General features: G+C 43.5%; 48 protein-coding genes and 3 pseudogenes (2 of these 51 running past the window's edge). 31 read left to right on the forward strand and 20 right to left on the reverse strand.

Features of this window, described 5'->3' with window-relative positions; translation table 11 throughout:
• The 3 genes in view from XZ46_RS11930 to XZ46_RS11940 are tightly spaced (at most 26 nt apart) and all read right to left on the reverse strand, a layout consistent with a single transcriptional unit that may run on beyond the window.
• Positions 1 to 883: the 5' portion of an NCS2 family permease gene (locus XZ46_RS11930; protein WP_048895066.1), read on the reverse strand. 479 nt of this gene lie to the left of the window's left edge; only the first 883 of its 1,362 coding nucleotides appear in the window; its start codon is at positions 881 to 883; its stop codon lies off the left edge, out of view.
• A gap of 26 nt (positions 884 to 909) precedes the next feature.
• Positions 910 to 1,746 (reverse strand): TdeIII family type II restriction endonuclease, encoded by an 837-nt coding sequence (locus XZ46_RS11935; RefSeq protein ID WP_008050707.1) that lies wholly within the window; start codon positions 1,744 to 1,746, stop codon positions 910 to 912.
• A 3-nt stretch (positions 1,747 to 1,749) separates the two neighbouring features.
• Positions 1,750 to 3,087, reverse strand: coding sequence for a DNA cytosine methyltransferase (locus tag XZ46_RS11940; RefSeq protein WP_008050708.1), 1,338 nt, complete (start codon positions 3,085 to 3,087; stop codon positions 1,750 to 1,752).
• 63 nt (positions 3,088 to 3,150) lie between these two features.
• On the opposite strand from XZ46_RS11940, the gene XZ46_RS11945 reads away from it, so the two are divergent.
• Positions 3,151 to 4,260 carry an S-(hydroxymethyl)glutathione dehydrogenase/class III alcohol dehydrogenase gene (locus tag XZ46_RS11945; protein WP_008050709.1) on the forward strand — a complete coding sequence of 370 codons (1,110 nt, stop codon included), beginning with the start codon at positions 3,151 to 3,153 and terminating at the stop codon, positions 4,258 to 4,260.
• A gap of 145 nt (positions 4,261 to 4,405) precedes the next feature.
• Positions 4,406 to 5,617, forward strand: a complete 1,212-nt coding sequence (locus XZ46_RS11950) for a DUF790 family protein (protein ID WP_006625741.1) — start codon at positions 4,406 to 4,408, stop codon at positions 5,615 to 5,617.
• 51 nt (positions 5,618 to 5,668) lie between these two features.
• Here XZ46_RS11950 and XZ46_RS11955 read toward each other — a convergent pair whose 3' ends face one another.
• On the reverse strand, positions 5,669 to 6,052 hold the full coding sequence (locus XZ46_RS11955) for a hypothetical protein (protein ID WP_006625740.1): 384 nt from the start codon (positions 6,050 to 6,052) through the stop codon (positions 5,669 to 5,671).
• A 1,451-nt stretch (positions 6,053 to 7,503) separates the two neighbouring features.
• Positions 7,504 to 8,235, reverse strand: a complete 732-nt coding sequence (locus XZ46_RS11960; RefSeq protein WP_006669161.1) for a hypothetical protein — start codon at positions 8,233 to 8,235, stop codon at positions 7,504 to 7,506.
• A gap of 209 nt (positions 8,236 to 8,444) precedes the next feature.
• Between XZ46_RS11960 and XZ46_RS29320 the strand changes: the two are divergent.
• The 5 genes and pseudogenes from XZ46_RS29320 to XZ46_RS11975 form a co-directional block, all read left to right on the forward strand.
• Positions 8,445 to 8,836 (forward strand): annotated as a pseudogene (locus XZ46_RS29320) (zinc ribbon domain-containing protein); the annotation flags it as partial.
• A gap of 405 nt (positions 8,837 to 9,241) precedes the next feature.
• A pseudogene (locus XZ46_RS29325) lies at positions 9,242 to 9,633 on the forward strand (zinc ribbon domain-containing protein); the annotation flags it as partial.
• Between the two features lie 60 nt (positions 9,634 to 9,693).
• Positions 9,694 to 10,362 carry a cytochrome b6 gene (gene petB, locus XZ46_RS11965; RefSeq protein WP_006616443.1) on the forward strand — a complete coding sequence of 223 codons (669 nt, stop codon included), beginning with the start codon at positions 9,694 to 9,696 and terminating at the stop codon, positions 10,360 to 10,362.
• A gap of 129 nt (positions 10,363 to 10,491) precedes the next feature.
• Positions 10,492 to 10,974: a cytochrome b6-f complex subunit IV gene (gene petD / locus XZ46_RS11970; RefSeq protein ID WP_006616442.1), complete on the forward strand. Its 483-nt coding sequence runs from the start codon at positions 10,492 to 10,494 to the stop codon at positions 10,972 to 10,974.
• A gap of 45 nt (positions 10,975 to 11,019) precedes the next feature.
• The gene (locus XZ46_RS11975; RefSeq protein WP_006669162.1) at positions 11,020 to 13,569 is read left to right on the forward strand and encodes a glycosyltransferase family 39 protein; all 2,550 of its coding nucleotides are present in this window, start codon (positions 11,020 to 11,022) and stop codon (positions 13,567 to 13,569) included.
• Positions 13,570 to 15,130: 1,561 nt separating this feature from the next.
• Here XZ46_RS11975 and XZ46_RS11980 read toward each other — a convergent pair.
• Together XZ46_RS11980 and XZ46_RS11985 are read right to left on the reverse strand one after the other, a co-directional pair.
• Positions 15,131 to 15,865: an NUDIX hydrolase gene (locus XZ46_RS11980; RefSeq protein WP_008050717.1), complete on the reverse strand. Its 735-nt coding sequence runs from the start codon at positions 15,863 to 15,865 to the stop codon at positions 15,131 to 15,133.
• Positions 15,866 to 15,867: 2 nt separating this feature from the next.
• Positions 15,868 to 16,452, reverse strand: coding sequence for a nicotinate-nucleotide adenylyltransferase (locus XZ46_RS11985; RefSeq protein ID WP_006625732.1), 585 nt, complete (start codon positions 16,450 to 16,452; stop codon positions 15,868 to 15,870).
• Between the two features lie 127 nt (positions 16,453 to 16,579).
• Here XZ46_RS11985 and XZ46_RS11990 point away from each other — a divergent pair, with 127 nt between their 5' ends.
• From XZ46_RS11990 to XZ46_RS12000, 3 genes are all read left to right on the forward strand, one after another.
• The gene (locus XZ46_RS11990; RefSeq protein WP_006625731.1) at positions 16,580 to 17,530 is read left to right on the forward strand and encodes an ABC transporter ATP-binding protein; all 951 of its coding nucleotides are present in this window, start codon (positions 16,580 to 16,582) and stop codon (positions 17,528 to 17,530) included.
• Between the two features lie 42 nt (positions 17,531 to 17,572).
• Positions 17,573 to 19,162 (forward strand): hypothetical protein, encoded by a 1,590-nt coding sequence (locus tag XZ46_RS11995; RefSeq protein ID WP_006669163.1) that lies wholly within the window; start codon positions 17,573 to 17,575, stop codon positions 19,160 to 19,162.
• Positions 19,163 to 19,336: 174 nt separating this feature from the next.
• Positions 19,337 to 21,061 carry a potassium channel family protein gene (locus XZ46_RS12000; protein ID WP_006625727.1) on the forward strand — a complete coding sequence of 575 codons (1,725 nt, stop codon included), beginning with the start codon at positions 19,337 to 19,339 and terminating at the stop codon, positions 21,059 to 21,061.
• A gap of 57 nt (positions 21,062 to 21,118) precedes the next feature.
• On the opposite strand, the gene XZ46_RS12005 is transcribed toward XZ46_RS12000, so the two are convergent.
• The gene (locus XZ46_RS12005) at positions 21,119 to 21,901 is read right to left on the reverse strand and encodes an amino acid ABC transporter ATP-binding protein (RefSeq protein ID WP_006625726.1); all 783 of its coding nucleotides are present in this window, start codon (positions 21,899 to 21,901) and stop codon (positions 21,119 to 21,121) included.
• 158 nt (positions 21,902 to 22,059) lie between these two features.
• On the opposite strand from XZ46_RS12005, the gene rplI reads away from it, so the two are divergent.
• Positions 22,060 to 22,518 carry a 50S ribosomal protein L9 gene (rplI, locus tag XZ46_RS12010; protein ID WP_006669164.1) on the forward strand — a complete coding sequence of 153 codons (459 nt, stop codon included), beginning with the start codon at positions 22,060 to 22,062 and terminating at the stop codon, positions 22,516 to 22,518.
• A gap of 92 nt (positions 22,519 to 22,610) precedes the next feature.
• Complete coding sequence (gene dnaB / locus XZ46_RS12015; RefSeq protein ID WP_006625724.1) at positions 22,611 to 24,374, forward strand: replicative DNA helicase; 1,764 nt, start codon at positions 22,611 to 22,613, stop codon at positions 24,372 to 24,374.
• A 1,215-nt stretch (positions 24,375 to 25,589) separates the two neighbouring features.
• Here the strand turns inward: dnaB and pyk are convergent.
• From pyk to XZ46_RS12030, 3 genes are all read right to left on the reverse strand, one after another.
• Positions 25,590 to 27,011, reverse strand: a complete 1,422-nt coding sequence (gene pyk / locus XZ46_RS12020) for a pyruvate kinase (protein ID WP_006616756.1) — start codon at positions 27,009 to 27,011, stop codon at positions 25,590 to 25,592.
• A gap of 231 nt (positions 27,012 to 27,242) precedes the next feature.
• Positions 27,243 to 28,607, reverse strand: coding sequence for a hypothetical protein (locus XZ46_RS12025; protein ID WP_048895414.1), 1,365 nt, complete (start codon positions 28,605 to 28,607; stop codon positions 27,243 to 27,245).
• 260 nt (positions 28,608 to 28,867) lie between these two features.
• The gene (locus tag XZ46_RS12030; RefSeq protein ID WP_006616754.1) at positions 28,868 to 29,746 is read right to left on the reverse strand and encodes an ABC transporter permease; all 879 of its coding nucleotides are present in this window, start codon (positions 29,744 to 29,746) and stop codon (positions 28,868 to 28,870) included.
• 334 nt (positions 29,747 to 30,080) lie between these two features.
• On the opposite strand from XZ46_RS12030, the gene XZ46_RS12035 reads away from it, so the two are divergent.
• Positions 30,081 to 30,368 (forward strand): hypothetical protein, encoded by a 288-nt coding sequence (locus XZ46_RS12035; RefSeq protein ID WP_006616753.1) that lies wholly within the window; start codon positions 30,081 to 30,083, stop codon positions 30,366 to 30,368.
• A gap of 39 nt (positions 30,369 to 30,407) precedes the next feature.
• On the opposite strand, the gene XZ46_RS12040 is transcribed toward XZ46_RS12035, so the two are convergent.
• Entirely contained in the window at positions 30,408 to 31,286 is an 879-nt protein-coding gene (locus tag XZ46_RS12040; protein ID WP_006616752.1) for an ABC transporter permease, read from the reverse strand.
• A gap of 425 nt (positions 31,287 to 31,711) precedes the next feature.
• Here XZ46_RS12040 and XZ46_RS12045 point away from each other — a divergent pair, with 425 nt between their 5' ends.
• The 3 genes from XZ46_RS12045 (at position 31,712) to XZ46_RS12050 (ending at position 33,194) form a co-directional block, all read left to right on the forward strand.
• Positions 31,712 to 32,299 (forward strand): IS607 family transposase, encoded by a 588-nt coding sequence (locus XZ46_RS12045; protein WP_006669167.1) that lies wholly within the window; start codon positions 31,712 to 31,714, stop codon positions 32,297 to 32,299.
• Positions 32,238 to 32,486: a helix-turn-helix domain-containing protein gene (locus tag XZ46_RS29330; protein WP_008050735.1), complete on the forward strand. Its 249-nt coding sequence runs from the start codon at positions 32,238 to 32,240 to the stop codon at positions 32,484 to 32,486. The genes XZ46_RS12045 and XZ46_RS29330 overlap by 62 nt, the downstream gene beginning before the upstream one ends.
• A 72-nt stretch (positions 32,487 to 32,558) precedes the next feature.
• Positions 32,559 to 33,194: an RNA polymerase sigma factor gene (locus XZ46_RS12050; RefSeq protein WP_006619715.1), complete on the forward strand. Its 636-nt coding sequence runs from the start codon at positions 32,559 to 32,561 to the stop codon at positions 33,192 to 33,194.
• A 113-nt stretch (positions 33,195 to 33,307) separates the two neighbouring features.
• Here the strand turns inward: XZ46_RS12050 and XZ46_RS12055 are convergent, their stop codons facing one another.
• The 3 genes from XZ46_RS12055 to XZ46_RS12065 form a co-directional block, all read right to left on the reverse strand.
• Positions 33,308 to 33,874 (reverse strand): hypothetical protein, encoded by a 567-nt coding sequence (locus XZ46_RS12055; RefSeq protein ID WP_006619714.1) that lies wholly within the window; start codon positions 33,872 to 33,874, stop codon positions 33,308 to 33,310.
• A gap of 104 nt (positions 33,875 to 33,978) precedes the next feature.
• On the reverse strand, positions 33,979 to 34,443 hold the full coding sequence (locus tag XZ46_RS12060) for an ATP-dependent zinc protease family protein (RefSeq protein WP_006625720.1): 465 nt from the start codon (positions 34,441 to 34,443) through the stop codon (positions 33,979 to 33,981).
• 609 nt (positions 34,444 to 35,052) lie between these two features.
• The gene (locus tag XZ46_RS12065) at positions 35,053 to 36,159 is read right to left on the reverse strand and encodes a hypothetical protein (RefSeq protein ID WP_006619712.1); all 1,107 of its coding nucleotides are present in this window, start codon (positions 36,157 to 36,159) and stop codon (positions 35,053 to 35,055) included.
• Between the two features lie 180 nt (positions 36,160 to 36,339).
• On the opposite strand from XZ46_RS12065, the gene XZ46_RS37540 reads away from it, so the two are divergent.
• The 9 genes and pseudogenes from XZ46_RS37540 to XZ46_RS37340 all read left to right on the forward strand — a co-directional run bounded on the left by XZ46_RS37540 (position 36,340) and on the right by XZ46_RS37340 (position 40,899).
• Positions 36,340 to 36,468, forward strand: a complete 129-nt coding sequence (locus XZ46_RS37540; RefSeq protein WP_257720193.1) for a hypothetical protein — start codon at positions 36,340 to 36,342, stop codon at positions 36,466 to 36,468.
• A gap of 88 nt (positions 36,469 to 36,556) precedes the next feature.
• Positions 36,557 to 37,324, forward strand: a complete 768-nt coding sequence (locus tag XZ46_RS12070) for a HAMP domain-containing protein (RefSeq protein WP_006619711.1) — start codon at positions 36,557 to 36,559, stop codon at positions 37,322 to 37,324.
• A 57-nt stretch (positions 37,325 to 37,381) separates the two neighbouring features.
• Positions 37,382 to 37,600, forward strand: coding sequence for a PAS domain-containing protein (locus XZ46_RS37545; protein ID WP_228116586.1), 219 nt, complete (start codon positions 37,382 to 37,384; stop codon positions 37,598 to 37,600).
• A gap of 174 nt (positions 37,601 to 37,774) precedes the next feature.
• Positions 37,775 to 38,491: an adenylate/guanylate cyclase domain-containing protein gene (locus XZ46_RS12075; RefSeq protein ID WP_006625716.1), complete on the forward strand. Its 717-nt coding sequence runs from the start codon at positions 37,775 to 37,777 to the stop codon at positions 38,489 to 38,491.
• 467 nt (positions 38,492 to 38,958) lie between these two features.
• Positions 38,959 to 39,180 (forward strand): hypothetical protein, encoded by a 222-nt coding sequence (locus XZ46_RS12080; RefSeq protein WP_228116543.1) that lies wholly within the window; start codon positions 38,959 to 38,961, stop codon positions 39,178 to 39,180.
• 171 nt (positions 39,181 to 39,351) lie between these two features.
• Positions 39,352 to 39,712: pseudogene (locus tag XZ46_RS12085) on the forward strand (slr1659 superfamily regulator).
• Positions 39,713 to 40,025: 313 nt separating this feature from the next.
• Entirely contained in the window at positions 40,026 to 40,316 is a 291-nt protein-coding gene (locus tag XZ46_RS36630; protein ID WP_006669170.1) for a hypothetical protein, read from the forward strand.
• 45 nt (positions 40,317 to 40,361) lie between these two features.
• Positions 40,362 to 40,598, forward strand: a complete 237-nt coding sequence (locus XZ46_RS37335; protein ID WP_008050743.1) for a diguanylate cyclase — start codon at positions 40,362 to 40,364, stop codon at positions 40,596 to 40,598.
• Positions 40,599 to 40,623: 25 nt separating this feature from the next.
• A complete protein-coding gene (locus XZ46_RS37340; RefSeq protein ID WP_251077543.1) occupies positions 40,624 to 40,899 on the forward strand; it encodes a diguanylate cyclase domain-containing protein in 276 nt (91 codons plus the stop codon).
• A gap of 6 nt (positions 40,900 to 40,905) precedes the next feature.
• Here XZ46_RS37340 and XZ46_RS12100 read toward each other — a convergent pair whose 3' ends face one another.
• The gene (locus XZ46_RS12100) at positions 40,906 to 42,234 is read right to left on the reverse strand and encodes a tetratricopeptide repeat protein (protein ID WP_008050750.1); all 1,329 of its coding nucleotides are present in this window, start codon (positions 42,232 to 42,234) and stop codon (positions 40,906 to 40,908) included.
• Positions 42,235 to 42,452: 218 nt separating this feature from the next.
• On the opposite strand from XZ46_RS12100, the gene XZ46_RS12105 reads away from it, so the two are divergent.
• Together XZ46_RS12105 and XZ46_RS12110 are read left to right on the forward strand one after the other, a co-directional pair.
• Positions 42,453 to 46,181, forward strand: coding sequence for a PAS domain-containing protein (locus XZ46_RS12105; protein ID WP_008050752.1), 3,729 nt, complete (start codon positions 42,453 to 42,455; stop codon positions 46,179 to 46,181).
• Positions 46,182 to 46,247: 66 nt separating this feature from the next.
• On the forward strand, positions 46,248 to 47,498 hold the full coding sequence (locus tag XZ46_RS12110) for a sensor histidine kinase (RefSeq protein ID WP_008050754.1): 1,251 nt from the start codon (positions 46,248 to 46,250) through the stop codon (positions 47,496 to 47,498).
• A 6-nt stretch (positions 47,499 to 47,504) separates the two neighbouring features.
• Here XZ46_RS12110 and XZ46_RS12115 read toward each other — a convergent pair whose 3' ends face one another.
• From XZ46_RS12115 to XZ46_RS34250, 4 genes are all read right to left on the reverse strand, one after another.
• Positions 47,505 to 48,455, reverse strand: coding sequence for an NAD(P)H-dependent glycerol-3-phosphate dehydrogenase (locus XZ46_RS12115; protein WP_006625705.1), 951 nt, complete (start codon positions 48,453 to 48,455; stop codon positions 47,505 to 47,507).
• Between the two features lie 69 nt (positions 48,456 to 48,524).
• A complete protein-coding gene (glpD, locus tag XZ46_RS12120) occupies positions 48,525 to 50,219 on the reverse strand; it encodes a glycerol-3-phosphate dehydrogenase (RefSeq protein ID WP_008050755.1) in 1,695 nt (564 codons plus the stop codon).
• 105 nt (positions 50,220 to 50,324) lie between these two features.
• A complete protein-coding gene (ggpS, locus tag XZ46_RS12125; protein ID WP_008050756.1) occupies positions 50,325 to 51,833 on the reverse strand; it encodes a glucosylglycerol-phosphate synthase in 1,509 nt (502 codons plus the stop codon).
• A 182-nt stretch (positions 51,834 to 52,015) separates the two neighbouring features.
• Positions 52,016 to 52,162 (reverse strand): hypothetical protein, encoded by a 147-nt coding sequence (locus tag XZ46_RS34250; protein ID WP_008050757.1) that lies wholly within the window; start codon positions 52,160 to 52,162, stop codon positions 52,016 to 52,018.
• A gap of 192 nt (positions 52,163 to 52,354) precedes the next feature.
• Between XZ46_RS34250 and gghA the strand changes: the two genes are divergently transcribed.
• From gghA to XZ46_RS12145, 4 genes are all read left to right on the forward strand, one after another.
• Positions 52,355 to 54,862 (forward strand): glucosylglycerol hydrolase, encoded by a 2,508-nt coding sequence (gene gghA / locus XZ46_RS12130; protein WP_006619699.1) that lies wholly within the window; start codon positions 52,355 to 52,357, stop codon positions 54,860 to 54,862.
• Between the two features lie 205 nt (positions 54,863 to 55,067).
• Positions 55,068 to 55,283: a DUF7219 family protein gene (locus tag XZ46_RS12135; protein ID WP_006669175.1), complete on the forward strand. Its 216-nt coding sequence runs from the start codon at positions 55,068 to 55,070 to the stop codon at positions 55,281 to 55,283.
• Positions 55,284 to 55,415: 132 nt separating this feature from the next.
• Positions 55,416 to 57,233 (forward strand): polysaccharide biosynthesis/export family protein, encoded by a 1,818-nt coding sequence (locus XZ46_RS12140; protein ID WP_008050758.1) that lies wholly within the window; start codon positions 55,416 to 55,418, stop codon positions 57,231 to 57,233.
• A 24-nt stretch (positions 57,234 to 57,257) separates the two neighbouring features.
• On the forward strand, positions 57,258 to 57,671 hold the beginning of the coding sequence (locus XZ46_RS12145; protein ID WP_008050759.1) for an ABC1 kinase family protein. 1,233 nt of this gene lie beyond the right edge of the window; only the first 414 of its 1,647 coding nucleotides appear in the window; the start codon lies at positions 57,258 to 57,260; its stop codon lies beyond the right edge, outside the window.

Here is a 57,671-nt window from a genome sequence, read left to right on the forward strand (position 1 = left end):
CTTTTTCGTTGATATATCCGGTTTTCATCCCTAAGCCAGTTAAGGTGCCGACGGTATCGAATAAATCCACAAACAGAAACACAAATATAACCGTTATGAGTTGCCAAAAATTACCCTCTAATATTCCCCCTAAACCGACGAATGCTTGACCTAATAAATCTCCGGGAAATTGTGGTAAACTAATGAAACCTTGCGGCCAGGGGGCAATGCCTAAAATCCACCCTAATAATGCCGTGGCGATAATACCCCATAATAAAGCCCCAGTAATGCGACGGACGACAAAAGCAGCAGTGATTAAAATGCCAATTAGGGTAATTAATACTGTGGGTTGGCTGAGGTCGCCTAGGGTGGTAACGGTAGCTTCGGATGAGATAATTAAACCTGTCTTGGTCAGGGCTATATAGGCGATAAATAGACCTATTCCGGCGGCGGTGGCGTGTTTAATACCGCTGGGAATGGCGGTGACAATTTGGGCGCGAATATTTCCGAAGGTGAGGGCGATAAAAATTAATCCCTCGATGAAAATTGCGCCTAGGGCGACTCGCCAGCTAATTCCTTGGCTGAGGACGACGGAAAAGGCAAAATAAGCGTTTAAACCCATTCCTGGGGCTAGGGCGAAGGGATAGTTAGCATATAGCCCCATAATTAGGGTAGCAATGGCGGCGGATAATGCGGTGGCGATCGCAATTTCTCCGAATAGGTCGCCAGGGGTTTCTAAAAAAATGGCATTGGAAAGAATATCGGGGTTAACCGCCAAAATATAAGCCATAGTCACAAAGGTAGTGACCCCTGAAACTATTTCGGTTCGCAGGTTAGTTTGGAGTGGCTGAAATTGGAAAAATTTAGATATGGCGTTTTCTTGAGATGGTGAATTTTCAGTCATGGTCATTACTTTGTGTCAGAATATATTTACAAACCAAATGCTAATTGATCCAGGATCGATTTTTCCATGTCTCGACCCACTTCTAAATAAATACTGAGAACTTCCTCATATGTTCCTTCTCCACCAATGACTGTCCAAAATTGATCTCCAACAAGCACTGTATCATCAAAAGGCAAATATTTTTTGGCAACACTCCATTTATAGTTTTCTAATTTTCCCCAAGGATTGTAAGGCATTGCATAATAGGCTTGGGTCTCCATTTCTAAAGAATGAGTGAATAAATGAAATCGTAGTAGGCGTTGCAAAACTTCCAAACATTGACCCTTATTGGGCTTGGGACTTTTGATTTCAAATAAAATTGCCTCATTATTATTATTTATGATTTTTAAATCAACTTGAACGACTTTCTCTTCTAGATCATGATCTCTACAGCAGTTTATCACAGATTCCAGCATCTCGGAAAATGATGGTTTTGCCGAATTTAACTGAATTGCTCGATCATATCTTTCTTTTTGTCTTTCAATTTCATCTAATGCACTTGAACTGACCTCAGCCATCAGAGTATAACTACGAACCGCTTCTCGATGATTCTGAATAGCAATAAGTTTAGCAACTTCTTCAAATGTACTTCCTAAACTTGTACTAAATCCACGCTCAAAAGCAGTAATTTTAAGTAATGATGAAGGTAATATTGCAGCATGAAAAGGTCTAAGTTCTCCCTTAGATGAATTTCTTGATAGATACTCTTGGGCAGTAGTAATTTGTTTGAATTTACGATTTTTATAACTACGGACTAAGTTTTGTATAAATCCCTCCAAAAAGCCTTTAATTTTTTGCCTGGTTTGAGAATTAATAGTTGACATTTTTTAAGCCTCCCAAATAAAAGGTAACAATGATTTTACAATGTAATCAACGACCGGGACGGGGACAGCATTACCTAGTTGTTTTTTGGCAATACTGGGATTTTGATGTAACACAAACCAATCGGGAAAACCTTGTAATCTTGCTGTATCTCTGGGGGTGATTTCTTTGTATTTTTGGGGATGATAGATAGTCTTTATAAACTCTTGCTTATATCGTTGATGATTCTGACAATTAAAGTATTTAGTTGCTACAAATATTTTGGTTCCGGTCGCGGTGAGAGTGGCGATCGCTTCGGCGTGCGCGAGATAGATTTTGGCGACTCCGTTAATACCAGAAGATATTTTAGAATTCACAAATTCATAACCCCTATTTTCTACATATCTTAAAATTCGTTGGTCGATAAGTTGATTAAGTTCCGATTCTTGTAAATCATTAATTAACTGTTGTAATGCTGCTAAAGGAATGGGATTCCCGTCTTGGGGACCATAGATTTTTTTGCGCCTATTTTTCAGGATTATATCACAGATTTGTTTTTGGCGATCGCTTGTTTCGATTAAATCCCAAGAATGGATAGTTGTTTGTCCATTTCGCACGTCGGAAAACAGAAAAAAATCATTAAGTTCATCATTTTTTTGAAAGCGACCTCGGGCTGGGGGGATATGGTTGCCAAATAAAACCTGGGGCGAAAACTTTTTTTTGATCACTGGTTTTTGAGAGACTCCTTCCACAAAATCAAACAGTTTTGGATGTAGATTTAAAGGTTGGGGAAACTGGAAGTTTTGACCTTGATTAATGTCTCGACGTATTCCTACAATAAAAACGCGATCGCGGTCTTGTGGTAAGCCAAAATCTGAGGCATTAATTACCTGCCATTTTAGATGATAATTGGCGGCGGATAATTCCTCAAGAATACTCTCAAACTGTGGGCGGTGTCTGGGGTCGGTCAAACCTTTAACATTTTCGAGGATAAAAGCTAAGGGTTGATTCATTTTAATCACTCGAATAGTATCTAACCATAACTGACCTCTTGGGTCATCTAACCCCCGAAGTTTTCCCGCAATTGACCACGGTTGACAAGGAACTCCCCCCGTGATTAAATCGACCGTAAAGGGTAATTTATGAAGCGATCGCATATCTCCCAGGTTGGGTTCATCAAGATTAGCATCTCTGATAAAATTTTGTTTATATACTTGTATAGAATTCGCGGCAATTTCCGAATATCCCAAACATTTACCGCCCCAATTTTCTAAAGCAATGCGGAAGCCACCAATACCAGAGAATAGGTCAACAAAGGTAAATTTAGGTTGGCTAATTTCCAGATTAAATAAGTCTGTTTGCATTTATTTATCCCCAGATTCTGAGTTATGATAATCTAAATAATCATATCAAATCAGAGGTATACTATGGAAGTTAAAGCCGCCGTGGCTTGGTCAGCCGGAAAACCCCTCAGCCTAGAAACTGTCCATCTGGAAGGTCCAAAAGCCGGGGAAGTGTTAGTCGAAATTAAAGCTACAGGAATTTGTCATACTGATGCTTATACATTATCTGGTGCTGACCCAGAGGGATTATTTCCAGCCATTTTAGGACATGAAGGCGCGGGAATTGTAGTAGAAGTAGGACCAGATGTCAAAAGTCTTAAACCTGGTGATCATGTCATCCCGTTATATACTCCAGAATGTCGTCAGTGCGAGTATTGTCTTAGCATGAAAACCAACCTTTGTCAAGCTATTAGAGGAACCCAAGGAAAGGGATTAATGCCTGATGGTAGTAGCCGTTTTTCTAAAGATGGCAAAATGATTCATCATTATATGGGAACTTCCACCTTTTCTAACTATACGGTTTTGCCAGAAATTGCCGTGGCAAAAATTCGGGAAGATGCGCCTTTTGAGAAAGTTTGTTATATCGGTTGTGGGGTAACAACGGGTATCGGCGCGGTCATTAATACGGCGAAAGTTGAACCGGGTTCTAGAGTTGTAGTTTTTGGCTTGGGGGGGATTGGCTTAAATGTAATACAAGGGGCGAAAATGGTGGGATCTGATATGATTGTCGGGGTTGATATTAACCCGCAAAAGCGAGAAATTGCCGAAAAATTTGGGATGACTCATTTTGTGAATCCCGCCGAAATTGAGGGTGATTTGGTGGCTTATTTGGTGGATTTAACCAAGGGTGGCGCTGACTATAGTTTTGAGTGTATTGGTAATGTTCAAGTTATGCGTCAGGCTTTAGAATGCTGTCATAAAGGTTGGGGGGTGAGTGTTATTATCGGGGTAGCATCAGCGGGACAGGAAATTAGTACCCGTCCGTTTCAGTTGGTGACAGGAAGGGTTTGGAAAGGGTCGGCTTTTGGTGGCGCAAGGGGTCGGACTGATGTGCCGAAAATTGTTGATTGGTATATGGAGGGTAAGATTAATATTGATGATTTAATTACTCATGTTTTGCCTTTTGAACAGATTAACGAAGGGTTTGATTTGATGCACCGAGGAGAGTCTATTCGCAGTGTGGTAATGTTTTAATACGAGGCTAAATCAATGACAAGTGTGAGATAATCCGAACCCACGCCTCGATCGCATTTCTCTGGTCTATGGGAATGAGTCAACCGCCTCACCCATAGAAAGGCGATCGCCACAACTGATAATCTTCGATTAACTTTACCCTTATATGTTACCCACTGATTTACTCAGCTATCGACAAAATGGAGAAACAATTATCCCTCTGAGATTACCAATTAATCAGGGAAATTTAGCGATCGCCTCCGAAATCATAGAACAATTTACCAACTGCGTCAACCATAGCCAAGGAGAATTAAACCGCCAACTCCAAGACTTAGAAGGAGATAGCCCCAACTATCGCATCAAACGAGGATTAGCCCACTTACTTAGGAGTGGTTTTTGTACTTTTGAAATCATCAGCCCTCTCGACCCCGAAAAATTACGAGAAAGGGTATTTTCCGCAGCCGCTAAATCGATACCTTCTCCTGATTCTACCGCGCAAACTTTAGAGGAATTATCCCTGAAATTAACCGCCGAATTAAAACGGGAAGTTTTCCCCTCCGAAATTCAAGTAGGACTATATGCAGATCTCCAAGAAAACCGGATTCTTACCCAGTTTGATACCCCCACCCCAGAAGCCTTAATTCACCGTTATAACTTGTCACAAGTACAGGGTATATTTTATCGTGCTAGTGAGATAAAAATCAACGCCTACCGTAACGACCCAGGAGAATATAAACTTTTGTTTCGGTACTTAAAATTATTTCAGTTAATGGCGTATATTGAAGGAGACGCAGACCATGGATTTACCATTACAGTAGACGGACCAACCAGCTTATTTAAAGCTAGTACACGCTATGGGTTAGCCTTAGCTAAAATGATACCAGCTTTACTCCATGTCACTAAATGGAGTCTACAGGCGACCCTACAACAGCGAGACCCTTATACTAAGGAAATTAAAAAGGGTCGTTACACCCTCAATTCTGACTGTCAATTAGTTAGCCACTATCCCCCAGGTAAAGCCTACGACAGCATGATTGAGGAGTCTTTTGCTGACCGTTGGAGTTCCCTAAAAACCGAGTGGCGACTAGAAAGGGAAGTAGATTTAATTCCCATTCCTGGTAGTGTGATGATTCCCGATTTTCGGTTAGTTCATCCTGATGGTAGAATGTTTCTGTTAGAAATAGTTGGTTATTGGCGATCGGAATATTTAAGAAAGAAATTCTCTCAAGTGCGGCAGTCTGAATGCGACTGTTTAATTTTAGCTATTTCTGAACGTTTAAACCTAGCCAAAGCGGGAGTTAAAATTAGTGAGATTCCCGCGCGTGTAGTTTGGTTTAAGGGTAAATTATCCCCGAAAGCAGTGTTAGAAGTCCTGTAGAGGCGGTTTTATATTTCTGTTTTTATATCATAAAACCGCCTTTAATTATTCCTAATAATCAACCATAAAGGTATTAATATGGCTGGAATTGGTGGGGTTAGATTGAGGTGGCGGTTCTGGATTATTGACAGGAAGATTATTTGGAGGTTTAGGGGAAGGTGGAACTGATAATTCAGTTACATCTTTTTCTAGTTCTCCTAGTTGGTCTTCAATCAATGCGAGTCGTTGTTCGATGATATGGCTCCGACTTTGTAAAACCTCCAATTCTTCAGTTAGGCGATTTTTTTCAACCGCTAGTAGATATGAATTTCGGTAAAGATTAGCCTGAGACTTCTGACGTGGAATGGCACTAAGTTTAGGTTGGATTTGGCGATGATATTTATATCTCATGGGTCTAAAATTTTGAGTGACAGGTAAGGTCGGACGAGAAGTCACCTTCTCGAACTCCTATTCAAAACCGTGCTTGATACTTTCGCATCACACGGCTCCTGATATGGATACCCTTTTTGTCAATAGGAACAGGGTTACGAACCCCTGCTTTCGTACTTCAACTTTTGGAGTTGTATGCACACGTAGTCTTTAAACTCGCTTTCGCCATTAGGCTCCTACTAATTGCAGTATCTATATCCATACCGCGACCTGTGGGCATATCCCAGCCATTACAGATGGGCATTGGCTTCTGGTCGCATCCTTCACCCTCCGAGACTTGCGCTTACACTTATCACTACTGCCTATGAGTAATATTGCTCACTTGTTTATAGGCAGAGTCTTGGAGGGGTTACAACGTTCCGATTATATGGGCATTCCATCGTTAGATTTGTCCTCAGAACCGGGGTACTTTTAAAGGTCTGTGTAGGTAGTCGGACGAACCCCCTACTTTTCCCCTTGCCCTTTTGAGCGCAGCGTGTCAACCTATTTCGCTGCTAGTGTATTACGATGGTTCAAGTCGGACATTCGGTCTTCCTAATCATAGATGGTTGGCAGTGGTCGCGTCTTGGTAGTAGGTTTTACCTCACGCCTTCCGTTCCCCGCTTCAATCCTGGAGTTATGACTTCCAAAACTGGGGGTGGCTATCGCGGTTACTCTCTACTCCCTGATTTCTCAGTTCGTTTATGACCTTGAGTTCCCTGCCTTGCTTAGTTCCCTAAGCGTCGGGACATATAACCAGTTATGAGGATGGTCAGGAGAGGTCTCCTTATATCCAGATTCGGAGCTGGAATCCTCACCGGGTAGTTATTTCGGGCATTTCAGCCCTATTTCATACCCGAACGTCTCGCACCATCCGCTTACACTTGTCACTACTGAGGTATCGACCATACTCTCAGAGCCTAAGAGGGATTACAACGTTCCGTTTATATGGGCATTCCATCTTTAGATTTGTCCTTTCCACCGGGGTACTTTTAAAGGTCTGTGTAGGTGATGTTACAATTACCCTACTTTTTCCCTAACTCTTTTGAGCGGAGCGTATCAACCTGTTTAGCTACTTAATCCTTATGGCGGTTCAAGTCGGAACATTCAGATTTCCTTAATCATGGATGGTTGGCAGTGGTCGCCTCTGGTAGTAGGTTCTACTTCACGCCTTCCGTTCCCCGCTTCAGTCCTGGGGTTATGATTCCCAAAACTGGGGGTGGCTATCGCGGTTACTCTCAACGCAATTGTTAAGAAATCGTTAAGATTTCCGATTTTGCGTTTTGACCTTGAGTTCCCTGCCTTGTTTTGTATATTTCTATACCAAGCTTTGGGACATATAAACAGTTATGGGGATGCTCAGAGGCGAGCCTCTTATATTCAACCAAGGGGCTGAAGTCCCCATCAGGCGGTTATTTCGGGTGTTTCTACCCTATTTCATGCCTGAACGTCCCGCACTGTATATCGATTATATCAACTTAGTCCGCCGAAAAGCGATCGCCTAAGCGATTACGTTCCATCAACTCGGTGATCTCCGACTTAGGTAATTCTGGCCGCGACTGAAACTCCTGGCTTTCCTGAGAATACTCGCAGGCGTGCGGCGCGGGGTAGAGTTCAACGGGTTTTGGTTTCCGGGGTCTAATATTATGGGGATGTACATCAAACCCGGTTACCAGTGGACCTTGATTAACAGAAACCGGGGGAAGTTCCACTGTCTGACGGGGAAGGTTCACAACTTGAGTATCAATAGCAGGTTCTGGGTCAGCCACAGTCGCCATTTCCTTATCAATAGCAGGTTCTGGGTCAGCCACAGTCACAGAAGCTACCGTCGAGAAAGTATAAAAAATCCTACCATCATCTGTTACCTCAAACTCAGCCGCAAATTCCAGCGCCTTTTGGTCGAGATAAGCCTGAACTTGGGGACCGGTAAGCTGAGTAGCCAAAGCCAGATCCAAAGGGGTGATCCGTCCTTCATGTTCCCGGATCAAAGCATAAAAAGCCTGATCCAGACTCTGTTGTAGGCGGCGAGACTGGTAGGAGTAGTATCGCCATAGCATCCAAACACCTACAAAAGAGGCGATCGCCAATAGCCAAGGAAAAGCCGTCCGCATGAGAAACAGTAAAAAAGCCACCGCCAGCAATAGAGATAAATACTCTCCGCCGCCGGGAGAATTGGGACTTGATTTTGGGGAAATCTGATTTTCGCTCATTCAAATAATGATTAAAGTTATGTTACATTTTTTATGAGAGGAGCATGATTTAATCTCAAATTAGGTTAACATTTTACGGCAATACGGTATAATACCAAGTATGGTGCGAGACCTTCGGGTATGAAATCGAGCTGAAATGGGCGTGGGGACTACCCGGTGAGGACTTCAACCCCTTGGTTGATTAGGTCGCATCCCTGGCCATCCCATAACACAGCCGGATTTTTGGGCCCACCTTCGAGACTTCCAATATGGCCAGTCAGGTGAAGCGTCTAATCAGGTCTAAGACTGCCCGCGCCATGCTGAAATGGGCGCATTATCGATTCAAACTAACCCTGAGACATCAAGGGGAAATAACTGAACAGTTGTAGATGTGACCGAAGAATACACCAGCAAAACCTGTACTCACTGTGGTCATGTCCATTCCCAGCTAGGTGGCTCAAAAGTGTTCCGATGTCCTGAGTGCGGGTTCACTCTACCACGGGACTGGAACGGTGCTTTTGGAATCTTTCTAAAAGCTTTGCGGGATACCGCCTCTGTTACCTTAACGGGTAATAGTGCTATCGTTGCATTGTCCGGGAACAACCGGAAAAATGTCGCGTAAATGTATCAGAACACTGGGTCTGCTATCCTCAGCACTTGGTGAAATTTCAGCATCTGCGTTCAGGTCCCCTAGGACTGAACTGAGAGGCATTCAACCAATCCCCGATCTTCTCAAGTCAGAGATATAAATCACCCGTTGGGTTCAAGGTTAGCACTGCCATATAATTGACAGAGACCTTTAACCAAACTAAACGGGAAAGTCTGGCTAGTCTGGTGTATTGACCCATCTGAGCGTTAGAGCATGATTTAATCTCAAATTAGGTTAACATTTTACGGCAATACGGTATAATACCAAGTATGGTGCGAGACCTTCGGGTATGAAATAGAGCTGAAATGGGCGAAATAACTACCCGGTGAGGACTTCAACCCCTTGGTTGATTGGGTCACATCCCTGACCATCCCATAACACAGCCTGATTTTTTGGCCCACCTTCGAGACTTCCAATATGGTTGCCAAGGTGAAGCGTCTAATCAGGTCTAAGACTGCCCGAACCATGCTGACATGGGCGCATTATCGATTCAAACTAACCCTGAGACATCAAGGGGAAATAACTGAACAGTTGTAGATGTGACCGAAGAATACACCAGCAAAACCTGTACTCACTGTGGTCATGTCCATTCCCAGCTAGGTGGCTCAAAAGTGTTCCGATGTCCTGAGTGCGGGTTCACTCTACCCAGGGACTGGAACGGTGCTTTTGGAATCTTTCTAAAAGCTTTGCGGGATACCGCCTCTGTTACCTTAACGGGTAATAGTGCTATCGTCGCATTGTCCGGGAACAACCGGAAAAATGTCGCGTAAATGTATCAGTTCAGACCTAACAACCAAGGCAGCAATTAATATTTTAGGAATCCTAGCTTCATGTTCTCAAAGGAAATCACCGAATCAAAAACCTACAAGTGGTTTGACGAAAGGCTAGATGTCCAAGCGATATCCGACGACATCACTAGCAAATACGTCCCTCCCCACGTAAATATCTTCTACTGTCTGGGTGGGATCACCCTAGTTTGCTTCTTAATCCAGTTTGCTACTGGGTTTGCGATGACCTTCTATTATAAGCCGACCGTCGCCGAAGCATTTACCTCTGTTCAGTACATCATGACAGAAGTAAGTTTCGGTTGGCTGATTCGCTCTATCCATCGCTGGTCTGCCAGTATGATGGTATTAATGATGATCCTGCACGTTTTCCGGGTTTACCTAACTGGCGGTTTCAAAAAGCCACGGGAACTCACCTGGGTAACAGGGGTAGTTATGGCAGTGATCACAGTTTCCTTTGGCGTAACTGGATATTCTCTTCCCTGGGATCAAATCGGCTATTGGGCGGTTAAAATTGTGTCTGGGGTTCCCGAAGCTATCCCCATTGTAGGTTCAACCATTGTTGAATTGATGCGGGGTGGTGCTGCGGTAGGGCAACCCACTCTCAGCCGTTTCTACAGCCTGCATACCTTCGTTTTACCCTGGTTGATTGCAGTATTCATGTTGCTGCACTTCCTGATGATCCGTAAACAAGGTATTTCAGGACCCCTCTAAAGTCTGCCTAAATCTTAAACCATCAGACGGGAGTAGCTTTTGCTACCCCGATGGTGGCAGAGCCGAATCATAATGGATAATTAGAACATATCCATTTGATCTCAAAATATTAAGGAGAGCGATCTTACCATGTCAGTAATGAAAAAGCCGGATCTCAGTGATCCAGTCTTGAGAGCGAAAATCGCTAAAGGTATGGGCCATAACTACTATGGTGAACCAGCTTGGCCTAATGATCTGCTATATGTTTTCCCGGTAGTTATCGTTGGAACTTTTGCGCTAATCGTTGGTTTGGCAGTCCTTGACCCTGCTATGGTAGGAGAACCTGCCGATCCTTTTGCGACTCCCCTGGAAATTCTGCCAGAGTGGTACTTCTGGCCGGTGTTCCAAATTCTGCGGGTAGTCCCCAACAAATTGTTAGGGGTGTTAATGATGGCTTCCATTCCCGTGGGTCTGTTGGTGGTTCCTTTCATTGAAAATGTCAATAAGTTTCAAAACCCCTTCCGTCGTCCTGTAGCTACAGCAATATTCCTATTCGGAACTTTTGTGACCCTGTGGCTGGGTATTGGCGCAACTTTCCCCATTGACAAGTCCTTCACTTTAGGCTTGTTCTAGTATAATTACATCGGAAATCGGGTTTCTTGGGCAATTGGGGCGAAGGTGTCTAATATTGTCTGGGAAACTCGGTTTAATTTTGATCAGGTTCAGAGTTATCGGGAGGGAAAGGTTATCGTTGAAGGGTCAAAAAAAATAACGGGTGCGATCGCCATTAGTATAATCTGGCTAATAGGAGCCATTAGCGATCGCCTTTGGTTTATCTTTGATCGGTCTGTACCAGCCTGGGACCCCGCCTATTACCTAACAGGAAGCCTGATCTACCGCCGCGCCTTCCAAGACCCCCAATGGTTTTCCGGTCAGTGGTGGGATTATATCTGGAACCTGTCAGCCAAAATTCCCCCCCTGGTATATATTCTCACCATTCCCTTTCAAAATATATTCGCTCCTAGTCCAGACACCGCCAACCTAGTACACCTGCTATTCAGTGCTATATTACTGGGGTCTGTTTACTGTATCGGATGCCAACTTTTTAACCGCCAAGTAGCTTTATGGGCGGCGGGTTTATGCTTATTACTCCCCGCATTATATCTATATCGTTTTGAATATCTCCTAGATTATCCGGTCACCGCCAGTGTCGCTTTCAGTTTTTTGCTGCTGACCATGTGGCGCAAATGTGAACAACCGCGTTATCAGTGGTTATGGGCGATCGCTGTAGGAATATCCGTAGGACTCGCATTTTTAGTCAAACAAACCACCGCCCTATTTTTGTTTGTTCCCCTGTTGTGGGTAACGGTGGGAACCCTAAAAAGACGGGACTGGGGAAGGTTTTTTCAAATGGCGATCGCTGGTTTGCTGTCCGTGTTAGTCTTCGGTCCGTGGCTGTCAAATACTTGGCTGTTAATGATCACATCAGTACAACGCGCCACCATATACGCCGCGCGCGCCGAAGGCGATCCACCCTTAACCGACCCAGAAGCCTGGACCTACTATCTAAGTCTCCTCCCCGATCATGTGTCCTGGCCGTTATTATTAGTTCCCATTGTCGGTTTTTTACTTTACCTAATTCGGTGGCGCAGCCTTCCCCCAGACACCCCGAAATCTGGTTTCGCCTGGTTAGCAGTATTTCTGGTGGGGGGATATTTACTCTGTTCCCTCAACCCCAATAAAGACTTCCGCTACAACTTCGCCCTATTACCCATGCTGTCAATTGTATTAGCTTGGGGACTCACACTCTGGCCGAAATGGTGGGGGATGAGAGTACGTTGGGGGACCATGGCTTTAGCCGTGTTGTTAATGATTTTAACTCTGTGGCCGGTGGGGGGAGTTCCCGGTCAACAATTCCGCAGCTTGCTAAGTCCGGGAAATACCCGCCATGCAGAAATAGGCGTTAACTGGCCTCACCCAGAAATTATCTCAACCATTTTGGCAGCCGAACCCTACCTACAGAATACCATCGGGGTTTTGCCTTCCACCGAAAATATCAATCAGCATAATATCGACTACTATGGCGCAATTAAAGATTTTCAGGTTTACGGTCGCCAGGTCGGTATTGCTTATGACGAAGTTTCTCAAGATGCTGGTTCCCTCTGTTGGTTTATCACCAAAACGGGAGATCAGGGTTCTGTCGATCGCATTAAAGAAGCCCAAACCTTGATGGTCACTGCGATCGCCCAAGGTCCTCAGTTCCCAGTTTATCGCAATTGGCTCCTACCAGATGGTAACACTTTAAACCTTCATCGTTGCACCCCCTCACCCGTCGAAGTTTCCCCCCGCGCCGATATTTCCGAGGTGGTGAATTTAGAGGCGGTAATTGTTCCTGAAAGCGCCCCCCCAGGGGTTCCTATTCCCATTACCTACATTTGGTCAGGTCCCCCACAGCAGCTTGAGTCAGGTTTGGTGTTATTGACTTGGACTGCATTAGATGATGACAATAATACCCAATGGTTCCACGATCGCGCCATAGGTTCAGGGCGGCTAGAATTACCAGAAGACACAGCCACAGGGTTCGAGGTAGTTGAACGCATGGCAATGCTACCCCCACCCGATGCTACACCCGGCAATTATACTCTGCAAGCCACCTATTTAAGCCGAGAAACCGGGGAAACCTTAGCGATCGCATCCCCCCCCATTACCCTGACTATTGACCCTAATGCAGCCGCCTTACCCGCCCCAGAATTGGATTTAATTACCCAACTTCAGCAACTAGCCCTCAAACTTCCCCAGGGTATACAGGGACTGGAGGTGATTTTTAATGAAATTCGTCGCATTAACCAATATGATCCAGTTCAGGACTATACCAAACAGGCTCAAAAAACCCTAGCCTATAGGTTAAACCAAGAACCCGATAATTTAAACCTAGCATATAGCCTAGCTTTAGCTTCCGTGTTAGAACAGGATGTAAATGGAGCGATCGCCGCTTTAGAAACAGTCACCAAACTCGATCCTAATAACCCCTTCGCCCATGCTTATCTCGCCTTTGTACACCTATATAATTTTAACGCCAGAGCAGCCGAAATCGCCCTACAACCAGCCTTAGCATTAAATCCTGAACAACCAGAGTTTTTAGTATTACGGGGGGTTTCTGCCCTCTTACAAGGGCGCTTTCTGCAAGCAAAACAGGACTTACAAGCATTAAGTTTAATTAATAATTAATAATTAATAATTAATAATTATTAATTGTAGGGGCGGGTTCTGTTGTCAATTCTCCATCCCCACGACCATCTTAATAAACCCGCCCTATGGTTCAGCTTAGAAACCCGGCTATAATTAATAATTAATAATTAATAATTAATAATTAATAATTGTAGGGGCGAGTTCTGTTGTCAATTCTCCATCCCCACGACCATCTTAATAAACCCGCCCTATGGTTCAGCTTACAAACCCGGCTATAATTAATAATTAATAATTAATAATTAATAATTAATAATTGTAGGGGCGGGTTCTGTTGTCAATTCTCCATCCCCACGACCATCTTAATAAACCCGCCCTATGGTTCAGCTTAGAAACCCGGCTATAATTAATAATTAATAATTAATAATTAATAATTAATAATTATTAATTGTAGGGGCGAGTTCTGTTGTCAATTCTCCATCCCCACGACCATCTTAATAAACCCGCCCTATGGTTCAGCTTAGAAACCCGGCTATAATTAATAATTAATAATTAATAATTAATAATTATTAATTGTAGGGGCGGGTTCTGTTGTCAATTCTCCATCCCCACGACCATCATAATAAACCCGCCCTATGGTTCAGCTTAGAAACCCGGCTATAATTAATAATTAATAATTAATAATTAATAATTAATAATTGTAGGGGCGGGTTCTGTTGTCAATTCTCCATCCCCACGACCATCTTAATAAACCCGCCCTATGGTTCAGCTTACAAACCCGGCTATAATTAATAATTAATAATTAATAATTAATAATTAATAATTGTAGGGGCGGGTTCTGTTGTCAATTCTCCATCCCCACGACCATCTTAATAAACCCGCCCTATGGTTCAGCTTACAAACCCGGCTATAATTAATAATTAATAATTAATAATTAATAATTAATAATTGTAGGGGCGGGTTCTGTTGTCAATTCTCCATCCCCACGACCATCTTAATAAACCCGCCCTATGGTTCAGCTTAGAAACCCGGCTATAATTAATAATTAATAATTAATAATTAATAATTAATAATTAATAATTAATAATTAATAATTAATAATTGTAGGGGCGGGTTCTGTTGTCAATTCTCCATCCCCACGACCATCTTAATAAACCCGCCCTATGGTTCAGCTTAGAAACCCGGCTATAATTAATAATTAATAATTGTAGGGGCGGGTTCTGTTGTCAATTCTCCATCCCCACGACCATCTTAATAAACCCGCCCTATGGTTCAGCTTAGAAACCAGGTTTCTTTGAGAAACCGGGTTTCTTGACCTGTGGGGGGAGAAACCCGGCTCTAATTGTTAATTATTAATTATTAATTATTAATTTCTCCATCCCCACAACCATCTTAATAAACCCGCCCTATGGTTTCTTGACCTGTGGGGGGAGAAACCCGGCTCTAATTGTTAATTATTAATTATTAATTATTAATTATTAATTTCTCCATCCCCACAACCATCTTAATAAACCCGCCCTATGGTTTCTTGACCTGTGGGGGGAGAAACCCGGCTCTAATTATTAATTATTAATTATTAATTATTAATTGTTAATTTAGCGCACTAAACAAAAACTAAAGGTTTATCCTTTAAGGGGCTAAACGCTTCAGCGTCGAAGCGGTAGAGGGTGGCGGGTCGTCCTGCGCCGCGAGAGGTTTTGATACCCGTGTCACACAGAAAGCCTAGCTTGAGTAAACGGGCGCGAAAATTGGAATAGTCCGAGAAACCCTCACCTAAAACTGTGAGATAAAATTGGTATAATTCCCCTAGGGTAAAGAGTTCTGGAAGTACATCAAAAGCCACCGGACTGTATTCTAACTTATTACGCAGGCGACGATATCCATATTCTAAAATCTGATTATGGTCAAATGCTAGAGATGGCACTTCTTCTATGGGATACCAAGCTACCCCCGTTGATTGATTAGGAATTAATTGCGCTTCCTCAAATCTAACTAGGGCAAAATAACTCACAGATAGGTAACGGACATTATAACTCCCTGCACTTTCTCGCGGATCTCGGTTGGGTCCGCCAAAACTATAAAGCTGTTCTAAATAAAGGTTTTCCACCTTAATTTTTTCATCTAAAATCCGATAAGCCGCATCTTCTAAGGATTCCCCTTGACGCACTAAGGTTCCCGGAAGACTCCAACGATCGCAAAAAGGTTCCTGTTGTCGCATTACCAATAATACCAACAGGCGATGAGCCGCTGTATCAATCGAAAAAATAATATTATCCACTCCCACCTTAAAGTCAGCGAGGGGGTGGCTAGTCGATGGTTGTGGGGGATTTCCTGCCATATTCAGGACTGCTGGCCAGAACTAGATTGATATAAATTTTGGCGCGCGATATAATCAGCCACCGCGCCCGGAATGGGATTAGGATCACCTGCTTGGCGAAAATCAGTGGAGGAAACAGGTAAACCCTGCCAATTGGCGATCGCTACTTTTCCCCCTAACTCTCGCAGTTTCGCCAAATCGGGGTCTTCAATGTCGTAGCCTGGTCGGGGAACCACTAATAAGTTAACCTCACCCAACAGATCATTAATTTTATACCAACGGGGTATCTGTGATACCAAATCTGAGCCGATAACTAGGGTAAAGTCGTCATTAAGCCAAGATTTCCGAGCCCGGTGGACCGTCTCAATCGTGCGGCGACTGCTAAGTTCTGGTTTCAGCAAAATATTAGTTTGGGGTGGATAAATTGAGTTAATCAACACCTCTAGCATAGCTTGTCGATGTTCCAGGGAAGCGCCATGAGACTTAAAAGGGTTATCAGCAGCCCAGACCAACACGCGATCGAATCTCTGACCTAGTTGAGTTAAAATAGACTGGTGGCCTTCTGTGGGAGGATCGGCACTGGTTCCAAACAGGGCAATTTTGCTCATAGATTAATGCTCATCACTGGGTTTATTATCTCTATATGTAGGGAGACTCGCAAGAATAATCAAGATCCTTCCGTAACCACAATTGTAATTATTGTAGTCCCAAATAAGAACTTACAAAATACCCCTTATGGCTAAAGAATTGGCGATTGAAACCCGGGGACTAACCAAACAATTCGACCGTCATATAGCAGTTCATGACCTTGACCTACAGGTGGCGGCGGGGGAAGTTTACGGACTGATTGGCCCTAATGGGGCGGGAAAAACTACCCTACTGCGGATGCTGGCTACTGCAGAAGAACCCTCAACCGGAGAGATTTATATTCACGGAGAAAGGCTATTACGCGATCGCACTAATCCCACTTTAAAGCAGTATATTGGCTATCTCCCTGATGATTTTCCCCTTTATGATGATCTGACAGTTCAGGATTATCTCGACTATTTCGCTGGATTATATTATCTCCGAGAACCTAAGCGATCGCAACGGATTTATGAAGTTTTAGAATTAGTGGACCTTAGCCATAAACGCCATAGCTTAATTGCTACCCTATCTCGGGGAATGAAACAAAGGTTAAGTTTAGGGCGGACAGTAATTCATCAACCCCTCTTGCTGTTACTTGATGAACCTGTTTCTGGGTTAGACCCCATCGCCCGCCAACAGTTTCGCGACATCATTAAAACCCTGCGAGAAGCTGGAATGACAATTCTCATTTCTTCCCATGTTCTCAGCGATTTAGAGGATTTTTGTACCTCGATAGGCATTATGGAACTTGGCTATTTAGTCGAGAGTGCATCTTTAGCCGAACTCTATCAGCGCCTGAGTAATCAACAAATTTTTATTTCCACTCTCGGATCTGTTAATCCCTTAGTTACACATTTGAAAAATTGTGCCAACATAGAAGAGTGGGAAGTAATTCCCGGCAGTCAACAAGTACGGGTGCAGTTTACTGGTGATTTAGAAACCCAGGCCCTTTTATTGCGATCGCTCATAGATGCAGGTTTACCCATTACCCAATTTTATCCCACCCAGGATAATTTAGAATCAATTTTCTTGAAATTGGGACATAAACAGGCATCTTAAAAACGCCCCAAATTAACCACCTATCCTTAACTTGAGGGAATCATGATAATACCTAATTTGATGGCATTTGTAGCTAACTGGAATCCCCAGTTAATTCGAGAACTAAAAGGCAGACTCAAACCTCGCAGTATTACCTTAGTTAGTAGTGTTTCTCTCCTCAGCCAAGCACTGCTGATATTCTTCTTTTCTGCTCAATTACCCACCGAAAAAAGTCCCTATGGGAGATATATCATTGACTCTAAACAGTTCCCCATAGTTATTGAATGGCAAACCTGGTGGAATGATATATTTCTGACCATGAATTGGATTTTACCCATGGCTTTAATGTTGGGTGGCGTGTATATGCTAATTCAAGATTTAGCCCTAGAGGAAAAGCGCGGCACTCTCAATTTTATCCGCCTCAGCCCCCAACCAGGTCGGGATATTTTAGCCGGAAAGCTAATGGGTGTTCCTATTTTACTATACCTAGGACTGGCTTTAGCTTTACCATTGCAGACTATCGTCGCTATTAAAGCACAAATACCCATCGGATTACTGCTATTACAATATGGGGTATTTGCTATTGTCGCCATGAGTTTATTTAGCCTATCCCTGCTATTACCTTTAGTAGGATTTGCCGCCGGGTGGTTATGGACATTAATGGCTGCATTCATAGTGTTTCCCAGCTTACAATTTTTGCAGTTAATCTTTGGTGTAGCTAGATTAGCCAACGAGAACCCAAATGCTTGGCAAGATTTTAATAATCGCTGGGATTTATGGATTAAATGGTTTAATATTCCGGTTAGCTATAATATAGCTGCATGGTATGGGTTTATGAGTCTAACTTTAGTGGTTTTAATGGTGGGAACTTGGCAAGTTTTAAACCGCCGTTTTAGTGACCCCGCTACCACATTACTCAGCAAAAAACAGAGTTATTTAGCAGTATTTAGTCTTAACTTATTTTTGCTAGGGTTTGTCACACCAATCCGGTCTAATTCATGGCAAGAGTTAGGAACATTTTTCCTATATGGGATAATTCCCTTGTGCTTATTGTTGGCGATCGCCGCCTTATCTCCTCAGCGTCAACCCTTGCAAGATTGGGCGCGTTATCGTCGAGAGTCTACCCGTCATCACCTCAAAAATCGCCAATTATTCCAGGATTTATTATGGGCAGAAAAAAGCCCCAATATGTTAGCAGTCTTTGCTAATATCATCATCACAATTGTCATGTGGACTCCCTGGATTTTGACCGCACAATTTCAATTTAATTCTTCCCAATCTCATCAAAATTGGCAGTGGATTTTGGGCTTGGTTTTCCTGGGTGGTTTGATTCTAATTTGTGCAACTGTCGCGCAGTTAGTCCTACTCAAGAAAATCGTCAAACCGCAACTTTGGGCTGTAGGAATTGTTCTCGCGATCGTCTTATTTCCTTTCATTTGCATGGTGCTGATACCAATACAACCCGACCAATATCCCGTGCCATTTTTGCTGTCTTTTGCGCCTTGGGCTAGTTTAGAATCAGCACAATTTATCGACTTTTTCCTAACTATAGCTATCCAATGGACTGCCTTATTCCTGCTGAATGTACAGCTACATAAAAACCTGGTCAAAGCCGGAGAATCTCAATCCAAAGCCCTGCTAACTAACAGATAGATTGACTCAGAGATTTTCTAACTCAGGGTGATTGATAGCGATCGCCCTGTATTTATCTAATCGGCAAACGGTGTTATGGGATACAATTGTCATAATTTGTGGCTGTCATAATGGTGGATTACACACCCGACAGTAGACCTAGACCCTCCCTGGGGAGTCCACAATTTACGAAATATGAAACCTAGAATTATCGTTTGCAACTTAGGACGCACTGGCTACCAAATTTTTCGTCTGTTGAGACAACAAGGAGCTATTGTTGTAGGAGTGAATGAGCAACCCGTAAAAGGTGAAGGGTCAGATGTAGTTGTCGGTAGTTTTCGCGCCGCCTCTACCCTGTTAGCCGCTGGTATTCAAAGCGCCCATACCCTCGTACTGGCTGGTAATGATGATGCTACCAATCTAGCTATTTTAATGCAAGCCAGGATTCTCAATCCTAAAATCAGAATTATTAGCCGTCTGTTTAATACTAATTTAGGACAAAGCCTCGATCGCATTCTACCAGACCATAGTACCATGAGCGTCTCCGCCTTGGCTGCTCCCGTGTTTACCTTTGCGGCTTTGGGGAGTCGTGCTATTGGTCAACTGCGACTATTTAACCAAACCTGGCCAATTCATGAAGAATTTATCGATCCTGAACATTCTTGGGTCGGTAAAAGCCTCCATGATCTCTGGTCTGATCGCGATCGAATGCTGATCTATTACATTCCTAATAATAGCCACTTAGATCTAGTGTCAGCAGTTCTTGAGGGACAAAAACTTGATGTAGGCGATCGCCTAATTATTGCCACTAAACCCAGTATCCGCACCCAGCGTTTCAGCCTCTATCAAAGGGGGATGAAATTCATTAACAGCCTGAAAAAGTTTCAACAGCATGGCAAAAAAGCCCTTTTGATTACCCTGGTTTTAATGCTGACAATTTTCTTGGCGACCCTAACTTATGTAAGCATTAACTTAGATAATTCCCTAGTTGACTCCCTCTATTTTTCAGTAGGAATGATTACCGGGGCTGGGGGTAATGAAAAAGTCGCCGAGAATGCCCCTGATAGCATTAAAATCTTCACCGCCATCATGATGCTAGTAGGTGCTGGGGTAATTGGTATCTGTTACGCCTTACTTAATGACTTTGTACTAGGAACCAGGTTAACTGAATATCTCAACGCTACACGGGTTCCACAACGCAACCATTATATAATCTGTGGTTTGGGTGGCATTGGTGTTCAAATTGCTGAACAACTACACCGCAGCGGCTATGAAGTAGTGGTAATTGATCGCGATCCTAACTGTCGTTTTATCAGTACAGTGCGATCGCTTAGAATACCCTTTGTCGAAGGTGATGCTTCCCTGTCGTCTATCTTAGAAAGCGTCAATGTTCAACAAGCAGAAGTCCTCCTCGCCGTCACCAGTGACGACACCGCCAACCTAGAAATAGCCCTCAGCGCCAGGGCTATAGCACCCCACCTGCGGATGATAGTTCGTAACCAAGACCCTCAATTTGGGCTAATGGTTCAGCAGGTATTTGATTTTGAGACAGTTCTGAGTCCCACAGAAATTGCTGCGCCTGCCTTTGCAGCCGCCGCGATCGGCGGTAGAATTTTAGGCAATGGCATCACCGCTGATAGTCTTTGGGTCGCCCTAGCTACCCTAATCACCGCTAACCATCCCTTTTGCGGACAAAGAGTCAAAGATGTGGCTACCAGAGTGGATTTTGTCCCCCTGTACATCGAAACCAACTCCCAAACTATACATAGCTGGAAATTATTAGACTCCCTGTTAAGTCCCGGAGATGTTCTTTATTTGACCCTTCCCGCGCACCGTCTCCAACAACTTTGGCATCCTCTATCTATTAACCGTCTTCCCGGGAATTTGAGTCCAACCGAAAAAGCCACCAGCGACCCATAGCTTGTCCCTGATGTTCTGCAATATTCTGCTGCTACCTGTTGGAGGTTCCCAACTCTACTATAGAATTTGTGACAAAAATCTCTTAGTCCGTTCTTCTTGAGGATTGTTGAAAAACTCCTCTGGAGTCCCTTCTTCCACCAAGAGACCATCTGACATCAAAACAACGCGATCGGCTACTTCTCGCGCAAATCCCACCTCATGGGTGACACAAACCATCGTCATCCCCTCACTAGCCAAAGTCCGCATTGCATCTAACACTTCCCGCACCATTTCCGGGTCAAGGGCGGACGTAGGTTCATCAAATAACATAATTTTCGGTTGCATAGCTAGGGCGCGGGCGATCGCCACCCGTTGCTGCTGACCCCCAGAAAGCTGACCCGGATATTTTTTCGCCTGTTCCAGAATACCAACCCTTTCCAAAAGCTGCATAGCCACCTCCTCAGCCTTAGCTTTCGGCCATCGCCTCACCCAGATTGGTGCTAGGGTCACATTTTGCAGGATAGTTAAATGGGGGAACAGATTAAACTGTTGGAACACCATTCCCACTTCCCGACGAATTTCCTCAATATTTTTCAAATCATGGGAAAGCGTGATCCCGTCAATCACAATACTCCCTTCCTGAAATTCCTCTAAAGCGTTAAATGTCCGAATAAACGTAGATTTTCCTGAACCACTCGGACCCATGATCACCACTACCTCACCCCGTCTCACCGTTAGGCTGACACCTCGGAGAACATGGAAGTTGTTGCTATACCACTTATGGACATCCTGAGCGATAATGACAGCATCAGAAACGGGGGTTTGCGAGTCTTGGGGCGAACCGGCTTGTGTCTGTGTCATTTTAGGTACAATTGTTAACTGATATTAAATTTTACCGTCGATTATACCTGAAATGTGCCAGGACTGCCCGACACAGATTTTTCCGTTTTCACTTGCGATCGCCCCCTTTATATCGCTAAGATAGAGTGTTTGGGTTAAAACAGTTATGAGGAACCATTATGTCAAAGCGAACTCAAGTCGTTCTCACTAAGGATGTTAGCAAATTAGGACGCGAAGGCGATTTAGTAGAAGTAGCCCCCGGTTATGCGCGCAACTATTTGCTACCCTATAGTTTCGCAGTCCGCGCTACTCCCGGCATTCTCAGACAGGTAGAACGCCGCCGGGAAGAAGAACGTCAACGCTTGATTGAACTTAAACAACAAGCCCAGTCTCGTAAAACCGCCCTGGAAACCATCGGTCGGTTTACCGTTGCTAAACCAGTCGGCGAAAATGAGGCGATCTTTGGAACCGTCACCGATCGCGAACTAGCCGAAGCCATTGAGAAGGCTACAGGTCAAGAAGTAGATCGCCGTGGTATCACCTTACCTGATATTAACAAAATCGGTTTCTATAAGGCTCATATCAAACTCCATCCTGAAGTTACCGCCGAAGTGGAAATCCATGTAGTTGCACCATAGAACTATCCTGGGGCGCAAGCCCGACGCGCCCCCGCTTCCGCTAATTAATAACTGTCAAACCGCCACTATCTACCGTCTACAATGTCCTAATTATGGCTGAGAGTCTGCCGATACCGCCGTTAAGCAACGATCGCAACCCTCCCCAAAATATTGAGGCGGAGGAAGCGATTTTGGGTGGTATACTTCTCGACTCCGAAGCTATTAGTCGCGTCGCCGACATCCTCAAGCCAGAACATTTTGCCATTAGCGCCCATCAAACTATCTATCGGGCTACCCTAACCCTTCATTTACAGGGAAAACCCACAGATTTAATGACCGTTACTACTTGGTTAGCAGATCATAATCAATTAGATGCTGCTGGCGGTCAGATGAAGTTAGGCGAATTAGTCGATCGCACTATCTCCGCTGTTAATATTGACCAGTATTCTTTATTAGTAATAGATAAGTTTTTGCGCCGTAAGTTAATCCAAGCTGGTCAGGAAGTCGCCCAGTTAGGGTATCAGACTAACATGGAATTAGAAAAGGTGTTAGACCAAGCAGAACAGCGGATTTTTGGCGTTACACAAATTAAACCCAAACCCGATTTAGTGTCTATTTCAGAAACCTTAATTGATACCTTTCAGGGAATTGAAGAACGTTCAGAAGGATTAGCCTTACCAGGTATTGAATGCGGGTTTTATGACCTAGATGCCATGACCGGAGGATTTCAACGGTCTGATTTAATTATTGTAGCTGGTCGTCCGTCTATGGGAAAAACCAGTTTTGCTATTTCCGTCGCCCATAGTATTGCCAAAAAGCATAATTTACCAATTGCCGTTTTTAGCCTAGAAATGTCTAAGGAACAGTTAGTTCAGCGACTGTTATCTAGTGAAGCGAGAATTGAAAGTAATCGACTGCGTTCCGGACGTATTAGCCAAGCTGAATGGGAACCCCTTACTCAGGCGATCGGAACTCTATCAGAATTGCCAATTTTTATTGATGATACCCCTAACCTTACAGTTACCGAAATGCGGTCAAAAACTCGCCAGCTACAGTCTCAACAAGGTGGTAATTTGGGGTTAGTTTTAATTGATTATTTGCAGTTAATGGAAGGGGCTAACCCTGATAACCGCGTCCAGGAATTATCTCGCATTACGCGATCGCTTAAAGGTTTAGCCAGAGAACTAAATCTCCCAGTAATTACCCTCTCCCAGTTGAGCCGAGGCGTTGAGTCCCGCACCAATAAACGTCCCATGATGTCCGATTTAAGAGAGTCTGGTTGTTTATCAGGGGATAGTTTAGTAACCTTAGCAGATAGTCGTTTACCAGTTCCCATTCGAGAATTAGTTGGAAAATCTGACTTTTCTGTTGTCGCTATAAATCCAGACACTCATAACTTAGAAAAGGCTACAGTTCAGAGGGTTTTTGCCACCGGGGTTAAGCCCACCTTTGACTTAAAAACTCGTTTAGGATATACCATAACAGCTACTGCTAATCATCAATTTTTTACCCTCACAGGTTGGGAACGTTTAGACAAATTGACTACGGGTTGTCAAATCGCTTGTACCGCCGAAACTAATATTTATTGGGATGAAATTTCCGCCATTGAACCAGCCAGCGAAACCGAAGTATATGATTTAACAGTTCCCAGTTTACATAATTTTGTCGCTAATAATATCATCGTCCACAACTCCATCGAACAGGATGCAGACATGGTAATTATGTTATATCGAGATGATTACTACAACCCAGATTCACCAGATCGCGGTCTGACAGAAATTATTATCACCAAACACCGCAACGGACCTACAGGAACTATCAAGCTACTCTTTGACCCCCAATATACAACCTTCCGTAATCTCGCCAGAGGCAGATAATTCTTACTTTTAATTATTCCCTGTTATCCATTATCCATTATCCTGTAGGGGCGGGTTCCACTGTCAATGAAATATCCCACCAGTAAGATTACTAAACCCGCCCCACCCCACCTGGTTAATAATTAATAATTAATAATTATCAATTATCCATTAATTCGCGGGTGATTGAGGGCGGGTTGATTAATATGGTCGGTGGGTAATCTAATTAACTGTTGAACCCGCCCCTACAACGTGATAAATTATCAATTATCCATTAATTCGCGGGTGATTGAGGGCGGGTTGATTAATATGGTCGGTGGGTAATCTAATTAACTGTTGAACCCGCCCCTACAACATGATCAATTATCAATTATCCATTAATTCGCGGGTGATTGAGGGCGGGTTGATTAATATGGTCGGTGGGTAATCTAATTAACTGTTGAACCCGCCCCTACAACATGATCAATTATCAATTATCCATTAATTCGCGGGTGATTGAGGGCGGGTTGATTAATATGGTCGGTGGGTAATCTAATTAACTGTTGAACCCGCCCCTACAACATGATCAATTATCAATTATCCATTAATTCGCGGGTGATTGAGGGCGGGTTGATTAATATGGTCGGTGGGTAATCTAATTAACTGTTGAACCCGCCCCTACAACGTGATCAATTATCAATTATCCATTAATTCGCGGGTGATTGAGGGCGGGTTGATTAATATGGTCGGTGGGTAATCTAATTAACTGTTGAACCCGCCCCTACAACGTGATAAATTATCAATTATCCATTAATTCGCGGGTGATTGAGGGCGGGTTGATTAATATGGTCGGTGGGTAATCTAATTAACTGTTGAACCCGCCCCTACAACATGATCAATTATCAATTATCCATTAATTCGCGGGTGATTGAGGGCGGGTTGATTAATATGGTCGGTGGGTAATCTAATTAACTGTTGAACCCGCCCCTACAACATGATCAATTATCAATTATCCATTAATTCGCGGGTGATTGAGGGCGGGTTGATTAATATGGTCGGTGGGTAATCTAATTAACTGTTGAACCCGCCCCTACAACGTGATAAATTATCAATTATCCATTAATTCGCGGGTGATTGAGGGCGGGTTGATTAATATGGTCGGTGGGTAATCTAATTAACTGTTGAACCCGCCCCTACAACGTGATAAATCAATAATGAACAATTGTTAATTATTCATTATTCATTATTCATTATTCATTATCCTATGGTGTGGATTTTGATAAAATTGGTTCCCTTAGCCTTCCCAGAAGGGATACCACCAATAATCAAAATTTTGTCTCCGGGGGAAGCCATTTGGCGCACTAATAGATAAGTTTGGGCTTGATTGATCAGTTCCTCAAAGGATTCTACCTCCTGTTCCAGCAGCAGAGGTTTCACACCCCAAACCAGGTTTAAACGATGGTAAACCTTGGGATTAGGAGTTAAGGCAACCACAGGCGCTTTCGGGCGTTCAGCCGCCGCTAATTGCCCAGTATAACCACTACAGGTGTAGGCAATAATACAATGTAGATCGATAATTTTATCAATGGTATTTATCGCTTCACTGATAGCATGGGTCTCATCATTGAACGCGGGTGGGTAGTTGATGAAATTGATTTCCGGTTCCACATCCTCCGCAATTTTCGCTAACATTTCCACAGCCCGAATCGGATATTTACCAACTGCTGATTCCCCTGATAACATCACCGCATCAGTTCCATCAATAATTGCATTAGCTACGTCAGACGCTTCAGCCCTTGTCGGACGGGGATTATTGATCATACTGTCCAGCATTTGAGTAGCTGTAATTACTGGAATCCCTTTTTGATTGCAAAGGCGAATAATTTGTTTTTGCAGTAGTGGGACTCTTTCGGGACTCATTTCGACCCCCAGATCACCCCGGGCTACCATTAAACCATTACACTCGGAAATAATCTCCTCTAAATTAGCGATCGCTTGAGGTTTTTCGATTTTGGCCATCACCGATATTTGTGACGCATTTTTGGACGCTAAAAAGTCTTTAAGAACTCGCACATCTTCTGCGTTCCGCACAAAGCTAAGAGACACCCAATCAACACCTAGAGAAATCCCAAATTCCAAATCTTGCTGATCTTTTTCAGTTAAAGACGGTAAACGTAGAGTTAAACTGGGAAGGTTAACCCCTTTACGGCTTTTCAGAGTCCCCCCTTCAAGGATTTTACATTTAACTTGATTACCGGAAATTTCCTCAACCTTCAATTCCAATAATCCATCATCTAGCAGAACCTGGGCACCGATTTCTGCTTCTTCTCCCAGGTGCAGATAGTCGATCGCAATCGTATTAGGTTTACTCTTGTATTCGTCAATAGGAACCAGGGTAATATATTCTCCCGCTATCAATTGTATACCACCATCAGGAAGCTGTCCTACCCTAATTTTCGGACCCTGTAGGTCTTGTAATAGCGTGATAGACGTTTTTAACTCCTGTGAAATTTCTTTCAGTAGGGCGACCGTTTTCGTGTGTTGTTCATGGCTACCATGGGAGAAGTTGAGGCGTACTACATTCATCCCCGCTTTAATCATTTGATAAAGAACTTCAGGAGAATTACTAGCTGGACCAATGGTAGCTACAATTTTGGTTCGACGGTTTAAAGGTTTCATAAGCCCTTGAGTAAGTAATTAGGTTAAGTGTATGGATTGATCAATGTGGGAGAGTTATAGGCGATCGCTGATTGATAGATACATCCGAGCCTCTCATGGATTTAGATCAGTTTGCCACCTATATTATAAAAGTATATTGGCAATTTGATAACTCTCCAACCCCACCTATAATCTATTCTTAACCTAATGTTAAATAACCGGAAATTTTGACGATTGACGCAACCATAACACTTAGCCTCCTAGGAAAGCAGCTTTCCGAGTATCAAATAATTTGACAATTCCCTCAGTCACCGTTTTTTTAATTTGTGGATCACATCCAGCCAAAAATTCCTCCGATGATATTTCATTTTGAAAAAACTTTTGGGCGCGGTTGCGTTGATTTTGGATTTCCGCAAATCCCATCTGCTTAACCATATATGTTGTCAAAGGTGAATTTTTTATATCATAGTAAGAATGCTGAGTTCTCCCCTTTTCCAGTATAACAAGCACCGTAGATTCTAATTCATCTTGGGGTTGATAATTATTTTCTAGGTCTGGCAGAAAATTTACCAAAGAAACCGTCACAAAATTTTCGGAAGGCATTTCTCCCATTAAAGTAGAAACTGGAATGACGCGACCAAATCGCAGGGATAGTGCTTCTAAAAAGGCAATAGTAAATAATTTACTACCTAGATATAATCGACCCACGGCAATATTTCTTCTCGCCCTTGATACCAATTGTTCATAAATGCTATCTTCTGGATACCCTCGGAATTGATGAAAAACCACTTCCGGTTTGAGAAAATTCATAAACCCTTCCATTTTTTGCAGGGCTGTTCTATATTGACCAATAGTGTAAGCACTAGGATTATTTAGATGATGATTGGTTTCAGGAATTAGGTTCCAGGTATTATCTAAAAATCTGGCTGAACTAGGATCGGCGAAACTCCGGACATCACGATTAGCCATACGAATCGATCGCTTCACAGTTTCGATCAGATCCGCATCCGTTAATTTCAGGTTGAATTTGTCAACGATCGCCTGTAATCTTTGATATAAAATATCGCTATTATTTAATCCCGTTTTCGTGGGAGTTCGGAACGGAATTGTGGCTTCTATACAGGCGACAATCTGCACTAACAACTCTTGACTCAGAAAAGGTTGTAATACTTTCGCCGCCACTAAAGCACTTAAAAACTCATTTTGCCCTTCTAAAGGCAATAACATTTTACCCGGAGACATATCAAAAACTATCCGCACCATTTCAAAGGTGGGATCTTCAGGAATATCCACCGCTTCACGAATCCAAAGATGTTCCCCTACTTGGCGAATAAACGGAACTAAGTAATAGGTAAGGTTAAAGTTAACGCTTTGGTCAACCTGTACATAAACCACATCATGGAATAAAGCCGCTAATACCTCAATCGCATCTTCCGAACCCCCCACCTCAAAAATATGATCTGGCGTATGGAAATACCGCCAAGGTCCGGTCATGGTTTGGACAATTAATTCCGAAATGTTGACCAGTTTTTTCGCATCTACATCAATACCAAGCTGATTCATTGCCCAGATTAACCTTTGAAGGCACTGTTGATTATAATCCTGTTGTATATCCATCCGACCCACTAAAATGAGACTCACCTCTATTATAAATATATTTATCCTCAGAGTCGGGGTGATTATCTATAATCTTGTTCAGTTAGATCACCAGCCCACATTCTCTATTTTGCTATGCTATCCTCGTAAATCAGGATATCTGTTTCTCTGGCGATCGCTCCCTTGGGTTCTAGGGGTAAGGCAAACTGAGGGTTTCCACCTACAGATGGTTATACTCCCCAGTTACCACTACTTCGCCTGCTAACACCTGTTGTCTGATTTTACTCCAACCCGGCAGTACCTCCCAATTTTAAAGAAGATAATAGCAGAATCAACGATATTAATAACATCAAAGTTGAGATCGCATTAATCGCAGGCGTAACCGATAGTTTAATCATACCATAAACAAACAATGGTAAAGTAGTAGCACCGACCCCACTGGTGAAAAATGATACCACAAAATCATCTAATGATAAGGTAAATGCTAATAAACCGGCGCTGAAAATACCCGGCCAAATCAACGGAAAAGTCACCCGCTGAAACACTCGCCATTCATTCGCGCCTAAATCTAATGCGGCTTCTTCTAATCTGGGGTCAAGGTCTGCTACTCTCGCCCTCACCACAATCGTGACAAAGGAAATACTAAAGGTGATATGACCAATAATTACCGTTGGTAAACCCAGACTTATTCTCATCCCCGTTAGGTTTTCTACTAGCCTAAAAATTAGGGTCATAAATACCAACAAGGAAATCCCCAAGGTGATTTCGGGAATGACCATTGGTAAAAATAGCAAACTTTCTAAAAGCTGATAACCGGGAAATTTATAGCGTTCTAATCCTAAAGCGATCGCTGTTCCTAAAATCGTGGCGATCGCACTGGAAATAGTAGCCACTATCAGACTATTATATAAGGCTGACCAAACTCCCGTCGTCGATAGATCCGCCGTCTGTGCTGGAATGCTTCCCAATAAACTCCTATACCAGTCTAGGGTAAATCCACTCCACACCGCGTTAAAACGGGAAGCATTGAACGAATAAACCACTAAAATGGCGATCGGTAGGTATAGAAACGCAAACCCTAGGGCGACATTTACCCACAGTCCAGTTTTACCCAGGGAACGGATTAGCAAATCAAGTCTGGTCACAGTTGATCGGTTCATATTGTACTCATTATCCTATCCTACTCCTATTGGCAGATATTCTCATCTTCAAATCTCCCTTATCATCCTGATAGCTAACTAATACAACCGCAAATATACTGAGAGTGATACCACTCGCAAAATTAAGTGTTTGAAATCACACACATCCGTTGAATATTCCTTATAATGGGGGCAAGTCAAGCCGAACTATAAGCAATATTGAACATTCTGTTCATTAAAACTAATGACTAAATATTTGCCTAATCGAGCTTCGACTTGATCCACTTTTGTCAGTAGTGGGGGGCTACTCTCCCCACCCACCTGTTGTCAGAAAAGTTGAATTGGGAGAAGGATTTTGATTGTTACCCTGATTGTGCGCGCCTATTTCGCGATCGCTATTCTCACATTTGCCTATTTGTTTACCAAATTTTGGCGCGATCGCACCACCTCTAAAACGCAACTATCTTCATGGCAGGTTCTCATCTTAGCATCACTATTATGGCCGATTGTCTTGCCTATATCTTACTTGGAGCGAAACGTCAACAAACCTAAAATCGTCATGAGTGAATTAAAATCTTATCGATACTTAGGGAATCCCTCCTACAATCAATATCTGGGATACAGCGATCGTCGCGCTTCCTAAATCTTCGCCTTCCCAAAAACCGTCATCTTTGTGGGTGCATTACTGACGGTTTTCAGCCATTTGGAAATAAACCCAAACAGGAATTATCACTAACATCATTAACAGTATAGACAAAGCCGAACCCAAAGGCCAATGACGAGCTTGCAGAAATTGATTCTGGATTAAATTACCAATCATCACCGTTTTCGACCCTCCCAAAATATCCGGCGTTATAAATGCTCCCAAAGCCGGAATGAATACTAAAATAGAACCCGCAATAATTCCCCGTCTGGTTAACGGTAATAAAACCCTCCAGACTGTGCGAATATCGTTGGCTCCTAAATCTTGCGCCGCTTCAATTAAGGAAAAGTCGAATCGCTCCCAGGTTACATATAACGGTAAAATCATGAACGGTAGATAGCCGTAGATTAAACCAACTAGGACAGCAAACGGGGTAAATAATAGGTTGAGAGGTTCATCAATTAAATGCAGGTTTTGTAGTAGGGTATTCACCACCCCCTGGTCTCGTAAAATAATCATCCAAGCATAAGTTCTTACTAAGAAATTAGTCCAAAATGGAATGATTACCAGCATTAACAATAAATTCCGCCAACCACGAGGACGGGTCGCTATGAAAAATGCAAACGGATAAGCGATCGCTAAACAAATTATCGTCGTAAATGCCGCTAGCTCTAGCGATCGCATAAACACTCTCAAATATAGGGGATTCAACAGCCGTTGATATTGCCCTACGGTGAAAGACCACACCACCCCCCCATAGGTTCCCCGTTCCAAAAAACTGTAAATCAGCACAATCACCAGCGGTACTACAAAAAATATCACTAACCACACCGTCGCGGGTACGATTAACCATATTCTCTTGTTCACACCGACAGTTTCCCCCAACCGACTTGAAGCCTTCTGTTTACCAAAAATCATACAACTAGGGTAATTATGTTAAGTTTTGTAACGAAAATTAAGAAATGTAAAAAAAATCGACTTTTTTGGGGATGCCCTTGACTTTATCGTTTGCTTGCGGTACTATTTTTATATAATGGAAATATTTACAATTTTTTTAATTTTGCAAATATCCAATTGTAACAAACTACACCCAGTATAGCGCCATTCCCTCCCCCTGTCAACCCCTACTTTACTAACCGGCGCGAAATTTTTGGGAAATTGCCACCCATTCCCCCACCTCCGAACAGGTGTCCGTATTGCAGTCTGATAATTTTCTGGTATAATCATCGCCAATTGGACAAGTACGGCAATGGAGTTACGTCCTGTTAGCAAATTCACTGAATATTGCTTGACAATACTCAACAATCAGTCTAAGCTAGATAAGTACACAGCAAGCGAGCTAAATGCCGAAATATACATCACCGAGTGAAACGGCTCAATACTTTGGTGTATGCTTACATACTTTAAGAAGATGGGAAAAAAACGGCAAAATTCAAGCGATCAGGACACCGTCAGGGCAGAGACGATATGATATTGCCTCCTACACGGGAACATCAAACGAGAGAACGCAACGGGCAATTATCGCTTATGCCCGCGTTTCAAGTCGCGGACAAAAAGCAGACCTTGATCGCCAAGTTGCAAAATTACTCGAACTCTACCCCAACGCCGAGCTCGTCACTGATATCGCCAGTGGTCTTAATTTCCAAAGAAAAGGACTTAGAGCCGTTTTGGAGCGAGTCCGTCAAGGCGATGTCGGATTTATTGTGGTTGCCCACAAAGACAGACTCGCCCGTTTCGGGTTTGACCTCATCTCTTGGTTGTGTGAACAAGATGGTACAAAAATCGTGGTTCTCAACCAAGACGGTTTATCCCCAGAACGAGAATTGGTTGAGGACATCCTTGCCATTGTTCACATCTTCAGTTGCCGACTTGACGGACTCAGAAAGTATAAATCTGCAATCAAAAAAGATCCGGATTTATCCCAGTCCTGAACTGGCAAAAACTTGGAAAAAATGGCTGGATGCTTGTCGTTATTGTTTTAACCAAGCCATCGCTATGCAGCGTCAATTAACAACTCGGATTGGTAAGCTGAAATTGCGAAATCTGGTAATGCAATCAGATTTACCTCAATGGGTGAAAGAAACGCCTTGCCAGATCAGGCAGGTAAAACACCCGTAAATTCTCCACTTAGCGCCAGACTATGGTGCGGATCATATATAAAATTGACCAAGTAGCATACTCAGATAGACCTTGCAAACCCTTAACTTCCCCGAAGCAAATCATACCCTGGTCAAGTCTTTAAGCCACCATAGTGACCAGGAACTCCTGACCCTTTTTCAAAATCATTCAGATCGGGGTCGATACTTTGTCGTGGTTTTCTGTCGCTATGCCCTAATTGTCTATACTCTGATTGGTCACTCTGTCAAATCACCAGTTCAGGCTGAGTATTTATTTGCTTTGACCTGGCGACACATTTTCTATGAAATGCGGGGTCTTAACCTCCGTAATGAAAAAACTGCCGACTCCGAAACAACCCTACAAAACTGGATTATTAACGTTAGTGCTATCTGTATTAACCGCGCTGAACTTCCCCCAGTTGAGTCTATTCATTACTCACTCAAAGATCAGCCACCCCCCCTGTGGTGTTATGTCGGTCAGGCTTTAGATCAAATTGAACCCTTGTTACGGTTAATCATCCTGATGGCCCAGACATTTCACTGGAGTGAAACTCGCATCGCCGCCTACTTACAAGCTGAAGGAGAATCTATTTCTCCCAGTGAGGTGCGGATGTTGTTAGAACGAGGGTATAAAATTTTAGAAACTACTATTCCTGAAGATATTCGCGCTATTTATCTCGGTCAAACTATCACACAATCAACCGATTAAGGTGTTTACATTATGGCGATCGCATTGCGGTAGATGGCTAACCCTAGAGGGAATTTGACAATCATTCTCACAGTTCAACAGACACTTGGCCGCGGTCTGTCCCCTTTTCTCCTTTAGTTGAGAAATACTGTCCCCTGTTCATTAATACTCAGAGACCGAGTATCTAGGTTGATATTACCAGTTGCTTCAAACCGGATTTCTAAAACACCTGGGCTAGTTACTACCGGACGCACAAACAGCAAACCCCCATCTTCCCTTTGATAGGTCAAGTTTAAAGGAACTGTCAGTCGCTCTAAGGTGCTTTCTGACTGCTGACCAACTAGCCTGGGTCTGGTTCCTCCTGATACCTGATATTCAATTACCACATTACTAGAATTGATCAGCTTCAGGGTAACTCTGCCATTAACAGGACTAATCCTAGCACTAGGTAAGGGAAATCGGGGGATAGTATCCTCTGTGGGCTGTGTTGGTTGTAATGTAGCAGCAGGAGCCGTCGGCGTAGGACCAGTGCGATCGGGTTCTGTCGGCCTTCCCGCCGGTTCTTCAATAATTACTGGTTTACCTTGCCGAGTCGGTGGCCCTCCCGCCCAGGCGATCGCGCTTGAGGTCAGCAACACAGAACCACAAACAAATCCCAGCCATTTGATCCCAGTTTTGGGTGCGTCGTTATATTCCACCATAGTATTATTTACCTGAGTTAAGCAGATTACACCAGTTTACCAGAAAATTATTGGGTCTAAAGCCTTGCCATTGGCGGGCCACATTTGGTAAAACTCCATTGGTTTCAGGTTGAACGGAATGGTAGTTTCGGTCGCGCGCTCAGGAGATAGGACTTACCAGGATGCACTAAGAACCTTTCCCGGACAGCCGCGCGTCCTAACAGCATCCGAAAACCCATCACATCCCGATTAGTTAGCGTAAGTTCGATCTGCCATTCATGTCCCCGTAGTTGAGCAGTAGTTACAATCACGATCCTTTCTTCAGAATGTCCCCCAGAATTTCGCACCTCTCGTTGATCTAAAACCTTCGCTGTCGCTGTCACAGTTTCCGTGCTATTCCGCTGCTTTGGGTGCATTTTGAACTCAACCATCCTTTCGTCTTCATCGCCGAAATGGTGAACATCAAAGGCGTGTATGGCAGAGGAACGCGCTCCTGTGTCAATTTTAGCCTTAATTGCACTTACTCCTAAATCAGGAAGAGCCAGCCACTCCCGCCAGCCAATTACATCTCGCTGTTGCTTGTTCAACAATCCTTTCCAGCCTTTTGATATCTCTGTTTTAGCTTTCTCGCAGCGATCGCTTTACTTCTATATCTCCTCAAGCCCGATTTGGCACAAGCTGCCCCTACCCTCCTGACCCGGAAGGCCAAGGGCAAGCTCCGTTTTTCTGTTACTGACAGCCTAATCTACAACCGTCTAATATAATTCTACCACAGCTTCAGCGATCGCTTTACTTCTATATCTCCTCAAGCCCGATTTGGCACAAGCTGCCCCTACCCTCCTGACCCGGAAGGCCAAGGGCAAGCTCCGTTTTTCTGTTACTGACAGCCTAATCTACAACCGTCTAATATAATTCTACCACAGCTTCAGCGATCGCTTTACTTCTATATCTCCTCAAGCCTGATTTGGCACAAGCTGCCCCTACCCTCCTGACCCGGAAGGCCAAGGGCAAGCTCCGTTTTTCTGTTACTGACAGCCTAATCTACAACCGTCTAATATAATTCTACCACAGCTTCAGCGATCGCTTTACTTCTATATCTCCTCAAGCCTGATTTGGCACAAGCTGCCCCTACCCTCCTGACCCGGAAGGCCAAGGGCAAGCTCCGTTTTTCTGTTACTGACAGCCTAATCTACAACCGTCTAATATAATTCTACCACAGCTTCAGCGATCGCTTTACTTCCATTTTTATCTAAAGTTTCCGATAAGCGAGGGGGGTTCAGGGGTTCGCGTAGAAATTCCCAATTTCCCGTCAAAAACTCCGCAGCCGTCAGAATTTGGTGGAAACCATAATTTTCTAACCCCTCAATTAATATCGGAGACTCAGCAAAACCAGACCGCACCAAAGACACTAGGGGAATATCCAACCGCAATGCTTCCGAAAATGTACTATAGCCTGGTTTAGAAATAACTCGCCCACACAAAGGCATCAAATCTACCGGACGCAGGCGGGAATATTCCGCTAATGAAGGGCTAGATTTCACCATATCTCTAGGCTTAATTAAATTATCCATATCCGGGGAATTACTATCAAAAGTAATGAACTGATAATCAGGAAACAGCCCTAAATTATTATAGGGAATTGCGTCTAGTCCTAAGCCTCCAAAAGTCAGCATAATAGTTTTTTCTACAGGGGATTTAATCTGAAAGTCTGACCTAATTTTGGATAAATTATAGCGAGGATCACCACCAGTTAAACCCATATCTTCAATGACAGGAAATGCCGTCATCTGCTCATGAAGAGGCAGCCTAAATAAGCGATCGCATTGCCCAAAACACTCCCCAATCCAATCCGCTATTTCCTGGAATTGCTCCCCCCAATCACGATAAATAAAATCCCACCCAAAATTACTCATCATCCAACCAGGAACCCCAGCCGACCGAGCTATAGGCGCAGCCAAAGGTGGAATATCCGACAGCACTAAATTAATCCGATTTTGACGAATAAAATCAACTTCTCTGGCTACAATAGACCTCTGCCGCTGCTTAATATCCTCTAACTTGGAACGAGTCGCCAATTTATCCATAGTGATACTATCCGACTGAACTACCCCCACATCAAAAGCCCGCGATCGCACCACAAAATCACCCGAAATATAAGACTCCAATAACCAGCGGGGAGCCTGAGTTACTAAGAATAATAAAACATCAGGACAAAATTTCTGGATTTGAGCAGCTACAGAAGCAGCACGAACAGCATGACCAAATCCGTGATTAGTAATCGCAATATAAATAGCTGGCCTGGTCATAGTCGAAATTAACTCACTCAAATTTTGGTAACATATTTTACCCTAAATCCCCCCAGTGCGATCGCCTCAACATAATTCCCTCCACCAAAGAATTTAGAATTCCCAATCAATCCGGTATCAAATCGTGTCAGAATGTATTGGTTACATACAATCCATGTCTACTTTTTACTTTGATCAGTGGTGACAGTTTTCAGCGTCGGGGCGATCGCATTTAGTCAGGCTAGGGCTTCAATTAAAACCCTAGTTTTTGAACGACCCACTATGACTGTCTCTACCCCCCTACGGGATAATCAAGGTGAAACCCCATAGGTGTTCTCGCCGCTCACCTTAGCCTAGAGCAGATGGATCTCCGATTATCTTCGATTCTACTGGGCTAGGAGAACAAGGGGAAACCTATTTGATCAATAACTTGCGCGTATTTGTATCTGGGGAAGAGTTTGGCCGACAAGACCTTCCTAGAGGGGGTCACAGCGAAGGCATTGATCGCGGGTTGCAACGGGAAAATGGGCGCGGCAGTTATTTAAACTATGCTGGCGTTCCTGTACTTGGTGTGTTTCGCTGCTTAGAACACCAAGAACTTGTCCTATTAGTGGAAATGCCACGGTCGGAAGCCCTAGATCCCGCTCGTCAGTTGGCTTGGACTACTTTGGGGGTCGGTTTAACTTTTACCGGCTTACTCACTGTCGGCGTTTATCTATTGGCGAGCCAAATTTCTCGCCCTATATTGGCGATCGCTACTGTTGCTACCAAAGTCGCAGACGGCGACCTCACCCCTGTGGCTCCCGTAATGACCGATGATCAGGTGGGAACCCTAGCTATGGCTTTTAATCCCATGACTGGACAACTGCGACGACTCTATGCCGGTCTACAGGAAAAAGTTACCCTACTTCAACAGACTGAAGTTGAATTGAATCAGAGTCTTGAACAGTTACAGATCGAAAAACAAGCCGTTGAATATCACCAAGCCCAAATTAGTATTGCTAATCAGGAAATTACCTTACTTAACGATCGCCTCAAAAATGAAAATATAGATTTGGCTCAGGAGTTAAAGGTTAGTAATAAACTTCTGCGTCAGTTTCTCGAAGCTATGCCTTTGGCCGTTGTCGTTGTCGATCATCTTGGGCAACTTTACTATACTAACCAGGCCGCCCACATCCTCTTTTGACCAGGGACAGTCCTAGATGATTTCACTAATCAAAATTCTGTCATTTATCCTAGTTATATTGCCGGAACTGACCAACTATATCCCGATGATAATTTACCCCTAGAGCGAGCTTGGCGAGGGGAAAGTGTCGTAGTTGATGATATTGAAGTGCATCAACCTGATCGGATCATCCCTGTGGAAGCTAGGGCTAGACCTATTCATGATGCCCACGGAAATATTACCTTTGCGATCACTACTTTTCAAGATATCACTGAACGCCAAAAAGCTGAAGCATAACGACAAAGTTTTATCGAAGAAATGTTGATAGTTAACTGTGATTTATAACTAGCCCTTAATGAACAAGAAGAACTCACCGATGCCGCTGGCAGGTTTGTTCCTAATCAGTTTTTATCCTGCCTCGGTTATGAAAGTATTGTCGAAGTTAAATCAGGAGATGCCGTCGAAAAACAAATGTCCATTTTGTTTTCAGATATTCGCCAGTTTACCAATCTTTCTGAAAAGATGAGCTTGGCTGATAATTTTAAGTTTATTAATGCCTACTTATGCCGCATGGAACCGGCAATTATTGAAAATTGCGGATTTATAGATAAATATATTGGAGATGCAATCATGGCATGGTTTGGCCGCAGTGCTGATGATGCTGTCCAGGCGGGAATCGCTATGCTCAAATTATTAAGCCTCTATTATTCTACCCGCCAACGACCAGGAAGACCACCTCTGAAAATTGGCATTGGTATTAATACTGGAACTATGATGTTAGGTATTGTTGGAGGTAAAGATAAAATTGATACCACTGTCATTAGTGATGCCGTTAATCTCGCCGCTCGCTTGGAAGAGTTAACTCCCAAATATGCCGTGCCACTTTTGATTAGCCAACACACATTCCTGTCTCTTGAAAATCCTAATAGTTACGCTTTTAGAATTATTGATAAAGTCGCCGTCAAGGGGAAATCTGAAATGGTCTCTGTCTGGGAAATATTTGATGCTGACCCCCCAGAAAGTCGCGACGCTAAGTTGAAAACTAAAACTCAGTTTGAGTCAGCATTAACCCTCTATTATCTACATCAATATAAGCAAGCTGCTCAATTGTTGCAGATCTGTTTAGCTGAAAATCCTGGTGATGCTGTGGCTCAAATTTACTGGAAACGGGTTGTTGATCAGATGTGATCCTAGATTTACCCCTCCCACCCCTCGCTCACTATCCAACTCTAGGCAAATTATCAAAAATATGGTATCCTTAACTTGAAATCCATTAATAACAACATCCTATGCTCTGACCCCTAAGAAATGTCTCTCAATTTTTGGGAAACTTTATCCCTGGAAATTACCTCAACTATTTAAAGCCAAGCGGTACACCTACCAAAAGTTATTAAACATTGAGTTATTCAACATAACATGAAACGAATTTTTGGAGAATTTTTGGAAGCACCAAGTACCAGCAATGAGTTTTTGGTGATTGGGTTGTCCCCCACTTCCGTTGAAACAAAGGTGGATAAATTATGGTCTATCTGACAACTTTATGGCTGATTATGTCACTACATTTTTTCCAAACATGGAACCAGATCAAGACTCAGTTAGTCGCCAAATGAAAGTCAAAATTGCTGTCAATTTCGTGGCTCATGATTTATGGAAAAATGCTATTAAATTTAGCGATAAATCATCAAAATATCAGATTAAATAAAATACAGCTATTTTGGCAGCACGATCATCTCTCATTTTTGGTGGCTAATAGTATCCAGAAAGACGCGGTTAGTTCTTTTCAAGACTACATTGAAGAGTTGCTGATTTCTGAACCTCAAGAGATGTATATTCATCAGGTAGAAAAAAATGTAGAAAATGATACCGAATCCGGCTGAGGATATTTAACAATGGTTAATGACTATATGGCTAAACTAGGCTGGAAGTTTGAAACCCTAGAACCAGATCCCTCCCAGACTATTGTTACTACAATGGTTCAACTCACCATATAATCACCATCTCAAGTTGTTAAATATCATTTTTTAAAAACTTGAATACAGGAATTAAACATGGTAATTCAATCATATCAAACTCAAGATTATATATAGCATTGGTTACGATAGCCAAATCTCTACTATTGCCCGGAAAGGGTCTCTCAGACTCAATGGCATAAAAGAGTCGAATGCAGTGGTTAAATTACTTAATGATGTATTAGATATCGAACCTTCCCCAATTACCCTCAACCTTAGAGAGTTGCAATTTCTCAACAGTTCGGGAATTAATATGCTGTCTAAATTTGTGATTAAAGTGAGGCAGAAAAAAAATATGAACTTGGTGTTGTTAGCTTCTAGTAAAATACCTTGGCTAGGAACATCCCTCAAAAATTTGCAGCGATTAATGCCTAGCCTAGAATGGGAAATTGATGCCTAAATTTAACTAAATGCTATGATTTAACTCAACAATCATATATCCCTCACCGCCTAAAACTGGGTTAAATATCACTGAAAAACTTGTTCATCTCCCAGACCTATACTCAGTTAAATTATCCCAGTTACTCCAGAGCTTTATCTAGGTATTATTATCTAGGTATTCAATGATTGATGAACTGCTAGGTAGTCCCCAGCCAGCAATATAGATCATCAAAATTTATTGAAAATTGACGACAGCTATCCGACTGCATTTAGTTAATTGAAACCCTAGTATTTGTGCCTAATTAGAATTAATTTAGGGGGTCCGTATGGGGATGCCATCAGAATCTAATAGTGAGAGTGATTTGGTTTTACAAAATCATAAATTGCCGGAGGAAATTGAGAGACTGAAACCAGAAAAAATAGACCTGGAAATTTTACTAGAAACCACGATGCTTCATGCTGATTTGGTGGAACAGGAATTGTATCATTCTCATCATCAACTTCAGGAGGAAATCAACCAGCATCAAGTGACTGAGCAGCAATTGAGAACTTCTGAAAAAAAGCTACAATCTTTATTAGAAAGGTTATCTCAAACTAATACTGACCTAGAAATTATGTTATAGACAACCACGGCTCATGGTGATTTGATTTAAAAATTTTCCCATGACTTGAGTATTCGTGACTCTTTGACCGGATTATTTAATCGTCGCTATATGGAACAGTCCCTAGTCCGACATTTAGAACGCCCTAAAGAACAGCAAGAACCCCTAAGTCTTATTATAGGCGATATTGATTATTTTAAAGGATTTAACGATCGCTGGGGACATCAAGCTGGAGATGTCGTCCTGAAAGCCGTCAGCCGATTTTTAACAAAATCATACTCGCCTATCGGATACTACTTGTAGATATGGGGGAGAGGAGTTTCTCATTATTTTACCCTCCACCACTATTGAGGAGGCTCATAAAATTGCTGAATTTCTTAGGAAAGGTATCAAAAATCTATACCATCAATATTCCTATATTTTTATGTGGGGACTCACTATGTCTATGGGGATAGCAGGTTGTCCCATACACGCTGATTGTCAGTCTAGTTTAATTACAGCGGCAGATATGGCATTATACTATTCTAAAACCAACGGACGCGATCGCGTCACCATGGCCTCTTCAAATTTATGCCAAAGTCTCAAAAATGACCATCATTCATAACTTAATTTACAATTGACTGCGGGTATGTCGTGCTTTTTGTAACAGTTCTTGAGCCTCAGCATTAACAGTAGTTCCAGGTCGCACTAACTCTAATGTATAAATAACCTCGGATATCTTATTGTTTAAAGATGCAAAACTGGGATTAGAAGAAGCAGTCAACTGTCGCCATTCAACAATTAATTGTCTGGCTCTATCCATGGCGGCTACAGAATCTCTTTCATCCTGTAATCTTTGTTCAATTTGCCGACGATTTGACCGATATTGAGCTAGTTTTGTTTGAGCTTCTAAATAACTAGGATTGTCTTGATTAATCTGTTGTAAGCGTTTAATCGCCTCATCCCAATGCTCGATTACCTGCTGCCAATGTAATTGACTATGGGGTGGATTTTGAGCTTCATTAGCAGCCTTACTAGCAAAAATTTGCGCCGCCTCAATTAAAGTATTACCCTGTAAACGACCAGCGACAAACCCCACCTGCTGCTGAAAATCCCGTTCCGCAGTGGTTAACTGCTGTCGTGCATTCTTTCCAGACAAGGTGGCTTCGGGGATTGGTCGGAGTTGATCAATAGCCTGTTGCCAAACTCTAATGGCTGTCTCTTTATCCGCGGCCGACTGTGCTTGATTATACTGTGCTGTAGCCACCTGTAAAGCCTGTTGAGCTTCCTGTAAGGCTTGATAAGCATTCTGTTCCTGGAAAATCTGCGCTTCCATGCGACCCACCAGTTTCCGGGTATTTTGATACTCATCAAAAGTAAAGCGCCACGTGCAACCAAACAAATTACAATAAGCCTTTGGGTAATATCCTAAAAACCATACAGGTAACTTATCCAAGTGTTTTTGAGCTTGCTTTGCTTTCTCGCTTCCTAGTTCAAAGTCTGTCATAGCTGTGGCTCGATTCACCAATTGATCAGCCTGTTCTACTAAAGCGATCGCCTGTCGGTAATTATAATCCATGCTAATATAACTGGGAAGCAACAGCAAGGGCGCAGTTCTAGCCACTGGTTGGCGGATCATTGGTAGTGGTAAATTAACTAACCAAACGACCCCGCCTAGTCCCCCTAGGACTGCTCCTCCCCAAAATATCTTTTTCAGCGCACCAGGCGGACGGTTAGCCCGGGCGGCTTGATCAATTACTTTGGGGTTAAAATCAGGAAACTGATCTGTAAGTAATTCCTCAATTTCCGATCGCGTTAGGAAATCTCCCGATGGCGATCGCCTTTTGTTCAACCGAGATACTACAAGATCAGCCCCAATTCTGTCAATGGGATTTTCTTTAACCCGCCGATTGATCTCGGTCAGCAGAATATCAAAGGATTTTGGCGAAAGTCGTGCCATAAGTACACCTTCCTACCCCAATGATTAAAGTTTATATTTTCTATAGGATAGCTCCTGTGCATCTACAAGCAATAGCTATATAATTCCTGAAATCGACTGACGATTTTAGGGATTATTAAGGTATCCCTACAGGTAGATGTGTCAATAGTAACAATAATTCATCCTTGAGATAGAGGCAATTTTTCTGTCAGCTTAGTCTTATACAAATTTCAGTATTAATGGTTTTAACAGTAATGGCAATGGTCAGTCAACTATCAGCCCCAGATCTAGCTTTAATCGCCCACCTAGGATTTATAGAGCAAATGGTGTTACCACAGAGGGTATCTTTTCTATTGGCGATCGCTGACTACATCCTCGCCCTGCTGTTATTCTACATCATCTGGAGCTGGCGGGATCTTCCCCTGCGCCGATTAATCTTTCTATGTGCGTTGTTTGTCCTCTGTACTGGTAGCTTTATTCTGTTACAGGGAGAGACTTGGTTAAATCCTACACCTAACCTGATTTTAACAGTAGGGGCGATCGCTTTCATTATTTCCCTATCAATTATCCAGGGACTACTTAAATTAATCCCCGGTCTGGGGCTGGGTGAGTCAACCCCCCAACTCCAAAACTCAAATGGTCTACTCCTCAACCCTAATTCTTGGCCAGAAACCACCCGCTACCCACGGCAACACACACAAGCACCTGTCAAAAATAGCCAATCAGATCTTCTGTTGACCATTCAAGATCAGACCGCTGAACTTCAGGAAACCATTAAACAATTAAAACTACAAATTCAACAGCAGCAAGTGATAGCCACGAATGCTACACAAGAGAAACATTTGCTGCAAGCTATTCTTGATAACTGTCCGGCGCTGATCTGTGCCAAAGATAGTCAAAACCGTTATATTATGGTTAATCGTCAGTGCGAAATTTTCTTAAATCGACCAGCCCAGGAGATTCTTGGTAAAACCAACTATGATTTATTTCCAACAACTATCGCCCAAAAACTACAAGAATCGGATCAAAAAGTTTTCGACAGTGGTAGAGTGCAGCAAACTCACCAAAATATAGTCAATTATCATGGTAAAATTCGCCAATTTATATCCGTAAATTTTCCGATTTTTAATCAAAATAGACATATTTTAGCCGTGTGTAATATTGGTAGTGATATCACGGAAGGCAAACACCAAGAACAGAGGCTTAGGTTACTAGAATCAGCCGTCAGCCACACCACTGATGCGATCGCCATCGCTCAATCTAACCCCGAAAACACCACGGATTCCCAGATAGTTTATATTAATAAAGCCTTTACTAATCTGACCGGATATCAGCCAGAAGATATCATTGGTAAAAATCCCAATATTCTGCAAGGAATCGACACAGACGAGCAACAATTAAAGCGAGTTGAAGTCGCCCTAAGTCAGGGTCAGTCTCTACAAGTGGAATTGATTAACTACCGTCAGAATGGCTCTAAATATTGGGCGGATCTTAGTGTTTCTCCCGTTACTGATGACACGGGAAAAGTTAGCCATTTTGTCTTTGTACAACGTGATATAACATCCCGAAAACTGAAAACTAGCACCCTCCAAAAAGAGCGAGAACAACTCCAGCAAATTATTACTAATGCTCCCGTGGCTGTAGCCATTTTAGATTGTTCTATGCGCTATATAGCTTATAGCGATCGCTGGCTACAAGAGTATCATCTTCCCCAAGAATCCTTAGTTGGTCGTAGCCACTATGAAATTTTCCCCCATATCTCAGAAACCTGTCGAGAACTGTACCGTAGAGCTATTGCTGGCGAGGTTATTTCCTGCTCGGAAGATACCATGACTTATCCTGATGGTTCCCAGGGATATTTTCGCTGGGCGATTCATCCTTGGTATACCTTAAATCAGGAAATAGGCGGGGTGGTTATTGCCACTTATCCCATTGATGAATTGGTGAAAGCACGAGAAGCAGCCTTGGAAAACTCCCGGCTAAAATCCCAATTTCTCGCTAATATGAGCCATGAAATTAGAACCCCTATGAATGGGGTTTTGGGGATGACTGGATTATTGCTGAAAACTGAACTAGATACTAAACAAAAAGATTTTGTCCAGGCGATTCGCACCAGTGCCGATCATCTCTTGTCTATCATTAATGATATTCTCGATTTCTCCAAATTAGAAGCCCAAGAGATTGAACTAGAAGAACTAGATTTTGACCTGGAAGAATGCCTAGAAAATATCATTGATTTATTGGCAGCCCAAGCTGAAAATAAGGGCATTGAATTAGCCGCTATTGTCGATCGCAATGTTCCCCGTTATCTGCGCGGCGACCCCGGTAGACTGCGACAGGTACTTTTAAATTTGATGAGTAATGGCATTAAATTTACCCCCGCTGGAGAAGTAACCCTGCGAGTTAGCCGCCCTCCTAACTATGATATTAATGCTCCTTTGACATTACGTTATGAAGTGCAAGATACTGGCATTGGTATTCCGGCTGAGGCTCAAGAACGGGTATTTGAGGCTTTTTCTCAGGTAGATGCTTCCACCACCCGTAAATTTGGAGGAACCGGGTTAGGCTTAGTAATTTGTAAGCAACTTTTAGAGGTTATGGGGGGAGAAATTGGCTTGGAAAGTGTGGTTGATCAAGGTAGCACTTTTTGGTTTACTCTGCCTTTTTCTATATCCAAAACTGCATCATTTCCCAATTTACCAGATACCTTAACTAAGTTAAAAATTTTGGTGGTCGATGCTAATGCGAGTGTGCGCCAGTCTGTCCGCTATCTGATTCAATCTTGGGGGATGGAACTTCAGGAAGCCTCCGACCCAGAAATGGCTTTGTCAAAGTTGCGTGATGCCGCCCATAATAACCAACCCTTTAATTTGGCAATTTTTGACCAAAATCTGTTAATTTATGGAAAGCAAAATTTAGCGGCAGTTATCCAAAATGAACCCCTCATGAGTGCCACGAAGTTGGTGCTAATGACTTCTATGCGCCTACTCAGTTCCGTGGAAGATTTATTAGATGATGGCTTGGCTAAAAGTTATTTAATTAAACCTGTGCGCGCTTCTCGATTATTTGATGCTTTACTCACAGCTATGGCTAATGAAATTACGGTGAATTTAGCCGAGTTTCGTTCGGGTCGTGATAGCTTGGGGGATAATTCTAGCACCCTCTCCCCTGCGGGTTTGGATTTAAAAGTTTTACTGGCTGAGGATCATCCTATTAATCAACAGGTATTGTTAAATCAGTTGAGTTTATTAGGTATTGAAGCTGATTTGGCGGAAAATGGAGAACAGGTGCTGGAATTATTAAACGATCGCCATTATGACCTAGTGTTTATGGATTGTCAGATGCCTAAATTAGATGGTTATGCCACAACTGAGGAACTACGGAAACGGGAAGGAAACGATCGCCATACTACTGTCATCGCCCTCACCGCCCACGCTATGCCTAGCGATCGCCAAAAATGCCTATCAGCGGGTATGGATGATTATATCAGCAAACCCATCACCCAGGAGGAGTTAGCATTTAAACTGCAAACTTGGGCCGCCCGTCGGCAACAAATGCCCGGCACAAATGCCCCTACACCCAGCCAGACCCGCAAAACCATACAAAATAACCAAAACCAGGATAAACCCAGCCCCCTGCTCGATTTAGACCGCCTCCAGACAATTTCTAGGGGTAAGGTTGAATTTCAGAAAAAGCTATTGGCTGTATTTATGGAAAATGCTCACCAGGACCTAATTAAACTGCGCCAAGCTATCACCGCATCAGACTTTGAAGCGATCGCTATGGTAGCTCACCGCATCAAAGGTTCTAGTGGTAATGTGGGAGTGCCTGTTTTAAAAGCGATCGCCGCCGATATCGAACAAAAAGCCCGCCACCAAACTATCGAGGGATGTATGAGTCTAATTGACTCCCTCGCGGAAAATCTTAGCCGGGTGGATAGTTTTATTGAACAAAAATTTTATAGCTGATCACAAAACATGGCAAAATAGACTAACTAACATCACAGTAACTACTCAATTAATCAATATAAACCCATGGCAACTATTCTAATTGTTGATGATGACATCGCCACCCAAATGATTCTACAGAATACCCTAGAAGAACAAGGGTATCAAGTGGCGATCGCAGAAGATGGTAAAACCGCCCTAGAGTTAGCCGAAAGTCTGTCCCCAGAGTTAATTATTTGTGATTGGATGTTACCGGAGTTAAATGGCTTAGAAGTATGTCAGAAACTGCGTTCCCATCCCACATTAGCCCCTACCTTTTTCATCATCTTGACCGCCCAGGAACAACTAGAGGATTCTAGTTCAATGGCGGACTTAACTGCTCAATACCGAGTGGATGAATGGATGAGCAAACCCATTGAAATTGATGGACTTTTAGCGCGGGTGCGATGTGGTTTAAAAATTTCTGCCCAAAATAAACATTTAAAACAGGCTTATCAACAACTCTTATACAGCGAAAAGATGCTGAATTTGGGGCAAATGGTGTCCGGTATTGCCCACGAAATTAATAACCCGGTTTCCTTTGTGACTGGTAATATTAACCATGCGACTGGTTACGCTCAAGATTTAATGGAATTGGTAGAGTTGTATGGTGAAACTTATCCCGAACCTGCGGCAGACATTGAGGAAAGAATCGAGGATATTGATTTAGAATTTCTGCTAGAAGATTTTCCGAAACTGCTAGAATCAATCAAACTGGGAACCGACAGAATCCGCCATTTGGTGGAGTCTCTGCGTAATTTTTATAAGCAGGATGATGGGGAATTAAAAACCGTTGACATTCATCAAGGTCTGGCAGATATTCTCCTGATTTTACAAGGACGTATTAAAGGTAAAAAAGGTCGCGGGATTCAGATGGTTCAAAACTACGGGAAATTGCCCCAGGTGCAATGCTACCCAGGGCAACTTAATCAGGTGTTTATGAACTTGTTAAATAATGCGATCGACAGTTTGGATACTAACCGAGAAGAAGATAATGAGTTTCAGCCCCAAATTCAGATTACGACGGAGGCGGAAACTTCGGATAAATCAGGGGAGGGTTGGGTAACAATCAGGATTTATGATAATGGTGACGGCATTCCCGAATCAGTATGCGATCGCATTTTTGAACCCCTATTCACCACCAAACCCCCCCAAATAGGTACAGGTATGGGATTAAGTCTCAGCCATAAAATTATCACCGAAAGCCATAGGGGAACCATCGAAGTTAAATCCGACCCCGAAACCGGAACCGAATTCATCATCAAAATTCCCCAACAGCAAACCCCAACCAGTGATTAAACACAATTAAAACTCTTGTTCGTGAAACTCCGGTTTTAAATCCCTTTCCATCAAGGCTTCAACCGCTTCTTGGGGGTTGATTTCATTGTTCAATAAGCGATAGACCTCTTCAGAAATGGGAACCGGAATTTTTTCGCGGTTAGCAATAGCAATCAGTACATTAGTGGTATTTACCCCTTCGGCGGTACTACCCAACTCCTGTAAAATCACCTCCAAGGTTTTACCCTTAGCCAAACCATAACCCACCCGATAATTACGACTTAAAGCACTATTACAGGTGGCTAACATATCCCCCAAACCGGACAGACCAAAAAACGTCTCTGTCTGTCCCCCCAAATGGGTCCCAATGCGGATCATTTCCGTTAGCGCCCGGGTCAGGAGGGCAGATTTGGCATTAATGCCCAATTCTAAACCATCACAAACCCCAGAGGCGATCGCAATTACATTTTTCAAAGTCCCCCCCAACTCCGTCCCCATGGGGTCATTACTGGTATAAACCCGCAGCAAACTGGAAGCAAATAGCTTTTGGGCGAACTCCGCCGCCGCCATATCAGCACTTGCTACCACCGTCGCAGCCGGAAGATGTCGTTCAATTTCCGCCGACAGATTAGGTCCAGATAGTACCACAATGGGATGATCTGGGAAATCCTCGTGCCAAATTTGAGAAGGAGTCCGGGTACTTTCCGCGTCCAAGCCTTTAGTCGCAGTGACAATAGGAACATGATCGGGGATACCAATTTCCTGGAGTTTTCCCGCCGTCGCCGCCACCCCTTTCATAGAAATAGCAGAAACGATTAAATCAGCGCCTTCTACCGCTTCCTCCAAAGTATTACCTAAACGGCGAGACCAGAGATTAATTTTATGGCCATTATGACCCGCCAACTCAGCCAGCGCACTACCCCAAGCCCCCGCCCCCAAAACTGTCAGGGTTGCCTGTTCCTTATCTGGAAATTCCATAAAATCTTCGTTATTCTATCTAAACAAGGGTACATTTTCACAGGGACTCGCCCTCAGCATCACCAATGGTTAAACCATTTGAGGTGATAAAGCCTTTTCCCAAGCCTCCAATTCATAATCGGGAATGCAGTTTAACCGCATATAGTCATGGTAGGCTACCACTTCGCGATCGCATTTTTCTTGAGTCCAGCCCGCATATTTTTGCAGAGTCTCAGTGATAGTCGGTAATAAATCTAACCCATAGCGCGCGTGCATCGCTAGAGTAGTTCGTCGCCGGGTAATATCCACCAAAGTTTGTGCCATTTCCGATCGCACTCCGTAGACCAGTTGGGCTTTAATATCAGGTAAAGCCGGGGTAATTTTTTCCCTCAACTCTTCATGTTCATCAGTTAGCTGCAACACCTCCAGCGCCCGCGCCCCATAAATCGAAAACAGATGATGAATAGTTTTCAGAGGTAGTTGGGGGCGATAATCATAAAGGGCTTGTCCGATGCGAGTATCATTAGGGAAAATTGCCCCAGGTAGTGGCGTGTCCGTCTCACACCGTGGCGCAGGTCGCCCCATTTTCTGATAACTCGCCTCAACCAACTCTTCCGCCACCTGGCGATAGGTCGTTAGTTTTCCACCAATCAAAGATAGCAGATTTTCCACCCCATCTTTATCATGGTCATAAACAATGTGTTTCCGGGTGATAGCAGCCGTTTTTTGGCTAGGTTCCACATAGGGAAGGGGGCGGACCCCAGAATAGGTAAACTTCACGTCTTGACGCGAAAGTTCAGCGGTAGGAAGAATGCCATTAGTTTCCCGCAACAGATAATCAATTTCATCATTATCTGCCTTAATGGCTTCCAGATTCTCATTAAAATAAATATCCGTAGTGCCAATGAGATACATTCCCAACCAAGGCACAATAAAAAACGGTCGCCCGTCGGATTTTGCCTCTACATATAGGGAAGTTTCCGGCGCACCAGGGAAGGGATCTACAATAATATGGCTGCCTTTAGTGCCGCCGATTTTGCGAGTTGTGCCAATGGGCGCGGCTTCGTCTTTCTGTCGCCCCAATTTACAAACGCGATCGACCCAAGGGCCAGAAGTATTGATAACTACCGCCTTCGGACTACCCTTAACCGTAAAAGTTTCCCCACTGAAAACATCCCGACAATTCAGTTGATTAATGCGTTTTCCTTCCCGGTCAAGTCCGGTCACTTCCACATAATTAAGAATGGTTGCGCCCGCTTGTTTAGCCGCGATAATATTTTCCAGACACAACCTCTCAGCATATTCTACTTGAGCATCATAATACTGAGCGCCGCCTTTCAGATTTTCCTTATCTAAAGACCGGAATAATTGCTGAAATTGGGTGTTAGGTAGCATTCTATGAGTCGGTAAACTCTTGTCATAGCTGAACACATCATAAAGCAGCATTCCCGCCCAAATTTTCCAATAAGGACGCGATCGCCCCCCATAAACTGGTACAGTTAATAACAGTGGTTTAACTAAATGGGGGGCTGTCCGCAGTAAAATTTCTCGCTCTCGCAGGGACTCACGCACTAGGGGAAACTCGAAATATTCCAGATAACGTAATCCTCCATGAACCAGCCTAGTAGACCAGCTTGAGGTCGCCCCCGCAAAATCCCCTTTTTCAATTAAAATAGTTTTTAAGCCCCTCAGCGCCGCATCACGAGCTACTCCGGCTCCATTTATACCACCGCCAATCACAATTAAATCGTAGGTTTCCGCCTGAATTTTTTGATAGTCTCCCATGATGATTATAGTTGAGTTTTCTTGGCTACTTTAATATCAGAAATTCGGCTAATTGATGTCATTTACGCATGGTCTCACCAATTAACCGAATTTTTAGTTAGTTGTTTAAACAGAAACAGCCTGTTTAACACCAGCTTTTTGATGTGTCATAGACTCGAAACGTTCAAACACATGATCCGCCCAATACTTGACATCATATTTAACTACAGTTTTATGCATTTCAGCCATCCGCTGTTTTTGTTCTTGGGGGTCCATTGCTAAAGCATATTCGATCGCCTCATCCATGCGCTGAGTCGAATAGGGATTAGTCAAAACCGCCTGGGGAAGTTCCACCGCCGCCCCCACAAATTCCGACAGCACCAAGACACCGCCGCGCTCTTCTCTGGCCACCACATATTCTTTAGCTACCAGGTTCAAACCATCCCGCAAGGGAGTAGTCCAGCAGACATCAGCTAATCGGTAATAGGAAAACAAATCCGACAGCGGTATAGGCTGGGTAAATAACAAAGTCGGCATCCAATCTAGGCGCGCAAATCTGCCGTTAATTTTCCCTACTAATTGCTCGATTTGATGTTGAGCAGTTTTATAAACCCGCATCCCATCAGCCGCCGATACACAAGTCATCAGAAACTGAACTTTTCCATGTAAATCTCGGCGACGTTCTAACAGTCGCTCATAGGCTTCTAACATCTGCCGATTTCCCTTCACATAATCCACCCGACCCGCAGCCAAAATCAATTTGCGATCGCCTAATTCTTCACTAATTGCCGTCAATCGTGACTGACCCTCTGGCTTCTCTAAAACCGATTCTATGAAACCCGGATTTGTACCCACCGGGAAAGCGTCAATATTCACTATTTGACCCTTATACTCAAGTTGGCTGACCATTTCTGGTTCTGCTAAAGCCGTTCCTACTTTGGTAAGATGAGGGGCTACAGGTTCCCGTTTAACCACTTTTATCTCGCACAAACTGCGGGCGACATTTACAAAATTCTCCGAGTAGCGAGGAATATGGAAACCGACTAAATCGCAGCATAAAAGACTCTCCACAATTTCCTGTCGCCAAGGTAGGATATTAAACACATCCACCGACGGAAATGGCGTATGATGAAAGAACGCAATCCGTGCATCCGGTTTCATTTCCCGAATGTAGCGCGCCGCCAACCATAGGTTATAGTCATGAATCCAAATTAAGGCATCATCTGCCGCCTCTTCGCAGGCTGCTTCTGCAAATAAACGATTAATCGTGGTAAAGTTTTCCCAGTCTGCTGTTTCCGAGGTGAAATGGTAGGGGAACGAGTGTAGAACTGGCCAGAATGCCTCTTTAGAGGTGATGTGGTAAAAATGTTTAACCTGGTCCGCGTTTAAGGCTATGCGGCGCACAGTATAGTTGCCTTCATCTTCTACTTCTACTCTTTCTTGAAAGTCCGCTTTTTGCTTCGCCGTTACTTGTTTCCAAGCTACCCAAGTGCCTTTATTAACGTTAGCAAAGAAACTTTTTAGGGTCGGTACGATACCATTAGGGCTTTTTTTGGCTCGGTAGTGAATTTTTCCATTTTCGATTACCTCATCGTAGGGTTCGCGATGGTACAGAATTACCAGTGAAGATTTCATAATTTTTGTGTTTTCCGTGAAACAATTTTGAGGTTTACAGTTATGCGATCGCCTGAATTTTCAGGAGTCTCGCGCCATGTTCATTTGCGGTCAACTCCCACGCTAAAATACAGCGCGTCTGTGGGTCAATTTACGAGTTGACTTGCTTGATGAACAGGGATATATAGATTTATTCATGAAAACTATATTGACAACAACAAATTGATGGTTAAGTATGTTAGTGTTAACTTCCCATCAACGCCATACAGTAGGTAGGCTATAATTATGCGATCGCCATCAAACATCAACCACATTTGAGCGATACCGCACCTAATGGTCAATTGAGCCATTGACCTATTACACTTTAACTCTATTACTGGAGCCTAGCCTTCGCAGGTTAACAAAACTTAACCATAGTTAACATCTATCCTAGGGTTGATTCACAAATGGGGGAAGCGATCGCAAATTTAAAACTAACGCTAGAGTCGGAAACCCCTGGGTTAGACTAGAGTTAAATTGTCGAGTCAAGTAGAAAGTTAGTTTTGGTAACCACAACAGAACCCACCATCAAACTGGTAGACGAAGAAACCGAAAATCTGCTAAATTGGGCAGCGACCGTCGAGCATTCCAAAGCCTCCTATTTTGAAAAAGCGCAAATTCTCGCCCAAAAATTAGGAGCGCACTGGCTAGGAGACGGACTCACACAAATCGGATTTTGGACCCCCAAATTAACCTCCCAAGTCATGCGGAGGCTAGAGATTTTCCTAGAGGTACTCACCCCCATAGATGAAATAGACCTGCGGGCAGATCAGCAAGTAGTCCGTTTCCACCGTACCCGACTCAACCTCAAACAACAGGGAGAATATCACTGGGGGGTTGTGGCCGGAATGGAACCCGGAAGCCGAGAGCAAGTCGGATCATTCTATTGGCTGCGCTACATTGACCAAGCCGAAAAACTGCAAGCCATCCGTGACCCCCTAGCCTACTCCCTTCCCTATGGAGTATTCGGACCCGCCGAACTTTACGACATCGAAACCCTACAAGCCCAACGCGCCGACCTAGAATATTTGAGCCGTCGGGGAACCTCCCGCCACCCCACCATTGATCTACATGATGATGATCTCTCCCCCCTACCCAACCCCAGATTAATTCCCAGGGTTCGGGCTCCCAAAAACATTCTGCAACTCCATGTAGGAACCGCCACCGCTGCTGGAACCTTTGAGGGATTAACCAGCCTTTATAGTCGCATTTCCGATAAATTAGCCAAAAATATTCCCCTGACCCCCCTCGAGGAAAACTATATCGGCTATGGTGCTGTCCAACTGCTACCGACAGAACCCCCCATCGAGTTTAGGGATGAATATAGTCCCGAAAGTGAGTTTTTCGCCTTCATGTCAGAAGATGAAGACATTATCGAGATTAATCTTAGCAAACCCGATACCCAGGATTGGGGCTATGATGTGCCAATTTTAGGTTCTTCTACCACAAATCCCGCAATTCTAGGCAGTCGTCGCCCTGATGAGGTAGTGGATTTTATTGCCACATTGCATAATTTCTCTACCGGACCCATTCAGGTGATTTATGACATTGTTTATGGTCATGCTGATAACCAATCAGAATTACTCCTGAATCGTCAGTTCCTAAAAGGGCAGAATATGTATGGTCAGGATTTAAACCACCAACTGCCAACGGTGCGGGCAATTTTGCTAGAAATGCAGCGCCGTAAAATGAATACCGGAGTTGATGGGATTCGCATTGATGGCGGTCAAGATTTCCGCTTTTTTAATCCCTTAACTGGCTTCGTGGAACAGGATGATGCTTATTTGTTAGCCATGAGTGATGTCGTCCAAGATATTGGCGGCTATCAACGGTTACTGTTTACTATTTTTGAAGATGGCAGACCCTGGCCAGAGGAAGGATGGGAGGAAATTTCTACCTATCGAGATCTGATTGAACTGCGCCCCGACTCCTTCCAATGGGGGCCGTTGATTTTTGCTCATAATACCCCCACCTTAAAGGGTTTTTGGGATAGAAAATGGAAACGAGTTTGTGAGGTGATTTATCAGGGAGAAAATTGGATTACGGGTTGCGCTAATCATGATACCGTCCGACGGGGTAATCAGGTTGAGTTAGACCAAGAAATTAATTGGAATTTGGGTAAAACTTGGTCGGAGGTTTTGCATAATGGTTATGATAATCCGGCGGTGACATTGTGGGTATATGGCTTTAGTCCGGGTTTACCCATGGATTTTATTAATGCTACCACCAGAGCCCCCTGGATGTTTTTCCGCAATACTGATGAACGCTATGGCGTGAAAGTTGTTGCCGAAGAAATGGGCTTTTTGGATTGGCAAATCACCCCGGAATTGTATCAGCAAGATTTTGTGTTTTCTCGTTTAAAAAGTTTGGGATTTGAGGACTTAGAAGAACTCAAGCAGTTTGGGAAGGCTTTACAACAGGCGATGATTGATGCTGATTATAGTCTACCCGCTGTGGTAGAGGCTTGTCAGGCTTGTTTTGGCGATTCTGCACAAGAGTGTAAACTTGAATATTTGCAAAAGATTAATCACCCGGAAATGGTGGAGTTTCTCAAGGATCTCGATATTCCGAAACTCAAAGAATTTGCCCTCAAATTTATGGAGGACTGCTACGAAATCTGTAATGTCTCTCACTATGGTGAGGATCTAAATGCTGTGCAAACTAATTTTAATTTGCAGTTGCGTCGCTTCCGACACGATCGCATTTGGTTGCGTCAGAATTTGATGGGAACAGATCAGTTTCACAAAATCGGTGATCAGACTCAGACCGTGTTTTATGGAGTCCGAGGAAACCCTTACCGGGAAGAAGACCAAGTGGTGATGGTGGCCAATATGGGAGGGGAACCAATGACGGTAACCGTGGGAGATTGGCTAGAATTAGACTTATCCGAGTGGAAAGTGGCGATCGCCTCTCCCGGAGTCCAATTAGATGATAACCTAGCTTCCTTGAAGAAATTTGAACTCAAAGATAGTCAAGGTGTCCTGTTAGTACCCCAACAGCCCCAGAAATAACCTGTAGATCATAGCTGAATTGCTACCCATGCTACAGGCATTCCCAGAAATTAATGTTAGGTTGGAGTAGGGACGGTAAACAACAGGGTTGATTTTGACAAGTTCATCCCTGAGAATGTATCTTCTGTTTTCAGGCTGCATATCTGTTGCCGTCCCTAACAATTTCCCAACTTGATCACACATTTTGATTGAACTGGTGGCTATCATGGAACTAAACGACTTTTTGACCCCCCGTTATCCTTATCGAGGATCAGACCAACCCGAAAATATGCTATTTAACGCCAACCTGCAAGAATTTGCTCAACAGGTTAGTTATATTGCCGCTTTGCAAACCAACGGGAAAATGTCCACATTAGAGTCTTATAAAAAAATCAAACAACAGTGGAAGAGACTCAAAAAAACCCATAAACAACTCACGTAGTAGGTCATCATCAATTGACCTACACACAGATAACCGCGATCGCCCTTTGGTAGGGGGAGAGGTGGAAACTAGGGGATATAATCTATACCTAACTAGGCAACCCCTCTCCCTCTGCTACTTACTTATGTATTTATGATTAAATGCCATTATGCCGCCAAACAATATATTTCCCTAACCAGTCTGGGTCTACTCGTCTATGGTGCGATCGCTTTACCTTCCCCCAGTTGGGCTGAAAACCCCACCAATAACCCCCCTCCTCACCTTTCGCAGCTTTCAGCGCCACCAACCCAAGAAGCCCCATATACCTTGGGTGCCGGTGATGTAATCCAAGTATTTATTTTTCCCGTCGAACAATATAGCAGTCAACAAGAAGTATTAGTTGACGGTACAGTTAACCTTCCCCAAGCTGGTAGTATTTCCGTAAGTGGCATGACCTTAGAAGAGGCGGCTAGGGCTATAGGCGATCGCTATGAAAGCGCCAGAGTATTACGAAACCCCAGAGTAACCATCAGCCTCATTACTCCCCGTCCCCTCAGAATAGGCATTTCAGGCGAAATCAACCGCCCCGGTTCCTATACCATGGCGAGGGAAGGTTCCCAATTTCCCACCATTACCCGCGCCCTACAATTAGCCGGAGGTATCACCCAAGCCGCAGACCTGCGACAGGTGCAACTACGACGACCCCAGTTGGGAACATCAGAGCAAATCATCAATCTAAATCTGATGGAACTTCTGCAAACAGGTAGTCTCAGCACCGATATCCGGCTTAGGGATGGAGATGTTATCTATATTCCCACCACCACCGAAATTGACCCAGAAATGGGGCGACAAATTGCTAGGGCTAGTTTTGCTAACAACGAAGCCACCCTAATTGATATTGCCGTATCTGGAGAAGTGCGCCGCCCCGGTCCCTATACCATCCCCAGTCAAGGAGGACCAGGGGGAGTCGCTACCATTACCCAAGCCATTAAGCAAGCTGGAGGAATTCGGCTAATGGCGGATATCAGTCGGGTGCAAATTCGTCGCCTCACCAACCAGGGACAAGAACAAATACTAGAAGTAAACCTAGAACCTATCCTAGACGGGGATAATCTGCAACAGGATATAGTTCTACAAAATGGTGATAGTATCTTCATCCCTGCCTTAGAAACGGCCAATCTGGAACAATTATCTAACCGCCGCGCGGCGAGTTTTGCGGCTGACCAAAGTGAACCTTTAAATATTGCTGTGATTGGGCAAGTATTTCGACCGGGGCCTTATACTGTTACTGGCACTGCTCGCACCGGAGATGCTGGAGTCCCTGGGGCGGCGGGTGGTGGTAGCATCCCCACTGTTACCCGCGCTATTCAGGTGGCGGGAGGGGTTAAACCAGAGGCTGATATTCGACAGGTGGAAATTAGGCGCTCTGATAGTCGTGGGAGTCGCCAAGTGATTACTATTAATCTTTGGGAATTACTGCAAAATGGTGATGCCACCCAGGATACAATATTACAGGAAGGGGACACGGTTTTTGTACCCACAGCTACGGAGATTAACCCCGTGGAAATGGGGGCAATTGCTAACGCTAGTTTCTCCCCAAACAATATTCGTGTTAATGTGGTGGGGGAAGTGCAAAGGTCTGGAGTTGTTCAAATTCCCCCTAATACTCCCTTAAATGAAGCTATACTGACGGCCGGGGGGTTTACCTCTCGCGCCCATCAGTCTTCGGTGGAGTTGATTCGCTTTCGCCCTGATGGTACTGTGGAACAGCGCCGCCTACCAATAGATTTTACTCAGGGAGGTAATTCCCCGAATAATCCTCCTCTCCAAAATAATGATGTGGTGATTGTGGGGCGATCGACCCTGGCGAGTATTTCGGATACAGTAGATACTATCATTACGCCGTTAAATAGAGTGCGATCGCTTTTTGTAGTTCCCAGCGCGTTTATTGATATTTTCAGGAATTACTAAGTCCGTTTTATCCCCGATAAATTTATGTTCTCCATTACTAAAAAAAGCTCCCGAAAACGCGAAATTTTGGAAATTGTTTTCAGCAACGGCTGGGACTATATGCGGGGTTTGTTAGTGGGGGATAAACCAGAAGAACCTCGGCTACCATCTCCTGATGTTTTACGGAATATTTTAATTGAATTGGGTCCGGTTTATGTCAAGTTAGGACAACTTTTATCAACTCGTCCTGATTTGCTACCGGGAAGATATGTTGATGCTTTAACCGATTTACAAGCTAATGTTCCCGCTGTGGCTTGGGGGGATATTGAAACTCAACTTAGACAACAGTTTTCTCAACCTTTAGACCAGATTTTTAGTCGTATTGAAACTGAGGCGGTGGCGGCGGCATCCATTGGACAAATCCATCGCGCTACATTGAAAAATGGCGAAGAAGTTGCC

It is taken from the genome of Limnospira indica PCC 8005 (assembly GCF_000973065.1).
Lineage (GTDB): Bacteria > Cyanobacteriota > Cyanobacteriia > Cyanobacteriales > Microcoleaceae > Limnospira > Limnospira fusiformis.

What these genes read in the sequence shown, in the direction of transcription:
- XZ46_RS11935 (WP_008050707.1), bottom strand. Translation starts at nt 1,746, where the DNA reads ATGTCAACTATTAATTCTCAAACCAGGCAAAAAATTAAAGGCTTTTTG.
- XZ46_RS11940 (WP_008050708.1), bottom strand. Translation starts at nt 3,087, where the DNA reads ATGCAAACAGACTTATTTAATCTGGAAATTAGCCAACCTAAATTTACC.
- XZ46_RS11945 (WP_008050709.1), top strand. Translation starts at nt 3,151, where the DNA reads ATGGAAGTTAAAGCCGCCGTGGCTTGGTCAGCCGGAAAACCCCTCAGC.
- XZ46_RS11950 (WP_006625741.1), top strand. Translation starts at nt 4,406, where the DNA reads ATGTTACCCACTGATTTACTCAGCTATCGACAAAATGGAGAAACAATT.
- XZ46_RS11960 (WP_006669161.1), bottom strand. Translation starts at nt 8,235, where the DNA reads ATGAGCGAAAATCAGATTTCCCCAAAATCAAGTCCCAATTCTCCCGGC.
- petB (WP_006616443.1), top strand. Translation starts at nt 9,694, where the DNA reads ATGTTCTCAAAGGAAATCACCGAATCAAAAACCTACAAGTGGTTTGAC.
- petD (WP_006616442.1), top strand. Translation starts at nt 10,492, where the DNA reads ATGTCAGTAATGAAAAAGCCGGATCTCAGTGATCCAGTCTTGAGAGCG.
- XZ46_RS11980 (WP_008050717.1), bottom strand. Translation starts at nt 15,865, where the DNA reads ATGGCAGGAAATCCCCCACAACCATCGACTAGCCACCCCCTCGCTGAC.
- XZ46_RS11985 (WP_006625732.1), bottom strand. Translation starts at nt 16,452, where the DNA reads ATGAGCAAAATTGCCCTGTTTGGAACCAGTGCCGATCCTCCCACAGAA.
- XZ46_RS11990 (WP_006625731.1), top strand. Translation starts at nt 16,580, where the DNA reads ATGGCTAAAGAATTGGCGATTGAAACCCGGGGACTAACCAAACAATTC.
- XZ46_RS11995 (WP_006669163.1), top strand. Translation starts at nt 17,573, where the DNA reads ATGATAATACCTAATTTGATGGCATTTGTAGCTAACTGGAATCCCCAG.
- XZ46_RS12000 (WP_006625727.1), top strand. Translation starts at nt 19,337, where the DNA reads ATGAAACCTAGAATTATCGTTTGCAACTTAGGACGCACTGGCTACCAA.
- XZ46_RS12005 (WP_006625726.1), bottom strand. Translation starts at nt 21,901, where the DNA reads ATGACACAGACACAAGCCGGTTCGCCCCAAGACTCGCAAACCCCCGTT.
- rplI (WP_006669164.1), top strand. Translation starts at nt 22,060, where the DNA reads ATGTCAAAGCGAACTCAAGTCGTTCTCACTAAGGATGTTAGCAAATTA.
- dnaB (WP_006625724.1), top strand. Translation starts at nt 22,611, where the DNA reads ATGGCTGAGAGTCTGCCGATACCGCCGTTAAGCAACGATCGCAACCCT.
- pyk (WP_006616756.1), bottom strand. Translation starts at nt 27,011, where the DNA reads ATGAAACCTTTAAACCGTCGAACCAAAATTGTAGCTACCATTGGTCCA.
- XZ46_RS12025 (WP_048895414.1), bottom strand. Translation starts at nt 28,607, where the DNA reads ATGGATATACAACAGGATTATAATCAACAGTGCCTTCAAAGGTTAATC.
- XZ46_RS12030 (WP_006616754.1), bottom strand. Translation starts at nt 29,746, where the DNA reads ATGAACCGATCAACTGTGACCAGACTTGATTTGCTAATCCGTTCCCTG.
- XZ46_RS12040 (WP_006616752.1), bottom strand. Translation starts at nt 31,286, where the DNA reads ATGATTTTTGGTAAACAGAAGGCTTCAAGTCGGTTGGGGGAAACTGTC.
- XZ46_RS12045 (WP_006669167.1), top strand. Translation starts at nt 31,712, where the DNA reads ATGCCGAAATATACATCACCGAGTGAAACGGCTCAATACTTTGGTGTA.
- XZ46_RS12055 (WP_006619714.1), bottom strand. Translation starts at nt 33,874, where the DNA reads ATGGTGGAATATAACGACGCACCCAAAACTGGGATCAAATGGCTGGGA.
- XZ46_RS12065 (WP_006619712.1), bottom strand. Translation starts at nt 36,159, where the DNA reads ATGACCAGGCCAGCTATTTATATTGCGATTACTAATCACGGATTTGGT.
- XZ46_RS12075 (WP_006625716.1), top strand. Translation starts at nt 37,775, where the DNA reads ATGTCCATTTTGTTTTCAGATATTCGCCAGTTTACCAATCTTTCTGAA.
- XZ46_RS12080 (WP_228116543.1), top strand. Translation starts at nt 38,959, where the DNA reads ATGCTATTAAATTTAGCGATAAATCATCAAAATATCAGATTAAATAAA.
- XZ46_RS36630 (WP_006669170.1), top strand. Translation starts at nt 40,026, where the DNA reads ATGCCATCAGAATCTAATAGTGAGAGTGATTTGGTTTTACAAAATCAT.
- XZ46_RS12100 (WP_008050750.1), bottom strand. Translation starts at nt 42,234, where the DNA reads ATGGCACGACTTTCGCCAAAATCCTTTGATATTCTGCTGACCGAGATC.
- XZ46_RS12105 (WP_008050752.1), top strand. Translation starts at nt 42,453, where the DNA reads ATGGTTTTAACAGTAATGGCAATGGTCAGTCAACTATCAGCCCCAGAT.
- XZ46_RS12110 (WP_008050754.1), top strand. Translation starts at nt 46,248, where the DNA reads ATGGCAACTATTCTAATTGTTGATGATGACATCGCCACCCAAATGATT.
- XZ46_RS12115 (WP_006625705.1), bottom strand. Translation starts at nt 48,455, where the DNA reads ATGGAATTTCCAGATAAGGAACAGGCAACCCTGACAGTTTTGGGGGCG.
- glpD (WP_008050755.1), bottom strand. Translation starts at nt 50,219, where the DNA reads ATGGGAGACTATCAAAAAATTCAGGCGGAAACCTACGATTTAATTGTG.
- ggpS (WP_008050756.1), bottom strand. Translation starts at nt 51,833, where the DNA reads ATGAAATCTTCACTGGTAATTCTGTACCATCGCGAACCCTACGATGAG.
- XZ46_RS34250 (WP_008050757.1), bottom strand. Translation starts at nt 52,162, where the DNA reads ATGGCTCAATTGACCATTAGGTGCGGTATCGCTCAAATGTGGTTGATG.
- XZ46_RS12135 (WP_006669175.1), top strand. Translation starts at nt 55,068, where the DNA reads ATGGAACTAAACGACTTTTTGACCCCCCGTTATCCTTATCGAGGATCA.
- XZ46_RS12140 (WP_008050758.1), top strand. Translation starts at nt 55,416, where the DNA reads ATGATTAAATGCCATTATGCCGCCAAACAATATATTTCCCTAACCAGT.